This window comes from Streptomyces sp. NPDC059787 (assembly GCF_042732315.1).
Classification (GTDB): domain Bacteria; phylum Actinomycetota; class Actinomycetes; order Streptomycetales; family Streptomycetaceae; genus Streptomyces; species Streptomyces atrovirens.
On sequence record NZ_JBHWHX010000002.1, the window covers coordinates 146,686 to 204,356 of the forward strand.

Genomic DNA, 57,671 nt, shown 5'->3' on the forward strand with positions numbered 1-57,671 from the left:
ACACCCACCAAACCCAATTATAAACACTCGTCTGGGTGGTGTACACACCACAACCCCCACCCATAAGCATGGTCGGGGGCACTTTTTTCACGTGAAACATGACCCCGCTCCATGCTCTCAGCCCTGCTGCCCGGCCCACCACTCCTTGAGTGCCGCCACCGCCGCGCCGTACTCCATCGGACCGTTCTCCAGCCGGAGCTCCAGCAGGTGCTTGTACGCCTGACCGACGGCCGGCCCCGGCTTGACGCCGAGAATCTCCATGATCTGGTTGCCGTCGAGGTCCGGACGGATGGCGTCCAGCTCCTCCTGCTCCTGGAGCTGGGCGATCCGCTCCTCCAGGCCGTCGTACGCACGCGAGAGCGCCGAGGCCTTTCGCTTGTTGCGGGTCGTGCAGTCCGAACGGGTCAGCTTGTGGAGCCGGCCGAGGAGCGGTCCGGCGTCACGGACATAGCGACGCACGGCAGAGTCCGTCCACTCTCCCGTGCCGTAGCCGTGGAAGCGCAGATGGAGCTCGACGAGACGCGAGACGTCCTTCACCAGCTCGTTGGAGTACTTGAGCGCCGTCATGCGCTTCTTGGTCATCTTCGCCCCGACCACCTCGTGGTGGTGGAACGAGACGCGGCCGTCCTTCTCGAAGCGACGCGTGCGCGGCTTGCCGATGTCGTGCAGCAGGGCCGCCAGGCGAAGGGTCAGGTCGGGGCCGTCCTCCTCCAGGGCCATCGCCTGCTCCAGGACGATCAGCGTGTGGTCGTAGACGTCCTTGTGCCGGTGGTGCTCGTCCCGCTCCAGGTGCAGGGCCGGCAGCTCGGGCAGCACGTATTCGGCGATCCCGGTGTCCACGAGCAGGGACAGACCCTTGCGCGGGTGCGTGGAGAGGATCAGCTTGTTCAGCTCGTCCCTTACGCGCTCGGCGGAGACGATCTCGATGCGTCCGGCCATCTCCTTCATCGCCGTGACGACCTCGGATGCCACCTCGAAGTCGAGCTGGGCGGCGAAACGGGCGGCCCGCATCATCCGCAGCGGATCGTCCGAGAAGGACTCCTCGGGCGTGCCCGGGGTGCGCAGCACCCGCGCGGCCAGATCGGCGCGACCGCCGTGCGGATCGATGAACCGCTTCTCCGGCAGCGCGACGGCCATCGCGTTCACCGTGAAGTCACGGCGGACCAGGTCCTCCTCGATGGAGTCGCCGTACGACACCTCCGGCTTGCGCGAAGTGCGGTCGTACGCTTCCGAGCGATAGGTGGTCACCTCGATCTGGAAGCTTCGGTCGACGTCCCCGACGCGGGCTTCCTTCTGCGCGCCGACCGTACCGAAGGCGATCCCGACGTCCCAGACGGCGTCCGCCCAGGGACGCATGATCTTCAGGACGTCCTGCGGGCGGGCGTCGGTCGTGAAGTCCAGATCGTTGCCGAGACGGCCGAGCAGCGCGTCCCGCACCGAGCCGCCCACCAGGGCGAGTGAGAACCCGGCCTCCTGGAAGCGGCGGGCGAGGTCGTCGGCGACAGGGGCGACCCGCAGCAGTTCACTCACGGCGCGGTCCTGCGCCTGGCTCAGGGCACTGGTTTCTTCGTTGGCGTTCGGCACAACAGAAGAGGGTACGTGGCCCGAACCTCCGAAGGCTCCCCCAATAACGCGCGCACGGACACCCCCGCCGATACACGGACAAGCCCACGTCTCCCGATCTTGTGGACCGGTCCGCGGCACTTCCTCCCAGCGCGCCTCGTTACCATGCCTGGACGCACATTCCGACGAACACTGACGAAGACGAGGGACGGGCGAGCGCGTGGCCGAGGCGGCAGACTTCCAGGGGACGAGTCCCTCACCTGCCCGCCGCTGGCTGTGGCGCACCGGAGCCCTGCTCGCCGGAGTGCCCCTGCTGACGGGGCTCGTCCAGCTGCCCGCCGCTCCCTCCGCGGACGCCGCGGGTGCGGACACGGCGCAGGCCGCCTCCGGCGCGGGCTCGGTCTCCGTCTCGGTCGACACCCTCACCCCTTCTGCCCCCACCGAGGACGACACCGTCACCGTGTCCGGAACGGTGACCAACAAGGGCAAGCAGACCGTCACCGACGCCCACGTGGGGCTGCGGGTGGGACCGCTGCTGAACACCCGCTCGGGCATCGACAGCGTCGCCAAGAACAGCACCGACGTGCAGAGCGCCCTCGGCCCGGAGGTCGACGACAAGCACTCCGAGGAGTTCGCCAAGCTCACTCCGGGTGTCTCCCAGCCCTTCACCCTCTCGGTACCGGTGAACAAGCTGGATCTCGGACAGGACGGCGTCTACCAGCTGGCCGTGACGCTCTCCGGACAGACCTCCGCGCAGCAGTGGGAGCAGATCCTCGGCGTCCAGCGGACATTCCTGCCGTGGCAGCCCGACGACGCCGGCACGAAGACGAGGACGACGTTCATGTGGCCGTTGGTCTCCACCGCCCACATGACGGCGGAGACGCGTTCGGACGAGCAGCAGACGCCGGTCTTCCACGACGACGACCTGGCCAAGGAGATCTCCCCGGGCGGCCGGCTGGACCGGATGGTGGCGCTGGGCAAGGACCTCGACGTCACCTGGGTGATCGATCCGGACCTGCTGGCGTCCGTCGAGGCCATGACCGACCGGTACGAGGTCCCCGGCGAGGGTGACGACACCGTTGTCGGCGGCCACCAGGCGGTCGCCAAGCACTGGCTCACCCAGGTGCAGGAGGCCGTGGCGGACAAGGAGGTCGTCGCGCTGCCGTTCGGCGACCCCGACCTGGCCTCCCTCGCACACAACGGCACGTCCGTCACCGGCTCGCTGAGCCACCTCAAGGAAGCCACCGACGTGGCCTCCCGCACCGTTGACGCGATCCTCCACGTCAAGCCCAGCACGGACTTCGTCTGGCCCGTCGACGGCGCCGTCGACCCCTCCATCGTCAAGGTCGCCACATCCGCCGGAGCCGACAAGGTGATCGCCCGCAGCGACACCTTCGAGGAGACCGGCGGCCTGTCGTACACGCCCTCCGCGCCCCGGCCCATCGGCGGCGGCACCACGGCCGTCGTCGCGGACGCGCGGCTGTCCACGGTGTTCCAGGGCGACATGACCAAGGCCTCCACCTCCACGCTCGCGGTGCAGCGGTTCCTGGCCCAGAGCCTGACCCTCGGTCTGCAGACGGGGAAGCAGCGCAGCGTCGTCGTCGCGCCGCAGCGCACGCCGTCCGCGAGCCAGGCCCAGACGATGGCCGAGGCGCTCACGATCCTCCAGGACGGCACCTGGTCCGAGTCGCAGGGCCTCGTGGCCGCCGCCAAGGCCCAGCCGGACCCCGCCGCCACCACCAAGGTCCCCTCGGCCTCCGCGTACCCCTCCTCCTTGCGCAAGCACGAGCTGCCACGGACGACGTTCGAGCAGATCGCCAGGACCCAGGCCAAGCTCGACAAGTTCAAGGTGATCCTCTCCGACCAGTCCCGGGTGGTGACTCCGTTCGGGCGCGCCCTGAACCGGGAGATGTCCGTGTCCTGGCGGGGCCGGCAGTCGGAGGCCGCGATCTACCGGAGCGGTGTCGAGGCCTACCTCGACACGCTCCTCGGCCAGGTCAGACTGATCGACAAGTCGGAGACGAAACTCTCCGGCCGCAGTGCCACCATCCCCGTGACGGTGCAGAACAACCTGGTGCAGGGCGTCGAGCACCTGGTGCTACGCCTCACCTCGACCAACCCGACACGGCTCGAGATCGACGGGGACGCCTACGCGGAGCAGCGCGTCGCGGTCTCCGGCGGCCACAGCCAGTCGGTGAAGTTCACCACGTCCGCCAACGCCAACGGACGGGCGACGGTGGTCGCCCAGCTGTACACGCAGGACGGCCAGAAGTACGGCGAGCCCGTCACGTTCGACGTGAAGGTCACCGAGATCACCGCCACGGTGATGCTGGTCATCGGCGGTGGAGTGCTGCTGCTCGTCCTCGCCGGCTTCCGGATGTACACCCAGCGCAAGCGGGCCGCGGCCCGCGAGGCCCGGGAGCGGGACCACGAGGCGGACGAGGACGCCGACGACCCGCAGAACCCGGAAACCGCCGGAGAGCGTCTCACTCAGGACTCCGGGGCGGACGACCCGGAGCAGCCGAGTGACCCGGCACCGGACACCGCACCGGAGAACGCCGACCCGTCCGGCACGGGTGAGAGAGTGGACCGTTGAGGATGTCGTGGCCGGTGGGCCCGGGACGATGAGGTGGGGTAACCATGAACGCGCCGTACGACGGTGACCGCGGCCATGCCGCGGGCAACTCGGGCTATCCCGAGTCGGACCCCCCGCAGGGTCCGCCGCCCGGGCACGACCAGGTGCCGCAGCCTCCCGCCGACCCGTACCTCCAGGACGCCTACGACCAGGATCCCTACCGGGCACAGGACCTCACCGCCCAGGACCCGGTCGCCGAGGCGCTCTACGACCGCGCCGCGCACCCGCCGCCCCCTCCCGGCGCCTACCCCCCTCAGCAGCCGCTGTACGGGCAGCCGCCCCAGTCCCCGTACGCTCCCGACCCACGGGTGTGGGCCCCGACCCCCGCGCCGGAACCGGACGGACCGACGCAGTACCTGCCGTACGGCGACGACCCGCGCACCACGCAGTTCGTGGGCGTGGACGACCTGGTCGGCCAGGCCGTCGACCAGCGCCACGAGCCGGACGCCTTCGCCCATCTCTTCCGCGACCAGCAGCAGAGCGGCGCCTTCCCCGACCAGCAGCAGGGTGTCGGGCACCCCCAGCAGCACGGCGGCGGACACCCGGCCCACCCGCCGGTGAGCAGCGGGCAGTCCTACGCGCCGGTGCCGGGACCGGCGTCCTCGACGCCCGGCCACTACGCGGGCGCCACGCCGCCTCCCGTCGCCGAGGCTCCCGCACCCGAACCGGCTCCCGCCCCGAAGAAGGGCGGCCGGGCCGGGGGACTGCTGAAGTCGAGCGCCGTGATGGCGGCGGGCACGATGGTGTCCCGCCTCACGGGGTTCGTCCGGTCCGCGATGATCGTCTCGGCGCTCGGCCTCGCCCTGCTGGGCGAGTCGTTCCAGATCGCCTACCAGCTGCCGACGATGATCTACATCCTGACCGTCGGCGGCGGCCTCAACTCCGTCTTCGTGCCGCAACTCGTGCGAGCGATGAAGGAAGACGAGGACGGCGGCGAGGCCTACGCCAACCGCCTGCTGACGCTGGTGATGGTGGCCCTGGCCGCGCTCACCGCCCTCGCGTGGCTGGCCGCCCCGCTCCTGGTGCGCGCGCTGTCGGTCCCGGTCGCCACCGACCCCGCGGCCAACGACGTCGCCGTCACCTTCACCCGTTACTTCCTGCCCTCAATCTTCTTCATGGGCGTTCACGTGGTGATGGGTCAGATCCTCAACGTGCGCGGCCGGTTCGGCGCGATGATGTGGACCCCGGTCCTGAACAACATCGTCATCATCGTCACCCTCGGCACCTTCATCTGGGTCTACGGCACCGCCGCGGACTCGAAGATGGAGGTCACGAACATCCCGCCGGAGGGTCTGCGGCTGCTGGGTGTCGGCGTTCTCCTCGGCCTCGTCGTCCAGGCCCTGGCGATGATCCCGTACCTGCGCGAGACCGGGTTCCGTATCCGCCTGCGCTTCGACTGGAAGGGCCACGGGCTCGGCAAGGCGGCGATGCTCGCCAAGTGGACCATCCTGTTCGTCCTCGCCAACCAGGCGGGCGCGCTGGTCGTCACCCAGCTGGCGACCGCGTCGGTGAAGGACACGGACATCGCGGGAACGGGCTTCAGCGCCTACTCCAACGCCCAGCTGATCTGGGGCCTGCCCCAGGCCATCATCACCGTCTCCCTGATGGCCGCCCTGCTGCCCCGCATCTCGCGCTCGGCGGCCGAGGACGACGGCGGTGCCATCCGGGACGACATCTCCCAGGGCCTGCGCACCACGGCCGTCGCGATCGTGCCGATCGCCTTCGGCTTCGTCTCGCTCGGCATCCCGATGTGCACGCTGATGTTCGGTTCCTCGGGTACCGAAGCGGCCACCAACATGGGCTACATGCTGATGGCCTTCGGCCTCGGCCTGATCCCCTATTCGGTGCAGTACGTCGTCCTGCGGGCCTTCTACGCGTACGAGGACACCCGAACCCCCTTCTACAACACGGTCATCGTGGCCGCGGGCAACGCGATCGCCTCGGGCATCTGCTACGTCGTGCTCCCGGCCCGCTGGGCCGTGGTCGGCATGGCCGCCTCCTACGGCCTGGCCTACGTGATCGGTGTCGGCGTCGCCTGGCGCCGGCTGCGCAAGCGGCTGGGCGGGGACCTGGACGGCGCCCGGGTGCTGCGGACCTACGCCCGGCTGTGCATCGCCTCCGTTCCCGCCGCGCTGCTCAGCGGCGCGGCCTGCTACGGGGTCGTGCAGACGCTCGGCCAGGGCGTCCTGGGCTCGCTCGCGGCACTGCTGGCCGGTGGGGCCGTACTGTTCGGAGTCTTCTTCGTGGCCGCCCGCCGGATGCGGATCGACGAAGTCAACTCGCTGGTCGGTATGGTGCGCGGACGCCTTGGACGCTGAGCCAGGGGGTAGGCGCACAACCATCGTCGGCCACTGTGTGTCGTGCATAGCGGCGGACTGTGGGCACAATTGGTCTCGGCGTCGAACGGCGCGCGACGGACGCCGGCCGACGCGCATGGGATGGGGAGGCAGGGAACGACGGTGGCCGAACGGAGCACAGCTGCCGTCGACGTGGCAGACAACAGCGGCGAGCAGCCGCTGACCGCACAGGCGGACCAGTCCACGGCCGACGGGGTGGCCCAGAACCGGGAGCGGGACACGGACAACGACGAGGCACAGGAGGGCGCCGGGACCGACGGTTCCGCGATGACCTCGCCACCCGAACTGCACAGCGGTCACAAGCTGGCCAGGCGCTACCGCCTCGAGGAGTGCGTCACCCGTCTGGACGGGTTCAGCAGTTGGCGTGCCGTGGACGAGAAGCTCCGCCGCGCCGTCGGCGTGCACATCCTGCCCGCGGATCACGCGCGCGCCCGGTCCGTCCTGGCCGCGGCCCGTTCCGCCGCCCTGCTGGGCGACCCGCGCTTCGTCCAGGTCCTGGACGCCGTCGAGGAGAACGACGTCGTCTACGTCGTCCACGAGTGGCTCCCCGACGCCACGGAACTGACGACGCTCCTGGCGGCCGGCCCGCTGGAGGTGTACGACGCCTACCAGATGGTCAGTCAGATTTCCGCCGCCATGGCCGCGGCCCACCGTGAGGGCCTCGCGCATCTGCGGCTGAACCCCAACGCCGTCCTGCGCACCTCGACCGGCCAGTGGCGCATCCGCGGCCTCGCGGTCAACGCCGCGCTGCGCGGCGTCGGCTCCGACACCCCGCAGCGCACCGACACCGAGTCGATCGGCGCCCTGCTCTACGCGGCACTCACCCAGCGCTGGCCGTACGAGAACGACGCCTACGGCATGTCCGGACTGCCGAAGGACATCGGGCTGATCCCGCCCGACCAGGTGCGCGCCGGTGTCCACCGCGGGCTGTCCGAGCTGGCCATGCGGGCGCTCGCCAACGACGGCGCCACGGCCTCGCGCCACGAGTCGGCGTGCACCACACCCGAGGAACTGGTGAAGGCGATCGGCGAGATGCCCCGCATCCGCCCGCCGGAGCCCGCGTTCACCACCCCGCCCGACTACCAGCGCACCACGTACCAGCAGGGCACCTACGGCCGTCCGGCGCCGCACCCCGGTGTCACCCAGCCGGTGCCGACTCCGCCTCCTCCGCTGCAGAGCCGCACGGGCAAGGCGCTGAAGTGGGCCGTCTCGGCCCTGCTGATCGCCGCGCTCGGCCTGGGCAGCTGGCAGCTCGCGGACGCGCTCCTGGAGCAGGACAAACAGTCCGACGACACCAACCAGACCCAGACGACGGACGGCGGCGACGACAAGAACGAGGACAAGCCCAAGCCGGCCAAGCCGCTCGGTATCGAGGGCGCCCAGGAGTACGTGGCCGAGGGGGAAGCCCAGCACCCGGGCGATGTCGGCCTGACGTACGACGACAGCACGACGACGGGATGGCGGACCAACAGCTACACGGACGGTCCGAAGATAGTGATCAAGCCCGGAGTCGGCATCGTCTACGATCTCGGCTCCGACCAGGAGGTGTCGTCCGCGACGCTCTCCCTGCGCTATGGCGGTGATCACACCACCGTCAAGCTGTACGCCACCGACTCATTGAGCTCGTCCACACCGCTGAGCTCGATGGAGGAGCTGGGTGAGACGACGACGAACAGCACTTCCGCGAAGGTGGCGGTCGACAAGCCGGTGAAGAGCCGCTACGTGCTGGTGTGGCTGACCGCGATGCCGTACTCCGGCCAGGATTCCGTCAACTACAGCCAGCCCGGATACAAGCAGGCCATCACCGACATCAAAATCCTCGGCTGACAGCTCACCGCATCCCAGGGGAGGGGGTCCGATGGCAGACGACAGCGCCTACGGCGACGTCAGTGATCAGGACCTCCTCGCCCGCCATGTGGAGGGCGACCCCGAGGCCTTCGGTGAACTCGTGCGGCGTCACCGCGACCGGCTCTGGGCCGTGGCGCTGCGGACGCTCGGTGACCGCGAGGAAGCCGCTGACGCCGTCCAGGACGCCCTCGTCTCCGCCTACCGGGCCGCCCACACCTTCCGAGGCCAGTCGGCCGTCACGACATGGCTGCACCGGATCACGGTGAACGCCTGTCTGGACCGCGCCCGCAAGGCGGCCTCCCGCAAGACCGCTCCGGTCGACGACACGGAGCGCCTGGAGCAGTTGCTCGAACCCCACGAGTCCGCCTCCGCGCCCGCGGAGCGCAACGATCTGCACCGCCAGCTCATCGAAGCCATGGGCACCCTCCCGCCCGATCAGCGGGCCGCGCTCGTCCTCGTGGACATGCAGGGCTATCCGGTCGCCGAAGCCGCCCGCATCCTCGATGTGCCCACCGGCACGGTGAAGAGCCGCTGTGCACGGGGCAGAGCCAGACTCCTGCCCCTGCTCTCCCATCTACGGCCGGACGGCCCCGGTGAGAACGGAAGACAGGGTGAGGGACGGAACCGGACGCAGGGGACGTCCGTCCCACCCGCAGCGGGTCCGCGGCAAGCGGATCCGCCGGACCCAGGATCGAACGACCCGGCTGCGGTGAAGGGCGGAGGTGGGCGAGCGTGACGTCGACGACAGACATGGCGGAGCACCCGGACGTCGCGGAGATCTCCGATCTGACCGAGGGACTCCTCCCGTCTGCCCGAAGTGCCGACGTGCGTCGGCATCTGGACGAGTGCGCGCTCTGCGCGGACGTCCACGCCTCTCTCGAGGAGATCCGGGACCTGCTCGGTACGGCGCCGGGTCCACCCCGCATGCCCGCCGAGGTGGCAGGCCGCATCGACGCCGCGCTGGCCGCGGAAGCCCTGCTGCACGCCACGGCGCCGGAGCCGGAGTCAGAGGCCGCCGGGGAGCCCACCGATGCGTCTCCCGCATCCTCCGACGACGATCCTGTGCATGTTTCACGTGAAACATCGGCGTCCCAGGACCGGCCGACCGGGCGCCCCCGCTCCACCACGACCGGACCGGGACGCAAGAGTCGTCTGCGCGGGGGCCGCCGCCGGGTCGCCGTCCTGGGGACCGTGTTCACGGTCGCCGCTCTGGGGCTCGGGTCGGTGGTGCTGTCCTCCATGAACGGCGGCACCGGCCAGGAAGAGGGAACCCGGACGACCGCCTCGGACACCTTCTCCGAAGGGAAACTGGAGAAGCAGGTCACCGATCTCCTCGCACAGAGCCAGGGGAAGGTGAAGGGCCCCGGCACCGTCCACACACTCGGGTCGCAGTCGGAGTCCGACGCCGTCAATCCCAGGGTCCTCAAGGAGCCCGCGGTGCCCAAGTGCGTCAGCGACGGCATCGGCCGCAACGACGCCGCACTCGCCACCGAGACGGGTACCTACAAAGGGAAGGACGCTCTGCTCGTCGTGCTTCCCGACCCCTCGGACGACACTCGTGTGACCGCGTACATCGTCGAGGCGACCTGTGTGGACAACCCGTCCGCGGCCGCCACGGCGAAGGTTCTGCTGAAGCACTCCTACACGCGCTCCTGACGACCGACGCTTCGTCTCCCTCCTGCGTGGTATCCCGTACGGTGTGCGCTTCTCCCTGTCGGCAGCCCGCCGTGCCCGTGTGCCCGGACACGGCGGGAATGCGCGCCCCTTAGGATCCGTTGGACGGGGTGAGAGTTCCGAAAGAAGCTTCCCCGGTCGACCGACGCAGACCAGAGACGAGGAAACAAGCCGTGAGCGACGTTCGTAACGTGATCATCATCGGCTCGGGGCCCGCCGGCTACACGGCGGCGCTCTACACCGCCCGTGCGTCGCTGAAGCCCTTGGTGTTCGAGGGCGCCGTCACCGCCGGCGGCGCGCTGATGAACACCACCGAGGTCGAGAACTTCCCCGGCTTCCAGGACGGCATCATGGGCCCTGAGCTCATGGACAACATGCGGGCCCAGGCGGAGCGCTTCGGTGCCGAGCTCGTCCCGGACGACGTGGTCGCCGTCGACCTGACCGGTGAGATCAAGACCGTCACGGACACCGCCGGCACGGTCCACAAGGCGAAGGCCGTCATCGTCACCACCGGCTCGCAGCACCGCAAGCTCGGTCTCCCGAACGAGGACGCCCTCTCCGGCCGCGGCGTCTCGTGGTGTGCCACCTGTGACGGGTTCTTCTTCAAGGACCACGACATCGCTGTGATCGGCGGTGGCGACACCGCGATGGAGGAGGCCACCTTCCTCTCCCGCTTCGCCAAGTCCGTGACGATCGTCCACCGCCGTGACACCCTGCGCGCCTCCAAGGCGATGCAGGAGCGTGCCTTCGCCGACCCGAAGATCTCGTTCGTCTGGGACAGCGAGGTCGCCGAGGTCCAGGGCGACCAGAAGCTCTCGGGCCTGAAGCTGCGCAACGTCAAGACCGGCGAGCTCTCGGACCTGGCGGTGACCGGTCTGTTCATCGCGATCGGCCACGACCCGCGCACCGAGCTCTTCAAGGGCCAGCTGGAGCTGGACGAGGAGGGCTACCTGAAGGTCGAGGCGCCCTCGACGCGCACGAACCTCACCGGTGTCTTCGGCGCCGGCGACGTGGTCGACCACACCTACCGCCAGGCGATCACCGCGGCCGGTACGGGCTGTTCCGCCGCCCTCGACGCCGAGCGCTTCCTCGCCGCTCTTGCGGACGAGGAGAAGGCCGAACCCGAGAAGACCGCTGTCTGACCCCCACCCTCCCCACGCACCAACCAGATAAGGAGCCCGCTGTGGCCGGCACCCTGAAGCATGTGACCGACGACTCCTTCGAGCAGGACGTCCTCAAGAACGACAAGCCCGTCCTGGTGGACTTCTGGGCCGCCTGGTGCGGTCCGTGCCGCCAGATCGCCCCGTCCCTCGAAGCCATCGCCGCCGAGTACGGCAACGAGATCGAGATCGTCAAGCTGAACATCGACGAGAACCCGGCCACGGCCGCCAAGTACGGCGTCATGTCCATCCCGACCCTGAACGTCTACCAGGGTGGCGAGGTCGCCAAGACCATCGTCGGCGCCAAGCCGAAGGCCGCGATCGTCCGCGACCTCGAGGAGTTCATCACTGTCGCCAAGTGATGATCGACCGCCTCACCGGCGGCGCATGTTTCACGTGAAACACGAATGGGCCGGCCCATCTGGGTCGGCCCATTCGTATGAGGAGCGTTAGAGGGGACGCAGCGCCGGCTCCTTCTGCACGGCCCCGAGCAGCCGGTCCAACGCCATCTCGACGTCTTCCTTCCAGGAGAGCGTCGTCCTCAGTTCCAGCCTCAGCCGGGGGTGGGTGGGGTGCTGCCGGACCGTCTTGAAGCCCACGGCCAGCAAGTGGTCGGCGGGCAGGACGCAGGCCGGCTCCTTCCAGCGGGCGTCACCGAACGCCTCGACCGCCTTGAAGCCCCGGCGCAGCAGGTCCTTGGCCACCGTCTGCACCATCACCCGGCCCAGCCCCTGCCCCTGGTACCCCGGCATGATGAACGCGGTCATCAACTGCACCGCGTCAGGCGACACGGGGCTGGTGGGGAACGCCGTGGAGCGTGGCACATAGGCGGGGGGAGCGTAGAGGACGAAGCCCACCGGGACGTCATCGACGTAGACGACTCTTCCGCAGGACCCCCAGTCCAGGAGCACGGCCGAGATCCACGACTCCTTCTCGACCGCGGAGGTTCCCGCTTTTACCGCTGCCTCGCCGCTGACGGGGTCGAGTTCCCAGAAGACGCACGAGCGGCAACGCTGGGGGAGGTCCGGAAGGTTGTCCAGCGTGAGCGGTACGAGCCGACGGCCCATGAAGGCTGTTCCTCGCTTCCTTCGCCCGCTGCCTCGCGGGCGGCTGTCAGAGCGCTCCGTTCCCTGAGCAGGCTACCGATGAAGCCGCTGACGGCGCCCACCCCCAGCCCCGCGCTCACCAGTCCGGTGCGGCTCGTCATTCGCATGGCCCTTGCCTTGCTCTCAGAGGTACTGCCGGGTGGATGCGCCCTGTCCGAACGCATCGTATCCATGAAGCGATTCCATCGATACCGCCAAAAAGCAAAGGGCGGACCGTGTTCCGGTACACACCGGACACGGTCCGCCCCTGGTCACCCGGTCGGCTGCTCGGCCGCACGTGGCGAGGGATCAGGACTCGGTCTCCACGGAGTCGTCGTCCACCGGACTCTTCTGCAGAACGGGCCCCTCACCCGGAGCGAGGGTGCCGAGAATGCGCTCGAGGTCCTCCATGGAGGCGAACTCGACGGTGATCTTGCCCTTCTTCTGCCCCAGGTCGACCTTCACCCGCGTCTCGAAGCGATCCGAGAGACGTGTCGCCAGATCCGTCAATGCCGGCGAGACAAGAGCCCCGGCGCGCGGCCCCTTGGACCGCCGATCCTTCTGGGGATGCGAACCCATCAGGGTCACGATCTCCTCGACCGCCCGCACCGACAGCCCTTCGGCCACGATCCGGTGGGCCAGCCGGTCCTGCTCCTCCGCGTCCTCGACGGACAGCAGCGCGCGTGCGTGTCCGGCGGACAGCACACCGGCGGCGACCTTGCGCTGAACGGTCGGGGAGAGCTTCAGCAGGCGCAAAGTGTTGGACACCTGTGGCCGGGACCGGCCGATGCGGTCCGCCAGCTGGTCGTGCGTGCAGTTGAAGTCCTTCAGCAACTGGTCGTAGGCGGCGGCCTCTTCCAGCGGGTTCAACTGGGCACGGTGCAGGTTCTCCAACAGCGCGTCCAGGAGGAGCTTCTCGTCCTCCGTGGCCCGTACGATCGCCGGGATCGCCTCGAGTCCCGCCTCACGGCAGGCACGCCATCGCCGCTCACCCATGATGAGCTCATAGCGTGCGGACCCCACCTGCCGTACGACGACCGGCTGGAGGAGACCGACCTCCTTGATGGAGGTGATGAGCTCGGACAGCGCGTCCTCGTCGAAGATATCGCGCGGCTGCCGAGGGTTCGGCGTGATGGCATCGAGGGGGATCTCGGCGAAGTGTGCGCCCATGGGTGGCGCGGGTACGGCCGCAGCGCCATGAATCGAGGCCTCATCCGTTTCACGTGAAACATCCGACAGCGTGGCCACCTTCGCGGCGGCCACCCCTCGCTCGTTCGGCAGTATCGGCATCGTCGCAGAAGACGGGGAGACGCTGCCGCCCACCGCGGACGGCGTCACCGTCTTCTCTGTCGGGGCAGCGGGGATCAGTGCGCCAAGACCACGACCCAGCCCCCTCCGTCGCTCGCTCACTGGACGCCCTCCACCATGCTCGGATCGTTCTGCCGTACGCCGAGGTGGGCCTGCGATGCGTCATAGCTGACGCCGACACCCCTCAGCGCAATCTCTCGTGCCGCCTCGAAGTAGGAGAGGGCACCGCTTGATCCAGGATCGTAAGTCAGCACCGTCTGCCCGTAGCTCGGCGCCTCCGAGATACGGACGGAGCGGGGAATGCTCGTCCGCAGTACCTCGTCGCCGAAGTGGGTGCGCACCTCGTCCGCGACCTGCGACGCGAGGCGCGTCCGGCCGTCGTACATGGTGAGCAGGATCGTCGACACGTGCAGAGTGGGGTTGAGGTGCCCCCGCACCAGGTCGACGTTGCGCAGCAGCTGCCCCAGCCCCTCCAGCGCGTAGTACTCGCACTGGATAGGGATCAGGACCTCCTGGCCGGCCACCATCGCGTTGACCGTCAGCAGGCCGAGCGAGGGCGGACAGTCGATGAGGATGTAGTCCAGTGGCTGCTCGTACGCCTGGATCGCCCGCTGTAGCCGGCTCTCTCGCGCCACCAGCGACACCAGCTCGATCTCCGCACCGGCGAGATCGATCGTGGCGGGTGCGCAGAAGAGTCCCTCGACATCGGGGACCGGCTGGACGACCTCCGCGAGCGGCTTGCTCTCCACCAGAACGTCATAGATGGAGGGGACCTCGGCATGGTGGTCGATGCCCAGGGCTGTGGACGCATTGCCCTGGGGGTCGAGGTCGATCACCAGGACACGGCTGCCGTGCAGAGCGAGCGACGCGGCAAGGTTGACGGTGGTCGTCGTCTTGCCGACACCGCCCTTCTGGTTGGCGACCACGATGACACGGGTCTGCTCGGGCCGTGGCAGGCCCTCACCGGCTCGTCCCAGAGCCTCCACCGCCAGTTGGGCAGCACGACCGATGGGAGTGTCGTCCATCGGAGGCGGTGTTTCACGTGAAACATCCACTCCCGTCGACTCGGTACGGGGACCGGGGACCGGATCGGTCATCGGTCCCGCGATGTTGGCGTCGGACCGCAAGGATTCACTCTCCTCGACTTCAGGCTCGCTATGAACAGAGCCTCCCATGCCTTCGGGGTCGTGAACCAGTGAGCCCTGACGTTCTGTGGAGAAAACCACCTCTGTGGACAACTCCACACCTCTTGAGGAGGCCGGTGCCTTGTCGGGAACAGGAGCCTCTCCGAGCGAACCGAGAGGCTTCCGGTCACGAGGTTCGGCCGCGGCGCGGCCCCGACTGATGATGCCGTGCAGCAGTGAGCGATGTTTCACGTGAAACACGATGCACAGGGGCCGAGGCGGCACCGCCGCGACACTCCGGCATGCATGGGTTCGGCAGCTTGTGTGGAGTACGTCCGGCCCTCAGCGCCGACGCCTGGCCCGTCCCGTACGGGCGGCCTTCGCGCGCTTCGCCGCGAACCGCACACCGCCCGGACTCTCGCCGACCTCGACCCGCACCACCGTGGACATCGGATCCACGACGCCCTCGCCCACATGCACGATGGATGTCTCCACGGCACCGAGCTTACTCAGCGCCGTCGCCGCGCTCTTCAGCTCCTCCTCCGCGGTGTCGCCCTTGAGCGCCAGCATCTCGCCGTAGGGCCGCAGCAGAGGAATGCCCCATGTGGCGAGGCGGTCGAGCGGAGCCACGGCGCGAGCAGTCACCACGTGCACCGAAGGCAGCTTCCCCATGACCTCCTCGGCCCGGCCACGTACGACCGTCACGTGGTCCAGTCCGAGCAGCTCGACGACCTCGGTCAGGAAGTTGGTACGCCGGAGCAGCGGCTCCAGCAGAGTGATCTTGATGTCCTCCCGGACCAGTGCCAGGGGGATGCCCGGCAGGCCGGCACCCGAGCCCACATCGCACACCGTCACCCCCTCGGGCACGACCTCCGAGAGCACCGCGCAGTTCAGCAGATGCCGCTCCCACAGGCGGGGCACCTCACGCGGCCCGATCAAGCCGCGCTGCACGCCCGCCTCGGCGAGCAGCTCCGCGTACCGGACCGCGTCCTCGAAGCGATCTCCGAACACCTCGCGTGCCTGCTCGGGCGCGGGGGGAAGCTCCGCTGCCTCCGTCACGGGGGACCGTCCTTCCGTACCGTGCCGGCACCGGGCGCCGACACCAGAACCACAGAACTATCAGGCTGACAAAGTTCGGCCCCGTCTGCGCAACAGACGGGGCCGGTGGAACGTAGAGCCGATCAGGCGGGAAGCACGACGACGAAGCGCTGCGGCTCCTCGCCCTCGGACTCGCTGCGCAGGCCGGCCGTCTTGACCGCGTCGTGCACGACCTTGCGCTCGAACGGCGTCATCGGGTCCAGCCTCACGGCCTTGCCGCTGCTCTTGGCCTCGGCCGCGGCCTTGGCGCCCAGCTCGGACAGCTCGGTCCGCTTCTTGGCCCGGTAGCCGGCGATGTCGAGCATGAGACGGCTGCGGTCCCCGGTCTCCCGGTGCACGGCCAGACGTGTGAGCTCCTGGAGCGCCTCCAGCACCTCACCGTCACGACCCACCAGCTTCTGCAGGTCACGGCTGCCCGTGTCGCTGATGATCGAGACGGAGGCGCGGTCGGCCTCGACGTCCATGTCGATGTCGCCGTCGAGGTCGGCGATGTCGAGCAGACCCTCCAGATAGTCCGCCGCGATCTCACCCTCCTGCTCCAGGCGGGTCAGGGTGTCTGCGCCCTCGGCAGCGGCGGAGGTGGTGCCTTCCGTCACGGGATGGACTCCTTCTTACTTCTTGGACGGGGACTTGGGCCGCTGCGGACCCTTGCGCTGCCCGGACTGGGCCCTGCTGCGGGTACTGCCGGCGGACTTGGCGTTGTCCTTCTTGGCGGGGCCGGCGGGCTTGGCGTCCTCGGGCTCGTCGGACTTGGTCAGCGAGGTGGGCTCACCGGCCGCCTTGGCCGTGCCGGACTGGCGCTGGGACTTGGTCTGCCGCTTGGGCTGCTGCCGCTTGACGGCGGCCTCTTCCTCGGCCTGAGCGGCGGCCGTGCTCTCGCTCTTGATCACCGTGCCGTCGGCCTGGGCCGCGAGGCCCTCCTTGTTCAGACCGTTGACGAACTTGCGCTCGTACTCGTTGCGGTCCCGGCCCTTCGCGACGATGGCCTTGACGATGGCGCGCTCACCGCGGCTGCGGGTCTTGCCGTGCTTGGAGACGCTCTTGGAGAGGCGCTCCAGGTACGCGGCCTGGGCCTTGGAGCCCGGCGTGGGGTTGTTGTGGATGACGTACATCTGCTGGCCCATGGTCCACACGTTGGTGGTCAGCCAGTAGACGAGGACACCGACCGGGAAGTTGATGCCGAAGACGGCGAAGATGACGGGGAAGACGTACATCAGCATCTTCTGCTGCTGCATGAACGGCGTCTTCACCGTGGTGTCGACGTTCTTCGTCATCAGCTGGCGCTGCGTGTAGAACTGCGACAGCGACATCAGGACGATCATGATCGCCGTGACGACACGGACATCGGTCAGCGAGGCGTTGAGCGCCTCGACCTTGTCCGCGCTGTCCGTGAACTTCGCCGCGAGCGGGGCACCGAAGATGTGGGCCTTCTGCGCGCTCTCCAGCAGACGCTCGTTGATCACACCGATGGTGTCACCCGACGCGATGCTGTTGAGCACGTGGTAGAGGGCGAAGAAGAACGGCGACTGCGCCAGGATGGGAAGGCACGAGGAGAGCGGGTTGGTACCCGTCTCCTTGTACAGCTTCATCATCTCTTCGGACTGGCGCTGCCGGTCGTTCTTGTAGCGCTCCTGGATCTTCTTCATCTCCGGCTGGAGCGTCTGCATCGCGCGCGTCGCCTTGATCTGCTTCACGAAGAGCGGGATCAGGCAGATACGGATCAGAATCACCAGGGACACGATGGACAGGCCCCAGGCCCAACCGGTGTCAGGGCCGAAAATGGCGCCGTACACGCTGTGGAACTGGACGATGACCCAGGAGACAGGTGTCGTGATGAAGCTGAAGAGGCTGGCAATCGTGTCCACTGATCATGCTCCTTGGGCATGGGACGGGGTCTCTGCGGCCGGGCTCGAAGGGCTCGTCGGACCTGTGGGAGAGGTCCGCCCCTCGGTGGCCGGTTCGGCGGCGGAGGTCCCGCCCCTGCGTGCACGCCAGGCGTCACGCAGCATTTCGTGCCACCGCGGACGCTTGCGCGGCGGAACATGGTCCACACCACCCGGCGACCACGGATTGCACCGAAGGATGCGCCAGGCCGTGAGCGCTGTGCCCTTGATGGCACCGTGCCGGTCGATGGCCGTGTAGCCGTAGTGGGAACACGACGGGTAGTACCTGCACACCGGTCCCAGCAGCGGACTGATCGTCCACTGGTAGATCTTGATCAGAACCAGCAGCGGGTACTTCATCGCGCGCCCCCTCCCAGCAGCCGCCGCAGGGCGGCATCCAGGTCTCGGGCCAGTTGTGCATGGTCGGCGTCACCCGCACCGGGCAGCGCTCGTACGACTACCAGGCTACCGGGGGGCAACTGGTCGATTCGCTCGCGCATCAGATGGCGAAGCCTGCGCTTCACCTTGTTGCGCACCACCGCACCGCCCACGGCCTTGCTCACGACGAAACCCGCACACGACGGGGGAGCGCTCTCCCCAGGCGCATGCGGGTCCGTGGCACCGCTACGAAGATGGACGACGAGATGCCGGCTTCCTGCCCGGCGCCCTCGTCGTACCGCGGTCGCGAAGTCCTCGCGCCGCCTCAGCCGGTTCTCGGTGGGCAGCACGACGGCATGACCTGACCGGGATCAGGCGGACAGACGGGCGCGACCCTTGCTACGGCGGGACGCGAGAATCGCGCGGCCGGCACGGGTGCGCATACGCAGCCGGAAGCCGTGGGTCTTGGCGCGACGACGGTTGTTCGGCTGGAAGGTGCGCTTGCTCACTCGGGGGCTCCAGAAAGACTCGGTGTTTGCGGGGTGCCGTCCTGGCTGTCACCGTGCGCCCACGAGTAGCTCGCGTTACGCCCGAGTGCACCGCTGACCGATCACCTTGCGTGATCTGTGCCCATCGGAGGCAGGCGGCAGCAGCCATCGACAACTCGACCTGGTCACGGTACGCGCGGCTGCGCCATTCGGTCAAACCGGCGACGACTGAGGGACACTTGTCCACAGCCTGGGGACAACAACTTGAACCGTACCGGCCGCGCTGACTACCGTGGCTTGACTCCGGTTCGTTCCCTTGACGAGTCGTTTCCTTGATCCCCCCACCACCCGATTCACATCCCGACCCGTCCTCCGCATCACACGATCGAAGGACCTGTGAGAGAGCGTGCCCTGTGGCTGACGTACCTGCCGATCTTGCCGCAGTGTGGCCACGCGTACTGGAGCAGCTCCTCGGGGAGGGCCGCGGACAGGGGGTCGAGGGCAAGGACGAGCACTGGATCCGGCGCTGCCAGCCGCTGGCACTCGTCGCCGACACCGCGCTGCTCGCCGTACCCAACGAGTTCGCGAAGGGCGTGCTCGAGGGCCGCCTCGCCCCCGTCGTCAGCGAGAGCCTGAGCCGCGAGTGCGGGCGCCCGATCCGCATCGCGATCACCGTCGACGACACCGCCGGCGAGCCCTCTCCCCCGCCGGCGCCGCGCCTCCAGCCGCGTTACGAGGAGCCCGAGCTTCCGGCCGTCCGCCAGGAACGCCCCGAGCGCCCCGATCACCTGGAGCGGTCCGACCGGCCGGACCGGCAGGAGCGCGAGCCGTACGAGGGGTACGACGGCTACGAGGGATACGAGAGCTACGGCCGCCGCCGTACCGACCAGCAGCAGGGCCCCTCCGGTGACCAGCTGCCCACCGCCCGTCCCGCCTATCCGTCGGAGTACCAGCGCCCGGAGCCCGGCGCCTGGCCGCGGCCGGCGCAGGAGGAGTACGGCTGGCAGCAGCAGCGCCTCGGCTTCCCGGAGCGGGACCCGTACGCCACGCCCCCGCAGGACACCTACGGGTCCCAGGACTCGTACGGCTCGCAGGACGGCTACGGCGGCGGCCCGCCCGCGCAGGACTACCGTCCGCAGCCCATGGACCGGCCGTCCTACGACCAGCAGCGCTCCGACTACGACACATCACGAGGCGACTACGACCAGCGCGACGCCAGGCGCCGCGAGCTGCCCGATCCGCCCTCCGGATCCGGGCACGTCCACCGCGGCGGCCCGGTGGGTCCGAACCTGCCCACCACCGGCGCGCCCGGCCCGCTGGCGGCGCAGCCGGCACCGGCGGCCGGCCCCGGTGAGCCGACCGCGCGGCTGAACCCGAAGTACCTCTTCGACACGTTCGTCATCGGCGCGTCCAACCGCTTCGCGCACGCGGCCGCGGTCGCCGTCGCCGAAGCACCGGCGAAGGCCTACAACCCGCTGTTCATCTACGGGGAGTCCGGGCTCGGCAAGACCCACCTGCTGCACGCGATCGGCCACTACGCGCGGAGCCTGTACCCCGGCACGCGCGTGCGGTACGTGAGCTCGGAGGAGTTCACCAACGAGTTCATCAACTCCATCCGCGACGGCAAGGGCGACAGCTTCCGCAAGCGGTACCGCGAGATGGACATCCTGCTCGTCGACGACATCCAGTTCCTGGCGGACAAGGAGTCGACGCAGGAGGAGTTCTTCCACACCTTCAACACGCTCCACAACGCCAACAAGCAGATCGTGCTCTCCAGCGACCGGCCGCCCAAGCAGCTGGTCACCCTGGAGGACCGGCTGCGGAACCGTTTCGAGTGGGGCCTGATCACCGACGTCCAGCCGCCGGAGCTGGAGACCCGCATCGCGATCCTGCGCAAGAAGGCGGTGCAGGAGCAGCTCAACGCCCCGCCGGAGGTGCTGGAGTTCATCGCCTCCCGGATCTCGCGGAACATCCGTGAACTGGAGGGCGCGCTGATCCGGGTGACGGCGTTCGCCTCGCTCAACCGGCAGCCGGTGGACCTGGGCCTGACGGAGGTCGTCCTCAAGGACCTGATGCCCGGCGGTGACGACTCGACGCCGGAGATCACCTCGACGGCCATCATGGGCGCCACGGCCGACTACTTCGGCCTCACGGTCGAGGACCTGTGCGGCAGCTCCCGGGGCCGGCAGCTGGTGACGGCCCGCCAGATCGCCATGTACCTGTGCCGTGAGCTGACGGACCTGTCGCTGCCGAAGATCGGCGCGCTGTTCGGCGGCCGCGACCACACCACGGTGATGCACGCCGACCGGAAGATCCGCAATCTGATGGCCGAGCGGCGCTCCATCTACAACCAGGTCACCGAGCTCACCAACCGCATCAAGGCCGGCTGAGCGGCCCACAGGCCGGACGGACTTCGTCGAGGGCGCCCCTGGAGCGATCCGGGGGCGCCCTTTGCGTGTCCCGGAGCGATCCGGGGGCGCCCTTGTCGTGTCCCGGAGCGCCTCGCCTCCTCGTGGAGCACCTCGGCGCTGTTCGATTCCGGAGCCGGGTTACGGCCTTCCTCCACAGATTCGGTGACTTTTTCCCGTCCACATCCTGGGGACCGGGAAGTTGTCCCGATCTTGTCCACAGGGCAGCCTGCCGAGGAGCCATCGGTCCAGTTCAGCGGCATGTGGATACGTGGAAAAGCGATCTCCACAGGCTGTGGACAAACTGGAGGCTCACCACCTGTGCACCGAGTTGTCCACGGACAACCCACAGGCTGAAGGCGGTTGTCCCCAGTGATCGCCCGGTTCTCCACATGCCTGTCCACTGTTCGGCAACACAACGCACTCTCTCACCGTGGCGAGTGAAAGGCATCACACCGGACTGCCGAAGGGGCCTGTGGGAAAGAGCCTCAAACCTGGGGACGGAGCTGGGGAGAACTCGCCCCTCCCTGTGCACGGGATGTGCAGAACTTTCCGTTCTCCACAGAGAGGCCCAGTTGTCCACGGCCTCCACCCACAGGCCCCGTGGACAAAATCCCCAACCTGACCTGCGGAAACGAGGTTATCCACGGTATCCACAGGCCCTACTACTACTCCCAACTAGAGAGAGCGAGGAATTCGTTTCGAAGGGGGCCCTGTGCACAACTCGGTGTCTCGGCCCCGACTGCCACTCGTCACGACTTGACCCCGAGGGGCACCTACTGTCAGTGCGGTGCGTCAGACTGTTCCCGGTGTCCTTCCCCTCACCGGGGCCGACGACACCGAGTCAGACGACGAAAGCCAGGCAGGGCGAGAAGCGCCGGCAACAGCAGGAGGCGGCAACAGTGAAGATCCGGGTGGAACGCGACGTACTCGCGGAGGCAGTGGCCTGGGCGGCGCGCAGCCTCCCGGCCCGTCCGCCGGCCCCTGTCCTCGCCGGCCTGCTCCTGAAGGCCGAGGACGGCCAGCTGAGCCTGTCCAGCTTCGACTACGAGGTCTCCGCGCGGGTGTCGGTGGAGGCGGAGGTCGAGGAGGAGGGCACGGTCCTCGTCTCGGGCCGGCTGCTGGCCGACATCTCCCGCGCCCTCCCCAACCGGCCGGTGGAGATTTCCACAGACGGTGTACGGGCGACGGTGGTCTGCGGCTCCTCGCGGTTCACACTCCACACACTGCCTGTGGAGGAATACCCGGCCCTGCCGCAGATGCCGAACGCGACGGGCACGGTCCCCGGCGAGGTCTTCGCCTCCGCCGTGCAGCAGGTCGCCATCGCGGCCGGCCGTGACGACACGCTGCCCGTCCTCACCGGTGTGCGCATCGAGATCGAGGGCGACACCGTCACGCTGGCCTCCACCGACCGCTACCGCTTCGCGGTCCGCGAGTTCCTGTGGAAGCCGGAGAACCCGGAGGTCTCCGCGGTCGCCCTGGTGCCCGCCAAGACGCTCCAGGACACCGCCAAGGCGCTGACCAGCGGTGACCAGGTGATCCTGGCGCTGTCCGGCTCGGGTGCGGGCGAGGGCCTGATCGGTTTCGAGGGGGCCGGCCGCCGTACCACCACGCGCCTGCTGGAGGGCGACCTCCCGAAGTACCGCACGCTGTTCCCGACCGAGTTCAACAGCGTCGCAGTGATCGAGACCGCCCCCTTCGTGGAGGCCGTCAAGCGCGTGGCCCTGGTCGCCGAGCGCAACACCCCGGTGCGGCTGAGCTTCGAGCAGGGCGTGCTCATCCTGGAGGCCGGTTCCAGCGACGACGCACAGGCTGTGGAAAGGGTCGACGCCCAGCTGGAGGGCGACGACATCTCGATCGCCTTCAACCCGACGTTCCTGCTGGACGGCCTGAGCGCCATCGACTCCCCGGTGGCCCAGCTGTCCTTCACCACGTCCACCAAGCCGGCGCTGCTCAGCGGCCGTCCGGCGGTGGACGCGGAGGCGGACGACGCCTACAAGTACCTGATCATGCCGGTGCGGCTCAGCGGCTGAGGTGCGCCCGCCGCAGCGGCTGCCGGGGGCGTGGGGGTCGTCCCCCCACAAGACCGCAGTATGCCGGTGCGGCTCAGCGGCTGACCGTCGTCCCGAGCAAAGCCGCAGGTGAGGGCTGCGTATGAGCGCGTATGCCCACAGATGTGCGCGGGCGTCCGGGTTTAGGCTCGGACGCCGGCACGTACGTGCCGTCACGCCACGTCGCATACCTAAGGATCACAACTGATGGAGCTCGGTCTCGTCGGCCTCGGCAAGATGGGCGGCAACATGCGCGAGCGGATTCGCCGCGCGGGTCACACCGTCCTCGGATACGACCGCAACCCGGACCTCGCCGATGTCCACAGCCTGCGGGAGCTTGTGGACAAGCTCAGCGGCCCCCGTGTGGTGTGGGTGATGGTTCCGGCGGGCGGGCCGACCCAGTCCACGATCGACGAGCTCGCCGAGCTGCTCGAGCCGGGTGACGTCGTCGTGGACGGCGGCAACTCCCGTTGGACGGACGACGAGAAGCACGCCGAGGAGCTGGCGGCCAAGGGCATCGGCTTCGTCGACTGCGGCGTCTCGGGCGGCGTCTGGGGCCTGGAGAACGGCTACGCGCTGATGTACGGCGGCGACAAGGAGAACGTCGCCAAGGTGCAGCCGGTGTTCGACGCCCTCAAGCCGGAGGGCGACTTCGGCTCGGTGCACGCGGGCAAGGTCGGCGCGGGCCACTTCGCGAAGATGGTCCACAACGGCATCGAGTACGCCATGATGCAGGCCTACGCCGAGGGCTGGGAGCTCCTTGAGAAGGTCGACTCGGTGACCGACGTCCGGGAGGTGTTCCGCTCCTGGCAGGAGGGCACCGTCATCCGTTCCTGGCTGCTCGACCTCGCGGTGAACGCCCTGGACGAGGACGAGCACCTGGACGGGCTCCGGGGTTTTGCACAGGACTCCGGTGAGGGACGCTGGACTGTGGAGGCCGCCATCGACAACGCGGTCCCGCTGCCGGCGATCACCGCCTCGCTGTTCGCGCGGTTCGCCTCCCGTCAGGAGGACTCGCCGCAGATGAAGATGATCGCGGCGCTGCGGAACCAGTTCGGCGGCCACGCGGTCGAGAAGAAGTAGTCCACAGGGCACGTCCCATACCCACAGGACCGTTTCCGCGGTCCGCAACGCCGGGGGAGGTCGGCGGAACGACCATGCACGTCACGCATCTGTCGCTGGCCGACTTCCGGTCCTATCCCCGGGTCGAGGTCCCGCTCGACCCGGGGGTGACGGCCTTCGTCGGGCCCAACGGGCAGGGCAAGACGAACCTGGTCGAGGCGGTCGGCTACCTCGCCACCCTCGGCAGTCACCGGGTCTCCTCCGACGCCCCGCTGGTCCGCATGGGCGCCGACCGCGCGATCGTCCGGGCCCAGGTCCGGCAGGGCGAGCGGCAGCAGCTCGTCGAGCTGGAGCTGAACCCGGGCCGCGCCAACCGCGCCCGCATCAACAGGTCCTCGCAGGTCAGGCCCCGGGACGTGCTGGGGATCGTACGGACCGTGCTGTTCGCGCCCGAGGACCTCGCCCTGATCAAGGGCGACCCCGGTGAGCGGCGCCGGTTCCTGGACGAGCTGATCACCGCGCGCTCCCCGCGCATGGCCGGTGTCCGCTCCGACTACGACCGGGTACTCAAGCAGCGCAACACCCTGCTGAAGTCGGCCGCGCTGGCGCGCCGGCACGGCGGTCGCACCCTGGACCTGTCCACGCTCGACGTCTGGGACCAGCACCTCGCGCGTGCGGGCGCCGAGCTCCTGGCGCAGCGGCTGGACCTGATCGCCACGCTCCAGCCGCTGGCCGACAAGGCGTACGAGCAGCTCGCGCCCGGCGGCGGACCGGTCGCCCTGGAGTACAAGCCGTCCGCGCCCGGCGAGGCCCATACGCGCGAGGACCTTTTCGAGCAGCTGACGGCCGCGCTCGCCGAGGCCCGCAAGCAGGAGATCGAGCGGGGCGTCACCCTGGTCGGTCCGCACCGCGACGACCTGCTGCTCAAGCTGGGTCAGTTGCCCGCCAAGGGCTACGCCTCCCACGGCGAGTCCTGGTCGTACGCGCTGGCGCTCCGTCTGGCCTCCTACGACCTGCTGCGCGCGGAGGGCAACGAGCCGGTGCTGGTGCTCGACGACGTCTTCGCCGAGCTGGACGCGCGGCGGCGCGAGCGGCTGGCCGAGCTGGTGGCGCCCGGCGAGCAGGTCCTGGTGACCGCGGCGGTCGACGACGACGTGCCCCATGTGCTGGCGGGTGCGCGGTTCGCCGTGTCCGAGGGGACGGTGGAGCGCGTATGACCGACCAGGGCACGCCCGGAAACGGTGCCGGGAAGGCCCCCGAGCCGTCCGGTGTCGACCTCGCGCGCGTGGCGTTGCGCGCGGCCAAGGAGGCGGCACGCGCGCGTGGGGACGCGGCGCAGCAGAAGAAGCAGGCGCGGCGCGGCGGCCTGCGTTCCGGCGCGCGCGCCGACCGGCGCGACCCGATGGCGCTCGGCCCGGCGATCAACCGGCTGCTCAGCGAGCGCGGCTGGGAGGCCCCGGCCGCGGTGGGCGGGGTGATGGGGCGCTGGCCCGAGATCGTCGGCGAGGACGTGGCCAAGCACTGCGAGCCGGAGCGGTACGACGAGGACGAGCGGGTGCTGGTCGTGCGCTGCGACTCCACGGCGTGGGCGACGAATCTGCGGCTGCTCGCGCCGACCTTGGTCGCGCGTCTGAACGAGGACCTCGGGCACGGCACCGTGCGGCTGATCAAGGTTGTCGGCCCCGGCGGTCCCGCCCGTCGCTTCGGGCCCCTGCGCGCTCCCGGAAGCACGGGTCCGGGGGACACGTACGGGTGACCGGGCGCCCGTTTCGGGCTCTTCAGCCCCACGTGATGGACATCACAACACGGGTCTCAACAGCGCTGTCCGGCCGCCGGTGCCCGTTTCGTCGCGGCACCGCACACGGTTGCGAATCGCCACCTGACTCCTAAGTAGCCAAGGGTTGACGGCCCGAAGCGCTGGGTGCCCTCGTGGGGCTCCTGGATCCCCCATCCGCATATCGGGAGTCGGACGAGACCGGTTGAGGGCGGCACATGCGGACTCAGGTGCCCGCAAACCCCCATCGATGTCAGTGCTACCGGTAGAATGGAAGACAATCCCGCCCCGAACGTGGGGACCGCCCGGGAAAAGCTGAGCAACGCTGATCAAGGCTTACCAACGCAACATGCCGCAGCCGCTCCGGCAACCTGCCGACGAGCCCGGCTCGTGCTGTGCCAGAAAGGGCGCTTCGTGGCCGATTCCGGCAACCCCAACGAGAACATCCCGTCCACCGACACCGGCGTGAACAGCGCGGCGACCACCTCGGGCAACGAGGTCACCGCCTCGTACGACGCCAGTGCGATCACCGTCCTCGAGGGTCTGGACGCGGTCCGCAAGCGACCCGGTATGTACATCGGTTCCACCGGTGAGCGAGGACTGCACCACCTGGTGCAGGAAGTCGTCGACAACTCCGTCGACGAGGCGCTGGCCGGTCACGCCGACACGATCGACGTGACGATCCTCGCCGACGGCGGCGTCAGGGTCGTCGACAACGGCCGTGGCATCCCGGTGGACATCCACCCCGTCGAGAAGAAGCCGGCCGTCGAGGTCGTGCTGACGGTGCTGCACGCGGGCGGCAAGTTCGGCGGCGGCGGCTACGCGGTCTCCGGTGGTCTGCACGGTGTCGGTGTCTCCGTCGTGAACGCCCTGTCGTCCAGGGTGTCCGTCGACATCAAGCGCGACGGCTACCGCTGGACACAGGACTACAAGCTGGGCGTCCCGACCGCGCCGCTCGCCAAGCACGAGGCGGTGGAGGACTCCGGCACGACGGTCACCTTCTGGGCCGACCCGGACGTCTTCGAGACCACCGAGTACTCCTTCGAGACGCTCTCCCGGCGCTTCCAGGAGATGGCGTTCCTCAACAAGGGCCTGCGGATCAACCTCACCGACGAGCGTGAGTCGGCGAAGGCCACCGCCGGTGCGGACGAGGCGGGCGAGGACGAGAAGCACGAGGTCAAGGCCGTCTCGTACCACTACGAGGGCGGCATCCTCGACTTCGTGAAGTACCTCAACTCCCGCAAGGGGGACGTGGTGCACCCCACCGTGATCGACCTGGAGGCCGAGGACAAGGACAGGCACCTGTCCCTCGAGGTCGCCATGCAGTGGAACGGCGGCTACACGGAGGGCGTGTACTCCTTCGCCAACATCATCCACACCCACGAGGGCGGTACGCACGAAGAGGGCTTCCGCGCGGCGCTCACCTCGCTCATCAACAAGTACGCGCGGGACAAGAAGCTGCTGCGCGAGAAGGACGACAACCTCACGGGTGACGACATCCGCGAGGGTCTGACCGCGATCATCTCGGTCAAGCTGAGCGAGCCGCAGTTCGAGGGCCAGACCAAGACCAAGCTGGGCAACACCGAGGTGAAGACCTTCGTCCAGAAGGTCGTCTACGAGCACCTCAACGACTGGCTGGACCGCAACCCCAACGAGGCCGCGGACATCATCCGCAAGGGCATCGCGGCGGCCACCGCGCGCGTGGCGGCCCGCAAGGCGCGCGACCTGACCCGCCGCAAGGGCCTGCTGGAGTCGGCGTCGCTGCCGGGCAAGCTGTCCGACTGCCAGTCGAACGACCCCACCAAGTGCGAGATCTTCATCGTCGAGGGTGACTCCGCCGGCGGTTCGGCCAAGTCCGGCCGCAACCCGCAGTACCAGGCGATCCTCCCGATCCGCGGCAAGATCCTCAACGTCGAGAAGGCGCGCATCGACCGGATCCTGCAGAACCAGGAGATCCAGGCGATGATCTCCGCGTTCGGCACCGGTGTGCACGAGGACTTCGACATCGAGAAGCTCCGCTATCACAAGATCATTCTGATGGCGGACGCCGACGTCGACGGCCAGCACATCAACACCCTGCTGCTGACCTTCCTGTTCCGCTTCATGCGGCCGCTGGTCGAGGCCGGACACGTGTACCTGTCCCGTCCGCCGCTCTACAAGATCAAGTGGGGCCGGGACGACTTCGAGTACGCCTACTCCGACCGCGAGCGCGACGCGCTGATCGAGATGGGCCGCAACGCCGGCAAGCGCATCCGCGAGGACTCCGTCCAGCGCTTCAAGGGTCTCGGCGAGATGAACGCCGAGGAACTGCGCGTCACCACGATGGACCAGGAGCACCGGGTCCTCGGCCAGGTCACCCTGGACGACGCCGCCCAGGCCGACGACCTGTTCTCGGTCCTCATGGGCGAGGACGTCGAAGCCCGCCGCGCGTTCATCCAGCGCAACGCCAAGGACGTCCGCTTCCTCGACATCTGAGTCGGTCTCAGCTGACCGCACCAGGAAGGACCTTCACCAGCAATGACCGACGAGAACACTCCTGTGACGACACCCGAGGGTGACGCCCTGGCGATGCGTGTCGAGCCCGTCGGGCTCGAGACGGAGATGCAGCGCTCCTACCTCGACTACGCGATGTCCGTCATCGTCTCGCGTGCGCTGCCGGACGTCCGTGACGGCCTCAAGCCCGTGCACCGCCGCGTGCTGTACGCCATGTACGACGGCGGCTACCGTCCCGAGCGCGGCTTCTACAAGTGCGCCCGCGTTGTCGGCGACGTCATGGGCAACTACCACCCCCACGGTGACTCCTCGATCTACGACGCGCTGGTCCGCCTCGCGCAGCCGTGGTCGATGCGGATGCCGCTCGTGGACTCCAACGGCAACTTCGGCTCGCCGGGCAACGACCCGGCGGCGGCCATGCGCTACACCGAGTGCAAGATGGCGCCGCTGTCGATGGAGATGGTCCGTGACATCGACGAGGAGACCGTCGACCTCACGGACAACTACGACGGCCGCTCCCAGGAGCCGACCGTCCTGCCTGCCCGCTTCCCGAACCTGCTGATCAACGGCTCGGCCGGTATCGCGGTCGGCATGGCGACCAACATCCCGCCGCACAACCTGCGCGAGGTCGCGGCCGGCGCCCAGTGGTACCTGGAGAACCCCGAGGCATCCCACGAGGAGCTGCTGGACGCGCTGATCGAGCGCATCAAGGGCCCCGACTTCCCGACCGGCGCCCTGGTGGTCGGCCGCAAGGGCATCGAGGAGGCGTACCGCACGGGCCGCGGCTCGATCACCATGCGCGCGGTGGTCGAGGTGGAGGAGATCCAGAACCGCCAGTGCCTGGTGGTCACGGAGCTGCCCTACCAGACCAACCCCGACAACCTCGCGCAGAAGATCGCCGACCTGGTGAAGGACGGCAAGATCGGCGGCATCGCCGACGTCCGCGACGAGACGTCGTCCCGGACCGGCCAGCGCCTGGTCATCGTGCTGAAGCGGGACGCGGTCGCCAAGGTCGTCCTGAACAACCTCTACAAGCACACCGACCTGCAGTCGAACTTCGGCGCCAACATGCTGGCGCTGGTCGACGGGGTGCCGCGCACGCTCTCCCTGGACGCGTTCATCCGGCACTGGGTGAACCACCAGATCGAGGTCATCGTCCGCCGTACGCGCTTCCGGCTGCGCAAGGCCGAGGAGCGGGCGCACATCCTGCGCGGCCTGCTGAAGGCCCTGGACGCCATCGACGAGGTCATCGCGCTGATCCGGCGCAGTGACACCGTGGAGATCGCGCGCGGGGGCCTGATGGACCTCCTGGAGATCGACGACATCCAGGCCAACGCCATCCTCGAGATGCAGCTGCGCCGGCTGGCCGCCCTGGAGCGCCAGAAGATCGTCCAGGAGCACGACGAACTCCAGGCGAAGATCAACGAGTACAACGAGATCCTCGCCTCCCCGGTCCGCCAGCGCGGCATCGTCAGCCAGGAGCTGGCCGCGATCGTCGAGAAGTACGGCGACGACCGCAAGACGAAGTTGATCCCCTACGAGGGCGACATGTCCATCGAGGACCTGATCGCCGAGGAGGACATCGTCGTCACGGTCACGCGCGGCGGCTACATCAAGCGCACCAAGACCGACGACTACCGGGCCCAGAAGCGCGGCGGCAAGGGGGTGCGCGGCGCGAAGCTCAAGGAAGACGACATCGTCAACCACTTCTTCGTGTCCACCACCCACCACTGGCTGCTGTTCTTCACCAACAAGGGCCGGGTCTACCGGGTGAAGGCCTACGAGCTGCCCGACGCCGGCCGGGACGCGCGCGGGCAGCACGTGGCGAACCTGCTGGCCTTCCAGCCGGACGAGACGATCGCCCAGATCCGTGCGATCCGCGACTACGAGGCGGTGCCCTACCTGGTCCTGGCCACCAAGGCGGGCCTGGTGAAGAAGACGCCGCTGAAGGACTACGACTCCCCGCGTGCGGGCGGTGTGATCGCGATCAACCTGCGGGAGCAGGAGGACGGTTCCGACGACGAGCTGATCGGCGCCGAACTCGTCTCGGCCGACGACGATCTGCTGCTGATCAGCAAGAAGGCGCAGTCGATCAGGTTCACGGCGACCGATGACACGCTCCGTCCCATGGGCCGTGCGACCTCGGGCGTCAAGGGCATGAGTTTCCGCGAGGGGGACGAGCTGCTCTCGATGAATGTTGTTCGACCCGGTACGTTCGTGTTCACTGCCACAGACGGCGGGTACGCGAAGCGGACCGCCGTCGACGAGTACCGCGTCCAGGGTCGCGGCGGCCTCGGCATCAAGGCTGCCAAGATTGTCGAGGACCGCGGCACCCTCGTCGGCGCGCTGGTGGTCGAGGAGACCGACGAGATCCTCGCCATCACGCTGTCGGGCGGTGTGATTCGTACGCGAGTCAACGAGATCAGGGAAACCGGCCGTGACACCATGGGCGTCCAACTGATCAATCTGGGCAAGCGCGATGCCGTGGTCGGCATCGCCCGTAATGCCGAGGCCGGACGCGAGGCGGAGGAAGTCGACGGCGACGTGGCCGTGGACGAGACCACCGACGGGGAAGCGACCACCAGTACGGACGAGGGTGAGGCGCCCTCGGCCGAGTAGCACGAGGAGTGAGTCAGCGTGAGCGGAGCCACGGGCGCCGGACCGGCCGGTACCAGCAGGGGAACGGACGGCGGCGGCCGTGGCTCCGCCGCGCGGGCGGCGGATCCGCACACGACCAATCTCAAAGCGATCAAGCCGCCCGTCAAGGACGCCTCCTCGTCCGACAGGCAGGGATCCCAGGGGGGAACCGTGACGGACACCCGAGGCCCGCAGCAGGCCGCGCCCGGTCAGGGCGCCGCCGCTCAGACGGCCTCACCACTGCCGGGGGAACGGCAGTCGCAGCAGCAGGCGGGCCCGTACCACCCGCCGCAGGCCTACCCGGCCGGTACGGCGGCCGGTCAGACCGGCGCGGTACGACGTCCCCGCACGGGAGCGCGTACCACCCCGCGCGTGCGCAAGGCACGGCTGCGGGTGTCGAAGGCCGACCCGTGGTCGGTGATGAAGGTCAGCTTCCTGCTCTCCATCGCGCTCGGCATCTGCACGATCGTCGCGTCCGCGGTGCTGTGGATGGTCATGGACGCCATGGGCGTGTTCTCGACGGTCGGCAGCACGATCTCCGAGGCGACCGGCTCCAACGAGTCGAACGGCTTCGACCTCCAGTCGTTCCTGTCGCTGCCCAACGTCCTGATGTTCACGACGATCATCGCGGTCATCGACGTCGTCCTGGCGACGGCGCTGGCGACGCTCGGCGCGTTCATCTACAACCTCTCCGCGGGTTTTGTGGGCGGTGTCGAGCTGACGCTGGCCGAGGACGAGTGAGCTGTTCACAGCGGTCTCCCCGCCCGTTCCGAGGGTCCCGCGACAACCGATTTTGGGACTGCCCCGGTCGTGCGCTAATCTTCAGGAGTCAGCGCGCGGAACACACACCGCAGAGCGCGGCGGGGCTATAGCTCAGTTGGTTAGAGCGCATCCCTGATAAGGATGAGGCCACAGGTTCAAATCCTGTTAGCCCCACCAGCGACAAGAACCCCAGCCGGTACCGGCTGGGGTTCTTGTCTTTCACGGGCCGCATCAGCCGGTGAGCGGCACCCGGGGCCCCGCCCGGAGGGACGAGCCCCGGACGACGGCCTTGAAGCGGTCGCAGTGGCCGGCATCCGTCCCCTGCCGTGGACAGCGAACGTGGACGGGTGGACGGCGAAGAAGACCCCGGTCGGATGTCGACCGGGGTCTTCTGGTGTCGGCTCGGGCCGTGGTGCTGTACGCGAGTTCGCCAGGACTCGGGGAAGCGGCGACGGCGCGAGGAGGGGGCGGTGGAGGCCCCGTGATCAGCGCTGGAGGGGGATGCGGCCGGTGGCGGGCTCCGTGCGGGTGGACGTCGTGTCGTCGGAGCAGTCCGCGGGGTCGGACTCCGCCGTCGTGTCCGAGACCGGACGGTGCCGGCAACTGGGAGACTTGCCGTGGGCCTCGGCGTGGATGCGCTGTTTCATCGTGGGGGGCAGGGCCTTGGCCAGTGACCAGGACCGCAGGGGCGTCGTCGGCGCCGACATGTTCGGGGTGCTGTCGCTGTTGCGCGTCTTGTCGGTCTGCGGTACGGCCGCGGAAGCGGTCGTGGTGATGAGTCCGAGCGCCGTGCACAGTGCGAGGAACGCGGTGACGACGGCGTTCCACAGCTTCATGACCTTGTTCCGGGCCATGGCCCCTCACTTTCGGGTTGGGCGATTTGCGTACTTTCCTCATGATGTGTATGGGGCTCGCGAAATGATGGACCGACGCCCGTGGCGCGTGGATGTTCAGATGAACACCACACGGATGGGTGCATAAGCGGAGAAAAGATAGGGAGACGGCGGAGAAGCCGCCAAAGTGACCGTCCGTGCGGATGTGATCACCCTCCGGCCGGATCGCCGTACTCCGCTTCTACTGCGCCGTGCGGGAGGGCAGTTGGAGAGGCCGACGCAGGTCACCGATCGGTATCGACCGGTGTGTATAGTCGGGCGCCAGAGGTCCCCTACGTCAAGGAAAGACGAGGTCGCGCGGTGAAGAAGCTTCTCCTGGTCGCACTGGCCGCCATCGGCGGGCTCCTCGTGTACCGCCAGATCCAGGCGGATCGCGCCGAGCAGGATCTGTGGACGGAGGCGACTGACTCCGTGCCCACGGGTTCGTGAGTACCGACATCCGACGCTGAACAGACCCCGGCCGCCCACGCGGTCGGGGTTTTGTGTGTGCCGGGGACTTGTCGGAGGGCCTCGTCCGCGGGGCAGGATGGGCGCGGTGCGACGTCCGGGCGACGACGAGGGGTGGCGAGTGAGGGGACGGCGGGGTAGGGCCCGGGCCGGGCACGGCGGGCCCTCGGCCGGCGTACGCGCGGGCGTGGTGACGCTCGTGTCCGTGACGGTGCTGGGACTGGCCGGTGTGCTGCCGGGGCGGGTGGCCGTCGCGGACGAGGCCGCCGAAGACGTCGGGGCCTATGCCTTCGCCGAGGACGCGCGGAGGATCGACGGCACCACGAGCACCGCGGACGCCGTGGAGCTGGAGCCCGGCCGCACCTACCGGAGCACTCTCCCGGCGAGCGGCGCGGTCTACTACCGGCTCGAACTCGACGCCACCACGAGCACCTACGCCTCCGCCACCGCCGTACCCCCGGCCGGCCGCACCGCCTCCGTCATCGACGGGGTCAAGGTGTCCGTGCAGGACGGCGAGGGCCGCTCCTGCGACGTGGACACGGCGAGCTTCGGCACCGCCGGCAGCCGGCATCCGGTCGCCGCGTGGGCCATGCGGGAGATCTCTCCCAGGAGATCACTCTGCCAGGAGGCCGGTACGTACTACCTGAGCGTCGAACGCGTCGACCCGGACGGGGAGGGCTCCTCCCCCGGCCCCTGGGAGATGGAGCTCACCGCGGTGGCGGAGCCCCCTCTGAAGCGGACCGGTGCGACGAGCGCGCCGAGGGAGTGGAACTCCGCCCCGCCCCGGCCCCTCACCGGGAAGCCCGAACGGCGCCCCGGAGGCGCGGGCTTCACCCGGGCCGCCCCCGTCGGCCAGGGAGTCTGGCGGGACGACATCCGCCCCGGCCAGACACTCTTCTACAAGGTCCCCGTCGACTGGGGCCGGCAGCTCTACGCCACCGCCGAACTGGGCGGTTCGAGCAAGGGCGTCAGCGGCTACACCGCCGCCGCGCTGGACCTGGACCTCTACAACCCCGTACGCGGTCACGTCGTGGACGTGGGCGTCGGCTACGACGGCGGCCGGAAGGCGGAGAGCCTCGCGCCCCTCCCGCCGGTCGAGTACGCCAATCGGCACGCCGCCGGACGCCAGGTCGGGGCGATGCGGTTCGCCGGCTCCTACTACCTCGTCGCACACCTCTCGGCCGCGGTGGCGGACGGCTTCGGCGACGGGCCCGTCCCGCTGACGCTGCGGGTGCGGCTGAGCGGTGCGGCACAGGACGGGCCCGGATACGCGGGGGAGTCCGTGCCGCCGGACGTCTTCACGGTCACGGGGGAGGACCGGGAGGCGGCGGCCGAGGGCGAGGACGCGGGCGACGACTCCGCCTTCCGGGCGCTCGCGGTGGGCGGCATCGGCACGGGCACCGCGCTACTGGCAGGGCTCGGTGTGTGGACGCTGGCGGCCCGGCGGAGGGCCGTGCCGTAGACCGTGGACGGCCCGGACGGCGGCGGTCAGACGTGCGTGAGGGCCCAGAACCCCACGGCGTAGCAGGCCAGGGCCAGGAGCAGCAGGGGAACGACCGCCTTTGCCGGGGGGCCGGGGCGGCGGCTGCGTCGGCGATGGGTCCGGGGGGCGGTGGGCCCGCGCTGTGACAGCGTCTCGCCCACAGGCGGGGTCTGCGGGGCCTGGGCGGTGTACTCCGCGGTGGAGGCGTCGGGACGCGGGGCCGGCCGTTGCAGGGGAGCGCGCAGCTGATGAGTGGGGTCGTGGGGGGACACGGAGGGGACGGCGCCGGCTGGCCGGTGCCGCACCGGTACCTGGGGGGCCTGCTCGGGGGGCGGCGGAGCGGTCACGGGGGAGGAGGTGACCGTGGACCGGGGTGGCGGCAGGGGGAAGCTCCCGGTGTCCGACATGCCGGGCGGGTGCGGGGAGGCGCCGGACGCGGTGCCCGGACGTGGATCGGTGGGTACGGCGCCTCCGCCTCCGTCCGGGCCCGCACCGAGCGCCCCTGAGCCGGTTCCGGCGTGTGTGCCGACGCCCGCCGCCGTGGCCGGCCGGACGGTCCCGGGGCCGGTCGTGCCGCCGGAGGCGTCCGCACCGCCCGTGTCCCGGCCGGATCCGGAACCGGGCGAGGAGTCCCGTTCCTCCTCCGGGGCCGTACGCACCACGCCCGAAGCCCGCTTCAGCGGGCCGTCCGCGGCGAACCCCGGGGGCAGGGGACCCAGTTGGTCGAAGATCTCGATCAGTTCGTCGTCGGCGCCGGGCTCCGGAAGGAGCTCCGCGGCGGCCGCGAGCGCCTTCCGCGTTCCTGTGGCCGTACGGAACCGCGCCTGTGGATCCGGCTGGAGCAGCGAGGCCACCACCTGCCACAGCGGCTCGGGGATGCCCTGGGGCGCGCCGGGCGTCCCGTGGTCGGCGAAGTACTGGATGAGGGCCTTGGCGTCCGGCTTGGCGCCCTCCAGCAGATACAGCGCCACCAGGCCCACGGCGAACAGGTCGGCGGGGAAGTCCGGCTCGGAGCCCATCAGCTGCTCCGGCGCGAGATAACCCGGAGTGCCCACCACCAGGTTGGTCTCGGTCAGCCGGGGCTCGCCCAGCCGCATCGCGATGCCGAAGTCCGACAGCCGCAGCCGCGGCCTGCCCGTGCCGGTGGCCTCCAGGAGCACGTTGGCGGGCTTGACGTCACGGTGCACGACGTCCTCCGCGTGCACCGCGGCGAGCCCCGCCAGTAACTGGTCGAGCAGGGTGCAGACGAAGGCCGGCGGCAGCGGACCGTAGTCACCGACCAGGTGGACCAGCGAACCGCCGGTGACCAGGTCCATGGTGAACAGGACCTTGTCGTCGTCGGCGGCCCAGCTCGTGGGCGCCAGGACATGGGGATGGTCGATCCGCAGCGCCTGCTCGCGCACGAAGCGGAGCAGGGAGTGGGCGTCGCTCTGCAGCAGGACCTTGGCGGCCACATAACGGCGGCGGCGGTGGTCCCAGGCGCGCCAGACGGCACCGACACCCCCGCGCCCGATCGGATCGACCAGTTCGTACCGGCCGGCGAAGACCTCACCCATCGCTGTGCGTCGCCCCTCCCCTGCGGTGTCCCCCCGTCTTCCGCGCGTCCCCGGCAGCCGAACCCCCTTCGGCCGCCGGGCGGGGAATCAGTTCTGGTGGGACTGGTAGTGCGTGACCGCGTCGGAGGTGCGGCCCGCGCCGTAGACCCGGAGGAACTCTGCCAGTTCGGGGTGCGTGGGGGCGAGGGTGTCGGCGGCCTCGATGATGTCACCGGCGGCGGCCACCGAACGCAGCAGGGACTGGATCTCACGGACCACCCGCTTGACCGTGGGCGCCCCCGAACCGCTCGTCGTCTGTGTGGTGTTGCTGAGCACCGAACCCCCCTGTGACCTCTTGATCTCGTCCATGCGCTCGGTCGCCTCGGCCGCGCTCACACTGCCGTCGGCGACCTGCCCCGCCAGGTCCTGCAGCAGTTGCACCCGCTGCACCACGGCGGGATTTCCGATCTTCGCCCGCTGGCCGCTCATCAGCTGCGACAGCATCGGCGCGGACAGTCCCAGAACCCCCGCGAGGCGAGCCTGGTTGAGGCCCAGGTCGTCTATGAGCCTACGGAAGAGCGCCCCCAGCGGCTCCCCGTACCAGTTCCGCTGCAGTTCCCGCGCTCTTGCGGTGGCTTCCTGCTGTGCGGCGTCCATTGCGTCTCCCCATCGCTTCCCCAAGAACCGTGGTTCGCTGTAGCGAACCACGTCCGAGCATCTTACGGAGAGTGGTTGGTCACGGGGACCCCCAATCTTTTTGCGGAATCCCCGGGGGTACCCGGTACTCTGGTCCCAGGCGCCCACCGGGATGCGGTTCTCGCAGGTGGACGCTTTCCTCCGGGGCCTTAGCTCAGTTGGTAGAGCGCTGTCTTTGCATGGCAGATGTCAGGGGTTCGACTCCCCTAGGCTCCACACTCGGACCCCTCCCGCCTGCGGAAACGCGGTGGGAGGGGTCCCTTGTTTCACGTGAAACGGCGCGGTGGGGCAGGAGACATCCAAGTCTCCCGCCCCACCGCGCCGTTGACGCCGCCGCGCGTCAGGTCTGGTCGTCGCGCCGGGCGGCCTCCTCCTCGGCCTCCTTGGCCTCGACCTCCGGGTCGAGCGTGGCCCCGCTGCTGCCGTCCACCGACGTCAGCTTGGCCGACCCCGACGGCACGTCCGTCGCGGCCGGCGGTTCCACCAGCCAGTCCGGGTTGGCCTGCTTGTCCCACCACTTCCAGGCGGCGAAGGCACCGCCCGCCACGGCGCCCAGGACCAGGACCACCCTCGCGGCACGGCCGGCCTTCGCCCGCCGCCGCTGCTTGCGGACCAGCTTCTGGATCTGCCGCGCCGGAACCTGGCCGCGCAGCGCGACCAGTGCGGCCGCACCACGGGCCGCGGCCTCTTCCGTCACGGGTCCGGCGACGGCCACCGCCTGCTCGATCCTCGGACGGGAGTAGTCCGCCGCCTGCCGGGCGACCTTGCGGGTGCGGTCGGCGGCCTGGTGAGCGGCCAGGTCGATCTTCGGCGGCACATGCGTCCGGGCCTGCTCCAGATACGGCTGCACATGGGCGCCGTACTGGACGCGGGCCTGGCCTGCGGCCTGCGTCACCATGGGCGCGAGCCGTACGCGGGCCTCCTGCGCGTAGTGCGCGGCCCTGACCTTGGCCGTGTCGGCGTAGGGCGCCACCGCTTCCGCGGCGTGCAGCACGCTGTCCTTCGCCGAACCGGTCGCGGCGCGCACGCTGTCGATGCGGGTCACGGGTTCCTCCTCCTCGGTGGCGTACGGTATTTCGACTTTCCACCCTTTTACGGATCATGCCTGCCGGGTCACCGCGCGGCATGCGCGGACGGGCATCCGGGTGCCGGTGAACTTGATCGATGGTGATATCGGCTGCGATAGCGGATGAATACGGGGCAACGGGAGCTTGTCGTCGACAATGCCACGGATCGCCGTCATGCGCCCCCGGCGCGGGACCACTCACCCGGTTCCGGGCAAGCGGAACGGCCCGGTTCCCCACCTGTGAACGGGCGCCGGGCGACTGCGCGCCCCGTCCGTGCGAGGATCAGGGAGTCACGGAAAGACAACGGAAGGCACATCGTGGCTGAGCAGCTCAACGCCACCCTCAAGACCAACCACGGCGACATCCAGGTCCGGCTCTTCCCGAACCAGGCGCCGATCACGGTCAAGAACTTCGTCGAGCTCGCCAAGGGCGAGCGGGAGTGGACCCACCCGCAGACCGGTGCGAAGACCACGGACAAGCTCTATGACGGTACGGTCTTCCACCGGGTGATCAGCGGCTTCATGATCCAGGGCGGAGACCCGCTGGGCAACGGCACCGGTGGTCCCGGCTACCAGTTCGAGGACGAGTTCCACCCGGACCTGCGCTTCGACAAGCCCTACCTGCTGGCGATGGCCAACGCCGGGCCGGGCACCAACGGCTCGCAGTTCTTCATCACCGTCGCCCCGACGGCCTGGCTGAACCGCAAGCACACCATCTTCGGCGAGGTCGCCGACGCCGCCAGCCAGAAGGTCGTCGACGCCATCGCGTCCGCGCAGACCAACCCGCGCACCGACCGCCCGGTGAACGACGTCGTGATCGAGTCGGTCGTGATCGGCGAGATCAGCAAGGGCTGACACCTCCTCCCCGGAGCGCGAAAGCCCCCGAAGGGAACCAATCGCCCCGCTCATCCGTAAGGATGGGCGGGGCGGGGCTTTTCCACACGACCTAGGGGATCCCATGGACGACCAGGCAGCCGGCACTCCGCAGGGCGCCCAGCGTGTCCCCGTCTGCTATCGCCACCCGGACCGCGAGACCGGCATCCGCTGCACCCGGTGCGAGCGGCCGATCTGCCCGGAGTGCATGGTCGACGCCTCGGTCGGGTTCCAGTGCCCGGAGTGTGTCCGCAAGGGCTCGGGTACGGGACACGCGCCTTCGGCCTCCATGCCCCGCACGATCGCCGGTGGATCCGTCGCCGCCGATCCCCGGCTGCTCACCAAGATCCTGGTCGGGATCAATCTGGCGGTGTTCATCGCCGTACAGGTCCGGCCGTCTCTGCTGCGCGACCTGTATCTCATCGGCGTCTGGCCGCCGGCGCCGTTCATGCCGGCCCAAGGCGTGGCCGACGGCGAGTGGTACCGCCTGGTCACCTCGATGTTCACGCACGAGGAGATCTGGCACATCGGCTTCAACATGCTCAGCCTGTGGTGGCTCGGCGGGCCGCTGGAGCAGGCCCTCGGTCGCGCCCGTTACCTCGCGCTCTATCTGGTTTCCGGGCTGGCGGGCAGCGCGCTGACCTATCTGCTGGCCTCGGGGACCACGGCCTCGCTGGGTGCGTCCGGCGCGATCTTCGGGCTGTTCGGCGCGACCGCCGTACTGATGCGCCGGCTCAACTACGACATGCGCCCGATCATCGCCCTGCTGGTGATCAACCTGATCTTCACCTTCGGCTGGAGCAGCATCGCCTGGCAGGCCCATATCGGAGGCCTGGTCGCCGGTGTCGTGATCGGGTACGCCATGGTGCACGCCCCGCGCGAGCGGCGGGCGCTGGTGCAGTACGGCACGTGTGCGCTGGTACTGACCGTGGTCGTCCTGATGACCCTGCTGAGGACGGCGCAGCTTACCTGAGCACCGAGTTTGTCCACAGTCGGTGGCGGATCTTGTGCACAGGGTGCCCGGAAGGCTGTGCGCTGGGTGATCGACCAGTGTTTCCGCAGCTCAAGCGGTGTGCGAACAGATTTTCGGTTACCGGTATTTCTGTCACACCGGCGTCAATGCCCCGAAAGTTATCCACAGATCGGGTCTCCTATCCACATGTGGACAAGGGTTGTGGATAACTCAGAGGACAACCCTGCCCAGAGCTGATGGACAGCCCTGGGCAGAGGAGCGCTCACCGTGCGGCGAGCGTTACTTCCACTGAGTGGAGACGCCGAACCCGGCGGCGATGAACCCGAAGCCCACCACGATGTTCCAGTTGCCCAGGGCGTCGATGGGCAGCGAGCCGTCGGTGACGTAGAAGACGACGATCCAGGCCAGGCCGATGAGGAACATGGCCAGCATCACCGGCGCGACCCAGGCACGGTTGGTCAGCTTGAGCGCGGTCGTCTGCTTCGCCGGCGGCGGCGTGTAGTCGGCCTTCTTGCGGATACGTGACTTCGGCACGAGGGTCTCTCCTGTCGATGCGCTGCGTGGCCGCGCAGGGAACTGGGTCGGGCTCGGGGCAGCGTACAAGGGGACTCCGAGCACTCCCCCGGGCGTCCGTTAGCGTAGTGCTTCCACGGCGCCGAAGGAGATAAGGGTACGTTGAGCAATTCTGCCGACTTTCCCGGGAAGGAATCCAGCCCTGCCCGCCGACGCCGTCTCCGACCCGTGCGGATCCTCACCGCGGGCGTCTTCGCTCTGGCGGGACTCATCTTCTTCACCAGCTTCGACACGGCCAAGGGCACCAACATCCGCACGGACGCCTCGCTGCTGAAGCTCTCCGACCTGATCCACGAGCGCAGCCGCAAGAACGGCGAGCTGGAGGAGTCCAACGGTGCGTTGCGCGACGACGTGGAGTCCCTCGCCGAGCGTGACGACGGCAGCACCAAGGCGGAGGACGACAAGCTCGCCGCCCTGGAGAAGCGCGCCGGCACGCAGAAGCTCAAGGGTGAGGCGATCACGGTCACCCTCGACGACGCGCCGCCGGACGCCACCGCCAAGCTCCCCGGCTATCCCGAGCCGCAGCCCGACTACCTGGTCATCCACCAGCAGGACCTCCAGGCCGTGGTGAACGCGATGTGGCAGGGCGGCGCCGAGGGCATCAAGGTCATGGACCAGCGACTGATCTCCACCAGTGCCGTGCGCTGTGTGGGCAACACCCTGATCCTCCAGGGCCGCGTCTACTCACCGCCGTACAAGATCACGGCAGTCGGTGATCCCGAGAAGCTGAAGAAGGCGCTCAGCGCCGCGCCGGCGATCCAGAACTACATGGTGTACGTCAACGTCTACGGGCTCGGCTGGCAGGTCGAGGACAACGGGCCGACGACCCTGCCCGGCTACTCGGGCACGGTGGACCTGCACTACGCGGAGCCCGTGGAGTAGCGGCCCGTCCGGGTTTCACGTGAAACATGCCCGGACATCGAGGCGATCGGCCCTGAACCACGTATGCGTGGGTGCACACGGCCGTACCGGTCCCGACCTCACACAGCCTGTGGAGGCCGGGAAACCGGAGGGGGCACGCCGTTAGTCTGTTGGCGTACGGCGTGGGTCTGGTGCCGTGGTACGACGGAAGGGACGGCATGTACAGCTGGATCTGGCGGCATCTGCCGGGCAACGGATGGGTGCGGGCACTCATCTCACTGGTGCTGATCACCGCCGTGGTCTACGTCCTCTTCCAGTACGTCTTCCCGTGGGCCGAGCCGCTGCTGCCCTTCAACGATGTGACGGTGGACAACCAGTGAGCGCGCGCATTCTCGTCGTCGACAACTACGACAGCTTCGTCTTCAACCTGGTCCAGTACCTCTACCAACTGGGCGCCGAGTGCGAGGTCCTGCGCAACGACGAGGTGTCGACGGCGTACGTCCGTGGGGGCACCTCCCGCTCGAGCGGAGCCGAGAGCGGGGGAGGTTTCGACGGGGTGCTGCTGTCGCCGGGCCCCGGCACTCCCGAGGAGGCCGGCGTCTGCGTGGACATGGTCCGGCACTGCGCGTCCACCGGGGTGCCGGTCTTCGGCGTCTGCCTCGGCATGCAGTCGATGCAGGTGGCGTACGGCGGTGTCGTGGGCCGTGCGCCCGAGCTGCTGCACGGCAAGACGTCGCCGGTGGAGCACCAGGGCAAGGGCGTCTTCGCGGGCCTGCCCTCCCCGTTCACGGCGACCCGCTACCACTCGCTGGCCGCCGAACCGGCCACGGTGCCGGCGGAGCTGGAGGTCACGGCCAGGACGCCGGACGGCATGGTGATGGGGCTGAGGCACCGTGAACTCCCGGTCGAGGGCGTGCAGTTCCATCCCGAGTCGGTGCTGACCGAACACGGTCACCGGATGCTGGCCAACTGGCTGGTGGAGTGCGGCGACGAGGGCGCGGTGGCGAGGTCGGCGGGGCTCGCTCCGGTGGTGGGCAGGGCCACGGCGTGACCGCGCTGCGCCCCGAGCGCGAGTCCGGCGCCGACGCCTACGGCGGCGCCGGCGAACAGGACACCTCGTACGGCGGACAGCCGTACGGGGCGCCGGGTGCGTACGGGGACGGCTGGTACGGCGACACGGCGTCCGACCCCTATGGCGGCGCTGCCGAGAGCACCGCGTATCTGCCGCCGGTCGACGAGGAGACGGTGGCGCTGAGGATCCCCGAGCCGCCGGAGCGGACGGCGCGTGAGGAGTCCGCGTCGGCTCCCTTAGCGGCACCGGGCGGGCGTGCGGCCCGCAGGAAGGCCGCCAGGAAGCGCCACGGGCGCCGTGGAGGCTCTCACAAGGCCACGGAGGGCCCTGGCACCGAAGCGGGCCGGGAAGCCGCGTCAGAGGCGCCTGAGGAGGCGTCACGGGCTCCGCTGTCGCGGGTGGAGGCGCGTCGGCAGGCACGGGCGAGCAAGGCGAGTCCGGCGGTCGTCGCGAGCCGGGCGATCGGCGAGGTGTTCATCACCTGCGGTGTGCTCATGCTGCTGTTCGTCACCTACCAGTTGTGGTGGACGAACGTGCGGGCGCACGCGCAGGCCGGCAAGGAGGTCAGCGACCTCCAGAACGACTGGGCCAGCGGCGAGCGCAAGCCGGGGGCGTTCGAGCCGGGGCAGGGCTTCGCGCTGCTGCACATCCCCAAACTGGACGTGGTGGTGCCGATCGCGGAGGGCATCAGCAGCAAGAAGGTGCTCGACCGCGGCATGGTGGGGCACTACGCGGAGGGCGCGCTGAAGACGGCGATGCCGGACGCGAAGACCGGCAACTTCGGGCTCGCGGGCCACCGCAACACGCACGGGGAACCGTTCCGCTACATCAACCGGCTGGAGCCGGGCGACCCGATCGTGGTGGAGACGCAGGACGAGTACTTCGTCTACAAGATGGCGTCGGTCCTGCCGGTGACGTCGCCGAGCAACGTGAGCGTCCTCGAACCGGTGCCGAAGGGATCGGGCTTCACCGGGCCCGGCCGCTACATCACGCTGACCACGTGCACACCGGAGTTCACCAGCAAGTACCGCTTGATCGTCTGGGGCAAGATGGTCGAGGAACGGCCGCGCAGCAAGGGCAAGCCGGATGCGCTCGTCAGTTAAGGGCAGAGGGAACGTGGCAGCGACCGCCGACGACACCGAAGAACACGCCGACGCGCCCGCGTCCCCGCCGCCACCGGAGCGCCGCCTGGGGCCGGTGGCGATGGTGGTCAGCTTCTTCGGGGAACTCCTCATCACCGTGGGCCTGGTGCTCGGCCTGTTCGTCGTCTACTCGCTGTGGTGGACGAACGTCGTCGCCGACCGCGCGGCGGACAAGCAGGCGGACAAGGTCCGCGACTCCTGGTCCCAGGGATCCGACGACGACGGTGGCAGCGGTGAACCCGCCTCCTACGACAGCAAGAACGGCATCGGCTTCCTGCACGTGCCCGCGATGAGCGGTGACGAGATCCTCGTCGAGAAGGGCACGTCGATGAAGGTCCTCAACGACGGCGTCGCCGGCTACTACACCGACCCCGTGAAGGCGACCCTGCCGACCTCCGGGAAGAAGGGCAACTTCACGCTCGCCGCCCACCGGGACGGGCACGGCGCGAAGTTCCACGGCATCCACAGGATCGAGAAGGGCGACCCGATCGTCTTCGAGACGAAGGACACCTGGTACGTCTACAAGACCTACGCGATCCTCCCCGAGACCTCGAAGTACAACGTCGACGTCCTCGGGAAGATCCCGAAGGAGTCCGGCAGGAAGAAGGCCGGCCACTACATCACGCTGACCACCTGCACGCCGGTGTACACCAGCAAGTACCGGTACATCGTCTGGGGCGAACTGGTCCGCACGGAGAAGGTGGACGAGGAGCGGACCCCTCCGGAGGAACTGCGCTGACCCCGCGCGGGGCGACCCGCGCAGCAAGGAGCCCCGGCCCTCTCCGAAGAGGGCCGGGGCTCCTGTCGTACGGGGTGCTACGACGCGTCAGTCGTCCTCGCGGCCGCCGGTGAGGCCGCCGAAGATGCCGCCGTTGTTGCCTCCGTTGTTGCCCTGCTGACCGCCGATGGCGACCAAGGTGACCTTGTCGCCCTTCTTGACCTGCTGGCCTTCCCGCGGGTTGCTGTCAAGCACTATGGCGTTGTCGTCGCCCCCGCCCTGGACCTTCTCGAACTGCAGGCCCGCTCCGGCGAGAACCTGCTTGGCCTGAGCGACCGTCATCTGGGTGACCTTCGGCATGGCGAACGCCTCGTTCTGCGGTGCCTTGGCGATCTTGATGTTGACCGTACTGCCGCGGTCGATGTCCGTACCCGGGGCGAAGCTCTGCTCGAAGACGGTGCCCTCGGCCTGGGCCGTGGACTCCTCCTCCGTCTGAGTTCCGAGTACCAGACCCTTTGCCTCCAGCAGCACCTTGGCATCAGCAGGGCTCTTGCCCAGGAGGCTGGGCACGGTCACCTGGGCCGTCTCCTTGGCGACGGTGAGCGTGACCGTGGAGCCCTTCTCCTTCGAGGTGCCGCCCGCGGGGTTCTGGGAGAGCACCGTGTCGGGTGTCTGAGTGGACTCCTCGGTCTGCTGCTCGACCTCGAATCCCTTCTCCTTCAGGGCTTCTTCCGCGTCGTCGAAGGTGAGGCCCTCGACATCCGGAACCTCGACCTTCGGCGCCCCGGTGGACACCGTCAGGTTGACGGTGGAGTCCTTCTCGACCTTCGTACCCGCGGCGGGATCCTGCTCGCAGATCTTGCCCTTGCTCTGGTCCTCGCAGGGCTCTTCCTTGAAGGTGAGTTTCAAGTCGCCGTTGACGGCCAGCTGTTCGGCGTCCTCTTTGGTCTCGCCGACGAAGTTCGGGGTCGCGACCGTGTCGTTGCCCACGCCGCCGCCACCGCCGATGGCCCAGCGGCCGATCAGGATCGCGCCGATGAGGACCAGGACACCCGCCACGACCAGCAATATCGTCGAGGTGTTGTTCTTCTTCGGCTGGCGTCGGCGGCTCTGGCGGTCGTCGTAGCCGTAGCCGCCGTCGTCCGGGTTCATGGGCGGCAGCATCGAGGTCGCCGCCGCGGCGCCGGCGTCCTGGCGCAGGGCCGTCGTCGGCTGGTCGTCGGGGTAGCCGCCGTAGCCGACCGCACCCAGGGCGGCGGTCGCCGCGACGGGCTGGCCGTCGAGGCAGGCCTCGATGTCGGCGCGCATCTCGTCGGCCGACTGGTACCGGTAGTCGGGGTCCTTGACCAGCGCCTTCAGCACGATCGCGTCCATCTCGGGCGTGATCTCGGGGTCGAAGACGCTCGGCGGCTGCGGTTCCTCCCGTACGTGCTGGTAGGCGACCGCGACCGGGGAGTCGCCCACGAAGGGCGGCCGGACGGTCAGCAGCTCGTACAGCAGGCAGCCGGTGGAGTACAGGTCGGAACGCGCGTCGACCTGTTCGCCCTTGGCCTGCTCCGGCGAGAGGTACTGCGCGGTGCCGATGACGGCCGAGGTCTGCGTCATCGTCATGCCGGAGTCGCCCATCGCACGGGCGATGCCGAAGTCCATGACCTTGACCTGGCCGTTGCGCGTCAGCATGACGTTGGCCGGCTTGATGTCGCGGTGGACGATGCCGGCCCGGTGGGAGTACTCCAGGGCCTGGAGGATGCCGATGGTCATCTCCAGCGTCCGCTCCGGCAGCAGCTTGCGGCCGCTGTGCAGGAGCTCACGGAGCGTGGAGCCGTCGACGTACTCCATGACGATGTACGGGATGGAGACCCCGTCGATGTAGTCCTCGCCCGTGTCGTAGACCGCGACGATCGCGGGATGGTTGAGCGAGGCGGCCGACTGGGCCTCCCGGCGGAACCGGGCCTGGAAGGACGGGTCGCGTGCGAGATCCGCGCGCAGCGTCTTCACCGCCACCTGGCGTCCGAGCCTGGTGTCATGCGCGTGGTAAACCTCCGCCATGCCACCACGGCCGAGCACCGGGCCCAGCTCGTACCGGCCGCCGAGGCGACGCGGCTCTTCCATAGCTACTACCAGCCCTCTCCGTCGGTCCCGGGCGGCACACGCGTGCCGCCGGAGGCTGCCGTCCGGGCCTACCGTACCCGGCTCTTTTTGTGTGACCTGGCCAAGTGCGTCAGCCGATATGGGACCGGTACCGCAACGTGCACCGATGTGAAGCAGACGTGACGGGGGTCACTGCTTGCCCTTGAGGACCGCCTCCATGACGGCCTTGGCGATCGGTGCGGCCAGGCCACCGCCGGTGATGTCGGCACCGGTCGCGTCACTGTCCTCGACGACGACGGCGACGGCGACCGGGGAACCCCCATCGGTCTTGGCGTACGAGATGAACCAGGCGTAGGGCTTGCCGCTGTTGTTGACGCCGCGCTCGGCGGTACCGGTCTTGCCGCCGACGGTGACGCCGTCGATCTTGGCGTTGCCTCCGGTACCGTCCTCGACGACGGTCTCCATCATCTCCTGGATCTTCTGCGCGTTCTCCGAGGAGAGGGGCTGGGACAGCTCCTGCGGTTCGGTCGTCTCGATGGTGTCCAGGTTCGCGGCCTTGAGCTGGTCGACCATGTACGGCTTCATCAGCTTGCCGTCGTTGGCGATGGCCGCGGTGACCATGGCCATCTGGAGCGGGGTGGCGCGGTTGGAGGCCTGTCCGATGCCGGCCATGGCGTTCTGCGACCGGTTGTCCTCGGGGAAGATGCTCTCGGCGGCGCGGACGGGGGTGTCGAGCTCGGGGTTGTTGAAGCCGAACTTCTCCGCGTACTCGATCATCTTCTCGTTGCCGACCTCGTGGCTCAGCTTGCCGAAGACGCTGTTGCAGGAGTACTGGAGGGCCACGCGCAGGGTGGCGTTCTCACAGGGGATGTTCCCGTGGTTGGGCAGGGGCGTGGTGGTGTCCGGCATGATCCACGGCTCCGGAGTGTCGGTCTTGGTGTCGACGTCGTCGACCAAGCCCTCCTCCAGCGCCGCCGCGGCGGTGACCACCTTGAAGGTGGAGCCCGGCGAGTAGGTCTCGCGCAGTGCCCGGTTCAGCATCGGGTCGTCGGGGTTGTTCGCCTTCTGGACTTCCTGCCAGGCCTTGGCGTCCTCGTCGGAGGTCCCGGCGAACTTCGACGGGTCGTACGACGGCGTGGAGGCCAGTGCGAGGATCTTGCCGGTCGTCGGGTCGATCGCGGCGACGGCGCCCTTCTTGTCGCCGAGACCCTTGTACGCGGCCTTCTGCGCGGCGGCGTCGAGGGTGGTGACGACGCTTCCGCCTTCCTTCGGCTTGCCCGTGATCATGTCGAGGGTGTTGCGGAAGAAGAGCCGGTCGTCGTTGCCGGTGAGGATGCCGTCCTCCAGCTTCTCCAGCTGGTTGGCGCCGAAGGCCTGCGAGGAGTAGCCGGTGACCGGCGCCCACATGGCACCGTCGGTCCAGGTGCGCTTGAACTTGTAGTCGCCGCTCTTGGACTCGACGGACCCGGTGATGGCCTTGCCGTCGACGATGATGTTGCCGCGCGGGGTGGCGTAGCGCTCGATGTTGACGCGGCGGTTCTTGTCGTCGGAGGCCAGCTTGTCGGCCTGGGCGTACTGCAGCCAGTTGCCCCGGACGAGCAGGGCGAGGATGAGCAGGCCGCAGAAGATCGCGACCCGGCGCAGGGGCTTGTTCACGGGCGGACCACCTGGGTCATCTCGGCGTCGGGGTTGGTGGCGGGGGCGGGCGCCGGGCGCCGGGCGGTGTCGCTGATCCTGAGCAGGATGCCGATCAGTGCCCAGTTGGCGATGACGGAGGAACCGCCGTACGCGAGGAAGGGCATCGTCATACCGGTCAGCGGGATCAGGCCCATGACGCCGCCGGCCACGACGAAGACCTGGAGCGCGAAGGCGCCGGACAGGCCGATGGCGAGCAGCTTGCCGAACGGGTCGCGGGCGGCGAGGGAGGTGCGTACGCCGCGCTCCACGATCAGCGCGTAGAGCAGGATCAGCGCCATGACGCCGGCCAGGCCGATCTCCTCGCCGAAGGTGGCGAGGATGAAGTCGGAGTTGGCGGCGAAGCCGATGAGGTCGGAGTGGCCCTGGCCCCAGCCGCTGCCGAGGGTGCCGCCGGAGCCGAAGGCCCACAGGGCCTGCATGGCCTGCTCGGAGTGGACGATGCCGTCCTGGACCCCGGCGCGGCTGAGCTCGAACTCGTGCATCGGGTCGAGCCAGGCCTGCACGCGGGTCTGGATGTGCGACTCGAAGCTCGCCACGCCGACGGCACCGACCGCGGACATCAGCAGGCCGAACACGATCCAGCTGGTCCGCTCGGTGGCGACGTACAGCATGATCACGAACATGCCGAAGAACAGCAGCGAGGTGCCGAGGTCGGTCTCGAAGACCAGGATCAGGATGGAGATGATCCAGACGACGATGATCGGGCCGAGGTCACGGCCGCGGGGCAGGTAGAGCCCCATGAAGCGGCGGCTGGCGAGGGCCAGGGCGTCGCGCTTGACCATGAGGTAGCCCGCGAAGAAGACCGCGAGGACGATCTTGGCGAACTCGCCGGGCTGGAGGGTGCCGAGACCGGGGATCTTGATCCAGATCTTGGCGCCGTAGACGTTGTGGCCGAGGCCCGGGACCAGCGGCAGGAGCAGCAGGATCAGCGCGCCGGCCATGGAGATGTAGGTGTAGCGCTGCAGGACGCGGTGGTCCTTGAGGAAGAACAGTACGGCCACGAACAGGGCGACGCCGAGCGCGGAGTACAGCAGCTGGCGCGGTGCCGCCTCGACGAACGTGCTGCTCGCCTGCAGTCGCTTCGACTGGTCCAGGCGCCAGATGGCGACCAGGCCGATGCCGTTCAGCAGGGTGGCCAGTGGCAGCAGCAGCGGGTCCGCGTACGGCGCGAACTTCCTTACGGCGAGATGGCCGACGCCCGCCAGCAGGCCGAGGCCCAGGCCGTAGCTCAGCAGCCCGGCGGGCACCTCGTCGTTGAGGGCCAGACCCACGTTGGCGTAGGCGAAGACCGGGATGACGACGGCGAACACCAGGAGCGCCAGCTCGGTGTTGCGGCGGCTGGGCGCTCCGATCGCGCCGATCGTGGACGTGTGCTGCGTCGACGGGTTGGTAGTACTGCTCATCGTGTGACAGGGCCTCTCACGGCTTGCCTACTGCTTACCGCACAGGGAGACGACCTTCTGCTCCTCCTCCGAGAGGCTGGGGCCGGGGCTGGAAGTGGGTGCGGTCGTGGACGGGGGCGTGGACTGCTCCGGGGCCTTCGCCGAACCCGAGGGGTTCGGTGTCGGCGAGGCCTTGGACGTGAAGGAGGCGGGTGTGGTTCCCGTGGTGCCTCCGGCCTCGCCCTCGCCGGTCTTCGCGTTCTTCTCGCTCTCGGCGGAACGCCGCTCGGCCTGCTTCTTGCACGCGGAGGCCTGTACCGACAGTTCCTCGATCTTCGCGCGGGCGCCGTAGAGGTCGCCTTCGGCGATGGTCGCCTCGACCAGCTTCCGCTGGTAGGGCGGCAGGTACTTGAGTTCGATCTCGGGGTGGTCCTTCTCGATCTCCGAGAGGGAGACCCAGGCCAGGTCCTGGCTGATGCCCTGGTACAGGGCGACGTGTTCGCCGTTGGTGCCGACGTAGTACTGCGTCTGGGTCCAGCGCCAGCCGCCGTACAGGCCGCCGCCGAGGACGGCGAGCGCGAGCAGGCTGTAGACGGACCGCTTGAGCCACCGGCGGTTCTTGCCGGGCTTGACGAAGTCGTCGTCGCCGTAGGCGAAGCCGTCGGTGGGGATGAAACCGGTGATGTCGCCGCTGCCGGGCGGGCCGAACTCGCCCCCGCCGCCCTCTCCGCGCCGCCTGCCGAGACCGGAGGCACGGCCGGCGGGGGTCTGCATGATGCCGTTGTCGGAGAGCTGGTTCTGGTTCTCGGCTACGGCGCCGACCACGACCGGGGTGTCGGAGAGCTGCCCGGCGAGGGTGTCGCCGGTGTCGAGGTCCAGGACGTCGGCGACGATCACGGTGATGTTGTCGGGACCGCCGCCGCGCAGGGCCAGCTCGATCAGGTTCTGGACGGTCTCCTCGGGGCCCTGGTAGCTGGCCAGGGCCTCCTCGAGGGTCTGGTGGGAGACCACGCCGGACAGGCCGTCGGAGCAGATCAGGTACCGGTCGCCGGCCCGGACCTCGCGGATGGACAGGTCGGGTTCGACGTGCTCGCCGCTGCCGAGGGCCCGCATCAGCAGGGAGCGCTGCGGGTGGGTGGTGGCCTCCTCCTCGGTGATCCGGCCCTCGTCGACCAGACGCTGCACCCAGGTGTGGTCCTGGGTGATCTGGGTGAGGACGCCGTCACGCAGGAGGTAGGCGCGGGAGTCGCCGACGTGCACCATGCCGAGGCGCTGACCGGTCCACAGCAGGGCGGTCAGGGTGGTGCCCATGCCCTCGAGCTGGGGGTCCTCCTCGACCATCATGCGCAGCTGGTCGTTGGCCCGCTGGACGGCGGTGCCGAGCGAGGTGAGCACGTCGGAACCGGGGACGTCGTCGTCGAGGGCGACGATGGTGGAGATCGCCTCGGAGGAGGCGACCTCGCCGGCGGCGGCGCCGCCCATGCCGTCGGCGATGGCGAGCAGGCGCGGACCGGCGTAACCGGAGTCCTCGTTGCCTTCCCGGATCATGCCCTTGTGCGATCCGGCGGCGAAGCGCAGAGACAGACTCATGCGCACCTCGCCCGTCGGCTCCGGGTACAGCCGGTCGTGTCGAGCCACACTGCCCACCCTCCGGTCGGGAGCGCGCCGGGACCCTGGTCGGGGACCCCCACTGCGTGCTCGCTCCGCTCGCGCTCATTCATTGGTGTAGCACTACTTCCGCAGCTCGATGACGGTCTTGCCGATGCGGATCGGTGCGCCCAGCGAAATCGGTGTGGGGGTCGTCAGCCGGGTCCGGTCCAGGTAGGTGCCGTTGGTGGAGCCCAGGTCCTCGACGATCCACTGACCGTCGCGGTCCGGGTAGATCCTGGCATGGCGGCTGGAGGCGTAGTCGTCGTCCAGCACGATCGTGCTGTCGTGCGCCCGGCCCAGGGTGATGGTCTGGCCCTGGAGGGCGACGGTGGTACCGGTGAGGGTGCCTTCCGTCACGACCAGCTTGGTGGGGGTGTTCCGGCCACGGCGGCCACCGCCGCCGGACTGCTGGCGCTGCTGCGGAGGCGCCTGGCGGGCGGCCTGCTGCGGTCGGCCGGCGTCCCGCCGTGATCCGCGCTGGGTGACGCGAGTGCCGAACAGGTCACTCCGGATGACCTGCACGGCCACGATCACGAACAGCCACAGTACGGCCAGGAACCCCAGCCGCATGACCGTGAGGGTCAGCTCTGACATTGCCCCCGCTTCACCCTTCGGCTTGCCTATAGATAACGGTGGTGCTGCCCACGACGATCCGCGAGCCGTCGCGGAGCGTAGCGCGGGTGGTGTGCTGCCCGTCCACCACGATGCCGTTGGTGGATCCGAGATCCTGGATCGTCGAGGGCGTTCCGGTCCGGATCTCGCAGTGCCGGCGGGAGACGCCGGGGTCGTCGATCCGTACGTCGGCTTCGGTGCTGCGGCCCATCACGAGGGTGGCGCGGGAGATCTGGTGGCGGGTGCCGTTGATCTCGATCCAGTAGCGGGTGCGTCCGCCGGCCGCGGGGGCGGCGGGGGGCCGCTGGCCGCCCGCGGGCTGCGGGTAGCCGTAACCGCCACCGCCGGGCCTGCCGCCGGGCGGCGGCGCGGCCGGCATGGGCGGTGCGCCCGCGGGGCCGGCCGACGGGTGGCCGTAGCCGCCGGGGCGGCCGGTCGGCGGTGCGCCGCCGGGAGCGCCGGGGGCCTGGCCGGCGGAGGAGGAGGCGAGCGTGCGGCTGCGGACCCGGTACAGGCCGGTGTCGAGGTCGTCCGCCTTCTCCAGGTGCACCTTGACGGGGCCCATGAAGGTGTAGCGCTGCTGCTTGGCGTAGTCGCGCACCATGCCGGCGAGTTCGTCGCCGAGCTGGCCGGAGTACGGGCTGAGCCGCTCGAAGTCCGGGGTGCTCAGTTCGACGATGAAGTCGTTGGGTACGACGGTGCGGTCGCGGTTCCAGATGGTGGCGTTGTTGTCGCACTCCCGCTGGAGCGCTCCCGCGATCTCCACGGGCTGCACCTCGGACTTGAACACCTTGGCGAAGGTGCCGTTGACCAGACCTTCGAGACGCTGCTCGAACTTCTTCAGGACTCCCATGGGGCACCTCCTCCGTAGCTGCCGTCCTGTGTACTGCCCGGCGCACTGTTTCGTGCACCGCCTACCTGGTACTGCTTACTGATCGTATCCACGCGCCGGTCGATCGGCTGGTTCCCCCTGTCGGCCCGGTCGACGGGTGTCGACGCCTGACGAAGTTCCCTCCGGAGCCCCTCTTCGAACTCCTTCGGCCGTGCTCGTACGCGTCGTTCTGCCATGGATCGTAGAGGGGGCTGCAGACCAGTGTCCCGCACCCGGCTGTGGACTCCACCCGGCTCATGGACAGACGGGGACTACCGGTACGAGGTTGATACGTGAATCAGTCGGCGTCGCGACATCGGGAGCCGCGGGGAGGCCGGCCGGGGCGGTGCGGGCTCGTCGGGGCCGGTGGGGCGGCGGAGGCGGTGGGAGCGGTCACGGGGAAAGGGATGTGAATCCATCCCGACCAGCGTGCTAATGTTCTGGGTGTCGGAAGGCGCAAGGCCCCAAGGGGCAGGGCCCGGAAGACACACCCAATGCGCGGGTGGCGGAATAGGCAGACGCGCTGGATTCAGGTTCCAGTGCCCGCAAGGGCGTGGGGGTTCAACTCCCCCCTCGCGCACACCGTCGAAACGGGCGGCATCCATCGGATGCCGCCCGTTTCGCGTGCTCGGAGCGGGTGCGGCGGCGGAATGACGTGTGAGGAACATCTCATGATCCTTTTCGTCGTGGAGCGGTGTGCCGCCCACCTCCGAGGCTGTCCTTCCGAGGTCTCCGGGGAGACCTCGGAAGAGAGCGGGAGGGCGCCGGCGGGACCTCCGGAGCGGGCCGCGTGGGCTCACTCACCGAGGCCCGCCGGTTCCGGCGCGGGCTACGAAGGATTCACTCGCGGACACCCGCCGACTCCAGCGCGGGCCGGCGCAGGGCGAGGGCGGCGGGGGCGACCGCGGAGGCCGTGGCGAGTACGGCGCAGGCGGCCGTGACGGCGGCGAGCGTGGACCAGGGGAGGGCGATCGTGACGGGGGCCGAGAGCAGGGCCAGTGCTCCCCACATGCCGGCCAGGTTGAGCACGGCCACGGTCAGGCCCAGGACCGCGCCGACCGCGACCGTCGTCAGCGACTCCGCGCCCACCATCCGCAGCACCTGCCACCGCGTGGCCCCGGCCAGCCGCAGGACCGCGAGGTCGCGCACCCGGTCGGAGGTCGCCATGACCATGGTGTTGGCCAGGGAGATGCCCGTGTACAGCAGGGCGATGCCGAGGACCAGCAGGAGGCCGTAACGGGTGGTGCGTTCCGTCCCGGGGGCCGTGGCGGAGAGCCACTGCTCCGAGGTGAGGACACGACCGCCGGTGGGCCGCACCGCCCGCTCCAGCCCGGCGGCCACCACACGCGCGTCGGCGCCGTCCACGAGGGCGACGTCCACCCGGTCCGCGCGGGCGCCCGGCGCGTTGGCCGGGGTGACGTAGACGCCGTTGTCACCGGTGCCGGTGGCCATCACCGCGGCGATCCGCAGCGTCCGCTCGGTGCCGTCCCCGAGCCACACCCGCACGCGCTGCCCCACCGTGTGCCGCTCCCACTCCTCGTTGACGACGACCGAGCCGTCGTCGAGGTCGGTGACCTTCCCCGCGGTGAGCGGCAGCCGCGCGGTGGCCGCCAGCGCCCCGGGATCGACGGCACGGGCCTCGGACCTGATCAGCGCCATGCCCTCCTCCAGGACGTACACCGCGCTCGGCGCGCTCGTCGACACCCGCGCGCCGGGCACCGCGCGCAGCCGGTCCAGCGTCCGCGCGTCGAGGGACCCGTCATCCGCGGCCGTGACGACGAACACCGCGGTGGTCCGTTCCCGCGCCTCGGCGGCCCCGGCCCGGTCCAGGGCGGCGGTGGCGCCGAGCAACGAGCCCGCGAGGGCGACCGTGACCAGCACGGGCGCCGCGACCGCGGCCGTACGGCGCACCCCGGCGGCCGCGTTCTCACGCACCAGCATGCCGATCGCCCCCGGCAGCCGGGTCAGCAGCCTCGTGAGCGGGCGTACGACGAGCGGGGCGAACAGCGCGGCGGCGGTGATCAGCAGCATGGGCCGGCTGACGTAGGCCTTGCGGTGCAGCAGGTCGCCCGGATCGCCGAGCAGCGCCACGGCGAGCGTCACCCCGGCGGTCAGCAGCAGAGCCGCGCCGCACAGCCACCGCCCCCGCGTCAGGGCCACGCTGTCGGCGGACGCCTCGCGCAGCGCCTGGACGGGACCCGTGCGCCCCGCCCGCCAGGAGGCGACGACGACACCGCTCAGGGCGACGAGCAGCCCCGTCCAGAACGCCACGTGGTACGGCCAGTCCGCGTCGCCGATCGTGAACCAGCCCGGCGCCAGCTCCACGTCGACCACCCACGCGGCCAGCGAGGGCGCCGCGTACCCGCCGAGCGCGCAGCCGGCGGCCGAGGCGAGCGTCCCGACCAGCAGGGCCTCGGCGGCCACCATGCGCCGTATCTGCCCCGGCGTGGCTCCCGCGGTGCGCAGCAGCCCGAACTCCCGGCGCCGCCGGTCGACCGCGAAGGCGAAGGTGGACGCCACCACGAACACCGAGACGAAGGCGGATACCCCGCCCGCCGTGCCGAACAGGGAGTTCATCGCGGTCAGCGCCTCGCTGTCCCGCCCGGGATCCGCGTCGGCGTACCGGAGGCCGTCCCCGGTGAGGACCCGGACGCCCTCGGCTCCGCGCACCGCTTCCCGTACGGCCGCCGGGTCGGCGTCCACGACCAGCTGGACGACGGCCGGGGACAGCTCGGCGGCGCGCGCGTCGGTGTGGAAGACGGCGTCCTCGAAGCCGCGGCCGGCCACGGTGCCCACGACGCGCACGGTGCCGTGGTCCGTGCGCACCCGCGCGCCGGGCCGCGTCCAGTCGCCGCTGACGACGACCTCGTCGTCCGCGCGGGGCGCACGGCCCGCCTCGATCTCGTACGGGGCGAACGCGGCGGTGGACCAGGGGTGGCCGGTCAGCTCGCCGGGAGCGCCTGCCGCGCGGACGGGATAGGAGCGGTCCTCGACGACCGTGCCGAGCCGGCGCAGCTTCGCGACGGTCGCCGCCGGCACCGCGCGCGGGTGTGCCAGTTCCTCGGTCCTCTCGCCGTTCGGCGTCGGTACGCGCAGGGTGTCCGCGCCCTTGACCACGACCGGGGCGGCGGCGAACCGCTCCGGCTCCCGCGCGGGAGCGTCCAGGGAGGAGGCGAGGGCGAGTCCCATGACGGTGAGGAGGGCCACGCCCAGCGCGAGGGAGGTGAAGCTGCCGACGAAGGTGATCCACCGGGCGCGCAGGGTGCGCGGGGCGAGGCTCAGCACGGCGCGGCCTCCAGCCCGGTCATCCGCGCGGCGACGGTGTCGGCGCCCGCACCGGTCAGCTCGCCGTGGACGCGGCCGTCGACCAGGAAGACCACACGGTCGGCACGGGCGGCGGCCACCGGGTCGTGGGTCACCATGACGACCGTCTGTCCCCCGCGGTCCACCATGCCGCGCAGCAGCGTGAGCACCTCGTGCCCGGTGCGGGAGTCCAGCGCGCCGGTCGGTTCGTCGGCGAACAGCACCTCGGGACGGGTGACCAGGGCGCGGGCCAGCGCGACGCGCTGCTGCTGACCGCCGGAGAGTTCGGCGGGCCGGTGCCGGGCGCGGTCACCGAGACCGACCTGGTGGAGTGCCTCACGGATCCGGGCCCGTGGCACGCGCCGGCCGGCCAGCCGCAGCGGGAGGGCGACGTTCTGCTCGGCGGTCAGCGCCGGCAGCAGGTTGAACGCCTGGAAGACGAAGCCGACGCGCTCGCGGCGCAACAGGGTCAGCCGTCTCTCACCGAGCCCGGTCAGCTCGGTGCCGCCGACGGTGACCGAGCCCGAGGTGGGCCGGTCGAGCCCGGCGGCGCACTGCAGCAGCGTCGACTTGCCGGAGCCGGACGGGCCCATCACGGCGGTGAAACTCCCCCGCGGGAAGGCGAGGGAGACCTCGTCCAGCGCGCTCACCGCGCCGTCGCCCGATCCGTACCGCCGGCTCACCCGACGCAAGGTGATCGCGTCGCCGTTCCTCTGGCTCATGTGCCCGCTCCCCATGTCCGGCCCGGTCGTTCCGGGCTGCTCGTCTGCGACCACGAAACCGTCCGGGAGCCGGCCGGCGCAGTGCGGCAGGGGCGAGAAAAGGGGTAGGGCCAGGCATACCCCGAAGCCTCCGTCCAGGCCCATGGCCACGTCCGGCGCGGGCTTCTACCGTGATCCGCATGCAGCCTCGAAATCCCTGGCAGGCCATGTCCCGTCCCGGCTACGCGCTGTCGGTGTGGCCGTGGCGCTCGGCCGGATACCTGCTCACCGGCGCGGTGACCGGCGCGGTCGTGCTCGTGGGCATCGTGGTGTCGGTGGTGGCCGGCGGGGTGCTCGCGCCGGTCCTGGTGGGGTTGTTGCTGCTGCTCGGTGCCGCCCTCGCGGGCATACCGGTGGCCCGGCTGGAGCGGTGGCGGCTGCGGCTGGCCGACCGTGATCCGGCACCCGACCCGCACCTGCCGCCCGCCGCCCCCGGCCTGCGGGCCTGGCTGACCGCCCGGCTGCGGGAGCGGGCCACCTGGCGGGAGCTCGGGCACGCCCTGCTCTTCGCGGGCCTGCTGTGGCCGGTCGACGCCCTCGCGCTCACGGCCGGCCTGCTCTTCCCGGCGGCCGTGACCGCCACCCCGTTGCTGATGGCCACGGCCGGGGACGGCGAGGAGGCGAAGGTCCTCAAACTGTGGACGGTCACCACCTGGCCGGCGGCGGCCGGTGCCGCCCTGCTCGGGATCGTCCTGCTCGCCCTGGGCTCCTACCTGCTGGGCGTCGCGGCGGGCGCCCGCGCGGGGCTGACCCGGCTGCTGATCGCCCCGCGCGAGACCGCCCTGGACGCCAGGGTGACCGAACTGACCCGGTCCCGGGTGCGGCTGGTGGAGGCCTTCGAGGCGGAGCGGCGGCGCATCGAGCGCGATCTGCACGACGGGGCCCAGCAGCGTCTGGTCGCCCTGACCATGACACTGGGCCTGGCCCGCCTGGAGGCGCCGACCGGACCGCTGGCCGACCGGCTCGCCAAGGCCCACGACGAGGCGGGCCGGGCGCTCAAGGAGTTGCGGGAGCTCATCCACGGCATCCACCCCCAGGTCCTCGCCGACTACGGTCTCGAGGCCGCGGTCGCCGACGCCGCCGACCGGTCCGCCGTACCCGTGGACGTGGACCTGGACCTCACCGGCCGGCTGCCCACGCCGGTCGAGGCCGCCGCGTACTTCGTGGTGTGCGAGGCGCTCGC

Annotated in this window: 48 protein-coding genes and 3 tRNA genes (1 of these 51 running past the window's edge); 28 read left to right on the top strand and 23 right to left on the bottom strand. The window is 69.7% G+C overall.

Annotated elements, in window-relative coordinates; genetic code table 11:
- Positions 1-117 precede the first annotated feature (117 nt).
- Positions 118-1,584, bottom strand: a complete 1,467-nt coding sequence (locus ACFV5H_RS02660; RefSeq protein WP_385056308.1) for a CCA tRNA nucleotidyltransferase — start codon at positions 1,582-1,584, stop codon at positions 118-120.
- A 199-nt stretch (positions 1,585-1,783) separates the two neighbouring features.
- On the opposite strand from ACFV5H_RS02660, the gene ACFV5H_RS02665 reads away from it, so the two are divergent.
- The 7 genes from ACFV5H_RS02665 to trxA all read left to right on the top strand — a co-directional run bounded on the left by ACFV5H_RS02665 (position 1,784) and on the right by trxA (position 11,599).
- Positions 1,784-4,159 carry a DUF6049 family protein gene (locus ACFV5H_RS02665; protein ID WP_385192387.1) on the top strand — a complete coding sequence of 792 codons (2,376 nt, stop codon included), beginning with the start codon at positions 1,784-1,786 and terminating at the stop codon, positions 4,157-4,159.
- Between the two features lie 44 nt (positions 4,160-4,203).
- Positions 4,204-6,516, top strand: a complete 2,313-nt coding sequence (gene murJ, locus ACFV5H_RS02670) for a murein biosynthesis integral membrane protein MurJ (RefSeq protein ID WP_385192389.1) — start codon at positions 4,204-4,206, stop codon at positions 6,514-6,516.
- A 141-nt stretch (positions 6,517-6,657) separates the two neighbouring features.
- Positions 6,658-8,382: a protein kinase family protein gene (locus tag ACFV5H_RS02675; protein WP_385056299.1), complete on the top strand. Its 1,725-nt coding sequence runs from the start codon at positions 6,658-6,660 to the stop codon at positions 8,380-8,382.
- Positions 8,383-8,413: 31 nt separating this feature from the next.
- Positions 8,414-9,139 carry an RNA polymerase sigma factor SigM gene (gene sigM, locus ACFV5H_RS02680; RefSeq protein WP_385192391.1) on the top strand — a complete coding sequence of 242 codons (726 nt, stop codon included), beginning with the start codon at positions 8,414-8,416 and terminating at the stop codon, positions 9,137-9,139.
- Positions 9,136-10,059 carry an anti-sigma factor family protein gene (locus ACFV5H_RS02685; protein WP_385056293.1) on the top strand — a complete coding sequence of 308 codons (924 nt, stop codon included), beginning with the start codon at positions 9,136-9,138 and terminating at the stop codon, positions 10,057-10,059. The genes sigM and ACFV5H_RS02685 overlap by 4 nt, the downstream gene beginning before the upstream one ends.
- Before the next feature lie 191 nt (positions 10,060-10,250).
- Positions 10,251-11,219 (top strand): thioredoxin-disulfide reductase, encoded by a 969-nt coding sequence (gene trxB, locus ACFV5H_RS02690; protein ID WP_217130727.1) that lies wholly within the window; start codon positions 10,251-10,253, stop codon positions 11,217-11,219.
- A gap of 41 nt (positions 11,220-11,260) precedes the next feature.
- Positions 11,261-11,599 carry a thioredoxin gene (gene trxA, locus ACFV5H_RS02695; protein ID WP_385056289.1) on the top strand — a complete coding sequence of 113 codons (339 nt, stop codon included), beginning with the start codon at positions 11,261-11,263 and terminating at the stop codon, positions 11,597-11,599.
- 87 nt (positions 11,600-11,686) lie between these two features.
- Here the strand turns inward: trxA and ACFV5H_RS02700 are convergent, their stop codons facing one another.
- The 9 genes from ACFV5H_RS02700 to rpmH form a co-directional block, all read right to left on the bottom strand.
- Positions 11,687-12,304 (bottom strand): GNAT family N-acetyltransferase, encoded by a 618-nt coding sequence (locus ACFV5H_RS02700; RefSeq protein WP_385192394.1) that lies wholly within the window; start codon positions 12,302-12,304, stop codon positions 11,687-11,689.
- Between the two features lie 327 nt (positions 12,305-12,631).
- Complete coding sequence (locus ACFV5H_RS02705; RefSeq protein WP_385056285.1) at positions 12,632-13,732, bottom strand: ParB/RepB/Spo0J family partition protein; 1,101 nt, start codon at positions 13,730-13,732, stop codon at positions 12,632-12,634.
- Positions 13,729-14,805 carry a ParA family protein gene (locus ACFV5H_RS02710; protein WP_383347554.1) on the bottom strand — a complete coding sequence of 359 codons (1,077 nt, stop codon included), beginning with the start codon at positions 14,803-14,805 and terminating at the stop codon, positions 13,729-13,731. Before ACFV5H_RS02710 ends, ACFV5H_RS02705 begins: the two co-directional genes overlap by 4 nt.
- 291 nt (positions 14,806-15,096) lie before the next feature.
- On the bottom strand, positions 15,097-15,813 hold the full coding sequence (gene rsmG, locus ACFV5H_RS02715; RefSeq protein WP_385056283.1) for a 16S rRNA (guanine(527)-N(7))-methyltransferase RsmG: 717 nt from the start codon (positions 15,811-15,813) through the stop codon (positions 15,097-15,099).
- A gap of 122 nt (positions 15,814-15,935) precedes the next feature.
- On the bottom strand, positions 15,936-16,448 hold the full coding sequence (locus tag ACFV5H_RS02720) for a R3H domain-containing nucleic acid-binding protein (protein ID WP_085573232.1): 513 nt from the start codon (positions 16,446-16,448) through the stop codon (positions 15,936-15,938).
- A 15-nt stretch (positions 16,449-16,463) separates the two neighbouring features.
- Positions 16,464-17,717: a membrane protein insertase YidC gene (gene yidC / locus ACFV5H_RS02725; RefSeq protein ID WP_385056279.1), complete on the bottom strand. Its 1,254-nt coding sequence runs from the start codon at positions 17,715-17,717 to the stop codon at positions 16,464-16,466.
- Between the two features lie 3 nt (positions 17,718-17,720).
- A complete protein-coding gene (gene yidD, locus ACFV5H_RS02730; RefSeq protein ID WP_073933323.1) occupies positions 17,721-18,095 on the bottom strand; it encodes a membrane protein insertion efficiency factor YidD in 375 nt (124 codons plus the stop codon).
- Positions 18,092-18,463, bottom strand: coding sequence for a ribonuclease P protein component (rnpA, locus tag ACFV5H_RS02735; protein ID WP_385192396.1), 372 nt, complete (start codon positions 18,461-18,463; stop codon positions 18,092-18,094). The genes yidD and rnpA overlap by 4 nt, the downstream gene beginning before the upstream one ends.
- A gap of 21 nt (positions 18,464-18,484) precedes the next feature.
- Positions 18,485-18,622 (bottom strand): 50S ribosomal protein L34, encoded by a 138-nt coding sequence (rpmH, locus tag ACFV5H_RS02740; protein WP_003956500.1) that lies wholly within the window; start codon positions 18,620-18,622, stop codon positions 18,485-18,487.
- Between the two features lie 392 nt (positions 18,623-19,014).
- Here rpmH and dnaA point away from each other — a divergent pair, with 392 nt between their 5' ends.
- The 9 genes from dnaA to ACFV5H_RS02785 all read left to right on the top strand — a co-directional run bounded on the left by dnaA (position 19,015) and on the right by ACFV5H_RS02785 (position 31,965).
- A complete protein-coding gene (dnaA, locus tag ACFV5H_RS02745; protein WP_385056274.1) occupies positions 19,015-20,991 on the top strand; it encodes a chromosomal replication initiator protein DnaA in 1,977 nt (658 codons plus the stop codon).
- 920 nt (positions 20,992-21,911) lie between these two features.
- The gene (dnaN, locus tag ACFV5H_RS02750) at positions 21,912-23,042 is read left to right on the top strand and encodes a DNA polymerase III subunit beta (RefSeq protein WP_030857039.1); all 1,131 of its coding nucleotides are present in this window, start codon (positions 21,912-21,914) and stop codon (positions 23,040-23,042) included.
- Between the two features lie 225 nt (positions 23,043-23,267).
- Positions 23,268-24,143, top strand: a complete 876-nt coding sequence (gene gnd / locus ACFV5H_RS02755) for a phosphogluconate dehydrogenase (NAD(+)-dependent, decarboxylating) (RefSeq protein WP_030857037.1) — start codon at positions 23,268-23,270, stop codon at positions 24,141-24,143.
- A gap of 74 nt (positions 24,144-24,217) precedes the next feature.
- The gene (gene recF, locus ACFV5H_RS02760) at positions 24,218-25,339 is read left to right on the top strand and encodes a DNA replication/repair protein RecF (RefSeq protein WP_385056271.1); all 1,122 of its coding nucleotides are present in this window, start codon (positions 24,218-24,220) and stop codon (positions 25,337-25,339) included.
- Positions 25,336-25,878 carry a DUF721 domain-containing protein gene (locus tag ACFV5H_RS02765; RefSeq protein ID WP_385056269.1) on the top strand — a complete coding sequence of 181 codons (543 nt, stop codon included), beginning with the start codon at positions 25,336-25,338 and terminating at the stop codon, positions 25,876-25,878. Before recF ends, ACFV5H_RS02765 begins: the two co-directional genes overlap by 4 nt.
- Positions 25,879-26,310: 432 nt before the next feature.
- Positions 26,311-28,371 (top strand): DNA topoisomerase (ATP-hydrolyzing) subunit B, encoded by a 2,061-nt coding sequence (gene gyrB, locus ACFV5H_RS02770; protein ID WP_385056266.1) that lies wholly within the window; start codon positions 26,311-26,313, stop codon positions 28,369-28,371.
- A gap of 42 nt (positions 28,372-28,413) precedes the next feature.
- On the top strand, positions 28,414-31,008 hold the full coding sequence (gene gyrA / locus ACFV5H_RS02775; protein ID WP_385056265.1) for a DNA gyrase subunit A: 2,595 nt from the start codon (positions 28,414-28,416) through the stop codon (positions 31,006-31,008).
- Between the two features lie 18 nt (positions 31,009-31,026).
- Positions 31,027-31,767 carry a DUF3566 domain-containing protein gene (locus ACFV5H_RS02780; RefSeq protein ID WP_385056262.1) on the top strand — a complete coding sequence of 247 codons (741 nt, stop codon included), beginning with the start codon at positions 31,027-31,029 and terminating at the stop codon, positions 31,765-31,767.
- Between the two features lie 121 nt (positions 31,768-31,888).
- Positions 31,889-31,965, top strand: a tRNA-Ile gene (locus tag ACFV5H_RS02785).
- 308 nt (positions 31,966-32,273) lie between these two features.
- Here ACFV5H_RS02785 and ACFV5H_RS02790 read toward each other — a convergent pair.
- Positions 32,274-32,642, bottom strand: a complete 369-nt coding sequence (locus tag ACFV5H_RS02790; protein WP_385056259.1) for a DUF6344 domain-containing protein — start codon at positions 32,640-32,642, stop codon at positions 32,274-32,276.
- Positions 32,643-32,981: 339 nt separating this feature from the next.
- On the opposite strand from ACFV5H_RS02790, the gene ACFV5H_RS02795 reads away from it, so the two are divergent.
- Both ACFV5H_RS02795 and ACFV5H_RS02800 read left to right on the top strand, forming a co-directional pair.
- Positions 32,982-33,110: a DLW-39 family protein gene (locus ACFV5H_RS02795; RefSeq protein WP_003999697.1), complete on the top strand. Its 129-nt coding sequence runs from the start codon at positions 32,982-32,984 to the stop codon at positions 33,108-33,110.
- A 97-nt stretch (positions 33,111-33,207) separates the two neighbouring features.
- Complete coding sequence (locus ACFV5H_RS02800; RefSeq protein WP_385056256.1) at positions 33,208-34,590, top strand: hypothetical protein; 1,383 nt, start codon at positions 33,208-33,210, stop codon at positions 34,588-34,590.
- A gap of 26 nt (positions 34,591-34,616) precedes the next feature.
- Here ACFV5H_RS02800 and ACFV5H_RS02805 read toward each other — a convergent pair whose 3' ends face one another.
- Together ACFV5H_RS02805 and ACFV5H_RS02810 are read right to left on the bottom strand one after the other, a co-directional pair.
- Positions 34,617-36,167 carry a protein kinase gene (locus tag ACFV5H_RS02805; protein ID WP_385192399.1) on the bottom strand — a complete coding sequence of 517 codons (1,551 nt, stop codon included), beginning with the start codon at positions 36,165-36,167 and terminating at the stop codon, positions 34,617-34,619.
- Between the two features lie 87 nt (positions 36,168-36,254).
- The gene (locus ACFV5H_RS02810; RefSeq protein ID WP_030857021.1) at positions 36,255-36,803 is read right to left on the bottom strand and encodes a DNA-binding protein; all 549 of its coding nucleotides are present in this window, start codon (positions 36,801-36,803) and stop codon (positions 36,255-36,257) included.
- A gap of 182 nt (positions 36,804-36,985) precedes the next feature.
- Between ACFV5H_RS02810 and ACFV5H_RS02815 the strand changes: the two genes are divergently transcribed.
- Positions 36,986-37,058 (top strand) — tRNA-Ala (locus ACFV5H_RS02815).
- Positions 37,059-37,182: 124 nt separating this feature from the next.
- On the opposite strand, the gene ACFV5H_RS02820 is transcribed toward ACFV5H_RS02815, so the two are convergent.
- Positions 37,183-37,887, bottom strand: coding sequence for a DUF5324 family protein (locus ACFV5H_RS02820; protein ID WP_385192401.1), 705 nt, complete (start codon positions 37,885-37,887; stop codon positions 37,183-37,185).
- Positions 37,888-38,226: 339 nt separating this feature from the next.
- On the opposite strand from ACFV5H_RS02820, the gene ACFV5H_RS02825 reads away from it, so the two are divergent.
- Together ACFV5H_RS02825 and ACFV5H_RS02830 are read left to right on the top strand one after the other, a co-directional pair.
- On the top strand, positions 38,227-38,763 hold the full coding sequence (locus ACFV5H_RS02825) for a peptidylprolyl isomerase (RefSeq protein ID WP_385051185.1): 537 nt from the start codon (positions 38,227-38,229) through the stop codon (positions 38,761-38,763).
- A gap of 103 nt (positions 38,764-38,866) precedes the next feature.
- A complete protein-coding gene (locus tag ACFV5H_RS02830; RefSeq protein WP_385192403.1) occupies positions 38,867-39,754 on the top strand; it encodes a rhomboid family intramembrane serine protease in 888 nt (295 codons plus the stop codon).
- A 279-nt stretch (positions 39,755-40,033) separates the two neighbouring features.
- Here ACFV5H_RS02830 and crgA read toward each other — a convergent pair whose 3' ends face one another.
- A complete protein-coding gene (gene crgA / locus ACFV5H_RS02835) occupies positions 40,034-40,288 on the bottom strand; it encodes a cell division protein CrgA (RefSeq protein ID WP_030857015.1) in 255 nt (84 codons plus the stop codon).
- Between the two features lie 141 nt (positions 40,289-40,429).
- Here crgA and ACFV5H_RS02840 point away from each other — a divergent pair, with 141 nt between their 5' ends.
- From ACFV5H_RS02840 to ACFV5H_RS02860, 5 genes are all read left to right on the top strand, one after another.
- A complete protein-coding gene (locus ACFV5H_RS02840) occupies positions 40,430-41,209 on the top strand; it encodes a DUF881 domain-containing protein (RefSeq protein WP_385192406.1) in 780 nt (259 codons plus the stop codon).
- A 197-nt stretch (positions 41,210-41,406) separates the two neighbouring features.
- A complete protein-coding gene (locus ACFV5H_RS02845; RefSeq protein WP_175449228.1) occupies positions 41,407-41,568 on the top strand; it encodes a hypothetical protein in 162 nt (53 codons plus the stop codon).
- Positions 41,565-42,239 (top strand): aminodeoxychorismate/anthranilate synthase component II, encoded by a 675-nt coding sequence (locus tag ACFV5H_RS02850; protein ID WP_385051179.1) that lies wholly within the window; start codon positions 41,565-41,567, stop codon positions 42,237-42,239. The genes ACFV5H_RS02845 and ACFV5H_RS02850 overlap by 4 nt, the downstream gene beginning before the upstream one ends.
- Positions 42,236-43,363, top strand: coding sequence for a class E sortase (locus ACFV5H_RS02855; RefSeq protein WP_385192409.1), 1,128 nt, complete (start codon positions 42,236-42,238; stop codon positions 43,361-43,363). Before ACFV5H_RS02850 ends, ACFV5H_RS02855 begins: the two co-directional genes overlap by 4 nt.
- A 13-nt stretch (positions 43,364-43,376) precedes the next feature.
- Entirely contained in the window at positions 43,377-44,141 is a 765-nt protein-coding gene (locus tag ACFV5H_RS02860; RefSeq protein WP_385051176.1) for a class E sortase, read from the top strand.
- Between the two features lie 87 nt (positions 44,142-44,228).
- Here ACFV5H_RS02860 and pknB read toward each other — a convergent pair whose 3' ends face one another.
- The 6 genes from pknB to ACFV5H_RS02890 form a co-directional block, all read right to left on the bottom strand.
- Positions 44,229-46,232 (bottom strand): Stk1 family PASTA domain-containing Ser/Thr kinase, encoded by a 2,004-nt coding sequence (gene pknB, locus ACFV5H_RS02865; protein ID WP_385192411.1) that lies wholly within the window; start codon positions 46,230-46,232, stop codon positions 44,229-44,231.
- A 168-nt stretch (positions 46,233-46,400) separates the two neighbouring features.
- Entirely contained in the window at positions 46,401-47,867 is a 1,467-nt protein-coding gene (locus ACFV5H_RS02870; RefSeq protein WP_385051172.1) for a peptidoglycan D,D-transpeptidase FtsI family protein, read from the bottom strand.
- On the bottom strand, positions 47,864-49,312 hold the full coding sequence (locus ACFV5H_RS02875) for an FtsW/RodA/SpoVE family cell cycle protein (RefSeq protein ID WP_385051170.1): 1,449 nt from the start codon (positions 49,310-49,312) through the stop codon (positions 47,864-47,866). Before ACFV5H_RS02875 ends, ACFV5H_RS02870 begins: the two co-directional genes overlap by 4 nt.
- A gap of 27 nt (positions 49,313-49,339) precedes the next feature.
- Complete coding sequence (locus tag ACFV5H_RS02880) at positions 49,340-50,881, bottom strand: Stp1/IreP family PP2C-type Ser/Thr phosphatase (protein ID WP_385051169.1); 1,542 nt, start codon at positions 50,879-50,881, stop codon at positions 49,340-49,342.
- A gap of 141 nt (positions 50,882-51,022) precedes the next feature.
- A complete protein-coding gene (locus ACFV5H_RS02885; protein WP_073933299.1) occupies positions 51,023-51,535 on the bottom strand; it encodes an FHA domain-containing protein in 513 nt (170 codons plus the stop codon).
- A 10-nt stretch (positions 51,536-51,545) separates the two neighbouring features.
- Positions 51,546-52,406, bottom strand: coding sequence for an FhaA domain-containing protein (locus tag ACFV5H_RS02890; protein WP_385192414.1), 861 nt, complete (start codon positions 52,404-52,406; stop codon positions 51,546-51,548).
- A 514-nt stretch (positions 52,407-52,920) separates the two neighbouring features.
- Here ACFV5H_RS02890 and ACFV5H_RS02895 point away from each other — a divergent pair.
- Positions 52,921-53,004 (top strand) — tRNA-Leu (locus tag ACFV5H_RS02895).
- A 260-nt stretch (positions 53,005-53,264) separates the two neighbouring features.
- Here the strand turns inward: ACFV5H_RS02895 and ACFV5H_RS02900 are convergent.
- Together ACFV5H_RS02900 and ACFV5H_RS02905 are read right to left on the bottom strand one after the other, a co-directional pair.
- Positions 53,265-55,709 (bottom strand): FtsX-like permease family protein, encoded by a 2,445-nt coding sequence (locus ACFV5H_RS02900; RefSeq protein WP_385192416.1) that lies wholly within the window; start codon positions 55,707-55,709, stop codon positions 53,265-53,267.
- Positions 55,703-56,449: an ABC transporter ATP-binding protein gene (locus ACFV5H_RS02905; protein ID WP_385051163.1), complete on the bottom strand. Its 747-nt coding sequence runs from the start codon at positions 56,447-56,449 to the stop codon at positions 55,703-55,705. Before ACFV5H_RS02905 ends, ACFV5H_RS02900 begins: the two co-directional genes overlap by 7 nt.
- Positions 56,450-56,628: 179 nt before the next feature.
- On the opposite strand from ACFV5H_RS02905, the gene ACFV5H_RS02910 reads away from it, so the two are divergent.
- Positions 56,629-57,671, top strand: the 5' portion of a protein-coding gene (locus ACFV5H_RS02910; protein WP_385051161.1) for a sensor histidine kinase. 241 nt of this gene lie beyond the right edge of the window; the window shows 1,043 of its 1,284 coding nt (coding positions 1-1,043); it begins with the start codon at positions 56,629-56,631; the stop codon falls past the right edge of the window.

What these genes read in the sequence shown, in the direction of transcription:
- ACFV5H_RS02710 (WP_383347554.1), bottom strand. Translation starts at nt 14,805, where the DNA reads ATGGGAGGCTCTGTTCATAGCGAGCCTGAAGTCGAGGAGAGTGAATCC.
- ACFV5H_RS02885 (WP_073933299.1), bottom strand. Translation starts at nt 51,535, where the DNA reads ATGTCAGAGCTGACCCTCACGGTCATGCGGCTGGGGTTCCTGGCCGTA.
- ACFV5H_RS02845 (WP_175449228.1), top strand. Translation starts at nt 41,407, where the DNA reads ATGTACAGCTGGATCTGGCGGCATCTGCCGGGCAACGGATGGGTGCGG.
- sigM (WP_385192391.1), top strand. Translation starts at nt 8,414, where the DNA reads ATGGCAGACGACAGCGCCTACGGCGACGTCAGTGATCAGGACCTCCTC.
- pknB (WP_385192411.1), bottom strand. Translation starts at nt 46,232, where the DNA reads ATGGAAGAGCCGCGTCGCCTCGGCGGCCGGTACGAGCTGGGCCCGGTG.
- recF (WP_385056271.1), top strand. Translation starts at nt 24,218, where the DNA reads ATGCACGTCACGCATCTGTCGCTGGCCGACTTCCGGTCCTATCCCCGG.
- gyrA (WP_385056265.1), top strand. Translation starts at nt 28,414, where the DNA reads ATGACCGACGAGAACACTCCTGTGACGACACCCGAGGGTGACGCCCTG.
- ACFV5H_RS02890 (WP_385192414.1), bottom strand. Translation starts at nt 52,406, where the DNA reads ATGGGAGTCCTGAAGAAGTTCGAGCAGCGTCTCGAAGGTCTGGTCAAC.
- yidD (WP_073933323.1), bottom strand. Translation starts at nt 18,095, where the DNA reads ATGAAGTACCCGCTGCTGGTTCTGATCAAGATCTACCAGTGGACGATC.
- ACFV5H_RS02805 (WP_385192399.1), bottom strand. Translation starts at nt 36,167, where the DNA reads ATGGGTGAGGTCTTCGCCGGCCGGTACGAACTGGTCGATCCGATCGGG.
- ACFV5H_RS02765 (WP_385056269.1), top strand. Translation starts at nt 25,336, where the DNA reads ATGACCGACCAGGGCACGCCCGGAAACGGTGCCGGGAAGGCCCCCGAG.
- murJ (WP_385192389.1), top strand. Translation starts at nt 4,204, where the DNA reads ATGAACGCGCCGTACGACGGTGACCGCGGCCATGCCGCGGGCAACTCG.
- ACFV5H_RS02880 (WP_385051169.1), bottom strand. Translation starts at nt 50,881, where the DNA reads ATGAGTCTGTCTCTGCGCTTCGCCGCCGGATCGCACAAGGGCATGATC.
- ACFV5H_RS02790 (WP_385056259.1), bottom strand. Translation starts at nt 32,642, where the DNA reads ATGGCCCGGAACAAGGTCATGAAGCTGTGGAACGCCGTCGTCACCGCG.
- ACFV5H_RS02905 (WP_385051163.1), bottom strand. Translation starts at nt 56,449, where the DNA reads ATGAGCCAGAGGAACGGCGACGCGATCACCTTGCGTCGGGTGAGCCGG.
- ACFV5H_RS02830 (WP_385192403.1), top strand. Translation starts at nt 38,867, where the DNA reads ATGGACGACCAGGCAGCCGGCACTCCGCAGGGCGCCCAGCGTGTCCCC.
- ACFV5H_RS02800 (WP_385056256.1), top strand. Translation starts at nt 33,208, where the DNA reads ATGGGCGCGGTGCGACGTCCGGGCGACGACGAGGGGTGGCGAGTGAGG.
- ACFV5H_RS02810 (WP_030857021.1), bottom strand. Translation starts at nt 36,803, where the DNA reads ATGGACGCCGCACAGCAGGAAGCCACCGCAAGAGCGCGGGAACTGCAG.
- gnd (WP_030857037.1), top strand. Translation starts at nt 23,268, where the DNA reads ATGGAGCTCGGTCTCGTCGGCCTCGGCAAGATGGGCGGCAACATGCGC.
- ACFV5H_RS02700 (WP_385192394.1), bottom strand. Translation starts at nt 12,304, where the DNA reads ATGGGCCGTCGGCTCGTACCGCTCACGCTGGACAACCTTCCGGACCTC.
- ACFV5H_RS02875 (WP_385051170.1), bottom strand. Translation starts at nt 49,312, where the DNA reads ATGAGCAGTACTACCAACCCGTCGACGCAGCACACGTCCACGATCGGC.